The sequence below is a fragment of the Trichlorobacter lovleyi genome, from assembly GCF_015239775.1.
GTDB lineage: Bacteria > Desulfobacterota > Desulfuromonadia > Geobacterales > Pseudopelobacteraceae > Trichlorobacter > Trichlorobacter lovleyi_B.
In genome coordinates, this window is the sequence record NZ_CP058409.1 from 995,597 (window position 1) to 1,053,267 (window position 57,671).

Sequence of the window (57,671 nt, forward strand, 5' to 3'; positions counted from 1 at the left end):
GCTGGTTACCTGCCTGATGATGTCCCATTCCTGCTGGCTTTCCAGTTCACACAGATGCCCCTGATGTTCTTCAACAGCGCAGCAGGTTGTCGTTGCGGTATCCGCTGACATGGTATCATCCTCCTTTAACAGATTGTTGAAAAACTACTGCGGAGTTCGTCTACGGCGTAGTGCGCTGCTCGCTCCTTCGCCTAACGATGAGTTATGTCTTGGTCGCTGCGCTCCATGCGCCTTGTAGCCGTGCTTTCTCATGACCTTTTTCAATAATCTGTCAGAGGCAGCGGTAAAACGAACCGCTCTGCAACCGCTCAGCTGTATTCTGCGTTGATCGCATCCAGTGCCGCCCGGGAAGGGCGCAGTTTTTCGTCCGGCAGATGGACCAGCGGTAGAGCAACCAGCTTTTCATGTTCGGCCAGGGTCTGCCGCCCTTCGTTGATGTAGAGCAGGCCGGTGGTAAACATCTGGCCGGAATGTTCCTCTTCCAATAGCCTGATGGCTGCCATCCGGTCGGTGGGGTCGTATTCCTGGTCGATTTTCCTGAGGCGGATGAGTGATCCATCGTGCATTGCCACCTCGCGAACCGCACCGGCTTCGTAGTCAGCCTGAATCTCATCATGTTCCAGGGGGATGAAGTTGATCTCATGCAGCGGCAGTTCATGCTCGCGGCCCCAGACATAGCTTTTGGTGGAGCCCTCGCCGTTGTTGAAGGTGACGCAGGGACTGATGATGTTCAGTACCGCGGTGCCGCGGTGCGAGAAGGCGGCCTTGAGCAGCGTCTGCAGCTGTTTGGGGTCGCCGGCAAAGGAGCGGGCAACAAAACTGCACCCGGCAATGATCGCTTCAAGGCAGAGATCAATCGGCGGCAGTTCATTCAGGCCGCCATGCTTGGACTTCTGCCCCAGGTCAGCGGTGGCGGAGAGCTGTCCCTTGGTCAGGCCATAGACGCCGTTGTTTTCGATCAGGTAGACCATATCAACGTTGCGGCGCAGCAGATGCTTGAACTGGCCGAGACCGATTGAACCGGTGTCGCCGTCGCCGCTGACGCCGATGGCCACCAGGTCCTTGTTGACGGTTGTGGCGCCGGTGGCCAGTGACGGCATACGTCCATGCAGGCCGTTGATGCTGTGGGATTTACCGAGGAAGTAGGCCGGGCTTTTGCTTGAACAGCCGATGCCGCTGAATTTGGCGATGCGGGTCGGGTCAAGTCCCAGTTCATAGGCGGCGCCGATGATCACGTTGGCGATCGAGTAGTGGCCGCAGCCGTTGCAGAGTGTCGAGCTGGCACCGTTGTAATCGGCCTTGCTCAAGCCGATCCGGTTGACAGCAGCAGATTCGGTGGTTGCAGTCATGGCTTCTCCTCCTTTGCTTCAAGCGCCGCAATCGATGCGGCGATCCAGTCGGCGGTCAGGGGCAGGCCGTCACACTTGGCGATCGAGACGAGCCGGTCGGCATCGGCAGGCGCATGCAGTTGGATCAGTGCGCGCATCTGGCCATCCAGGTTGTTTTCAACGACATAGAGGCGCTTGTGGCTGCTGATGAACTCCGTCAGGCTGCTTTCCAGCGGCAGGGCACGCAGCCGCAGGTATGATGAAGCGATACCGCTTGCATGCAGGAGATCACGTGCCTCCTGGATGGCCGGGTCGTTGCTGCCATAAGAGATCAGCCCGACTTCTGCAGCATTGACCGGATCAATAACCGGTGCAGGCACGATGGTGCGTGCGTAGTCATGCTTCCTGGCCAGGCGGCTCAGGTTGGCGGCCCAGTCCTCGGGGCGTTCGCTGTAGCCCGCAGCCTCATTGTGGCCGGTGCCGCGCGTGAAATAGGCAGCTGCCGGATGGTTGGTGCCGGGCAGGGTCCGGTAGCAGATGCCATCGCCGTCAAGGTCGGCATAGCGTTTCCAGTCCCCCTGCAGACGGGTCAGCTCTTCGGCCGACAGGACCTTGCCGCGGTCAAGCGGTCGGTCAGGGTAGCTAAACGGTTTGGTCGGCCAGAGGTTCAGGCCGAGATCAAGGTCGCTCAACACGATCACCAGCGTTTGCAACCGCTCGGCCAGATCAAGTGCCATGCTGCCGAATTCAAAGCATTCGTTTACCGTACCGGGGATCAGGCAGATATGCCGGCCATCGCCATGACCGAGGGTGTAGGCCGCCAGGATGTCGTCCTGCGCCGTGCGGGTCGGCAGGCCGGTGGATGGTCCCATCCGCTGCACATCCCAGATAACGGCAGGAATCTCGGCAAAGTAGGCGTACCCGGCAAACTCGGCCATCAGGGAGAGGCCCGGCCCCGACGTTGCCGTCATTGAGCGGGCACCGGCCCAGCCGGCCCCGACCACCATGCCGATAACCGCCAGTTCATCTTCCGCCTGGACGATCGAGTAGGTGGCTTTGCCGTCAGGGTCACGGCGCAGCCTGTGGAGATAGTCACTCAGGTGGTCCACGATGGATGTCGAGGGGGTGATTGGATACCAGGCCGCAAACTGCACGCCGCCAAAGACCGCGCCGAGGGCAGCGGCGCTGTTGCCGTCCACCAGGAATGTCCCTGTGGTTCTGTCCATCCGTTCGATGCAGAAGGGGTCGTTTTTGACAAGGTTGGCTGCTGCCCAGTCATAGGCGGCTTGTACGGTGGCATAGTTGAGCGTGATCGCCTTCTGTTTGCCGTTGAACTGATGTGACAATGCCGCTTCAACCTCCGGCAGCTCGATCTCCAGCAGCCAGGCCAGGGCACCGACATAGACCATGTTGGCCACGTACGGTCTCAGCTTGAGATCGGCTCCGGACTGTTTGACCAGCTCATTCACCGGCATCGGATAAAAGGTGACGTCGTCGCGTCTGAGCGGGAGCTGCTCGTCCAGCGGATAGAGACAGATGCCGCCTGAGGCCAGATTCCGGATATCCTCCTGAAGTGAGGCCCTGTTCAGCGCCACCAGGACCTCGTTCTGTTCGCGGCGGGCAAGGTAGCCTGCCGTGCTCACGCGAATGGTGAACCAGGTGGGCAGCCCCTGGATGTTGGAGGGGAAGATGTTTTTGCCGCTGACCGGGACACCCATCTTGTGGATGGCGCGCAGTAGCGTGTTGTTGGCGGTTTGACTTCCGGCACCGTTGACGGTGGCGATGGTGATCGAGAAGTCGTTGACACACGGCGTTCGACGGTCAGCCGCGTTTGTGGCGGGTGGTTGCTTGGCGTCGGTTGCGATCATGCAGGTACCTCACATACGTCAGATGGTTTGCGTATCATTATCGGTCAGGATTGAACTGCCTCTTGCTGCTGCAAGATACCAGCATAAGCGGCTTGGTTGCAAACGGCAACATGGCTTGCGCATCACCGTACCCAGTGTACCAGCTTTACCGTGCAGGTCCAGAGGCTAGCCGGGGCATCCGCCCTGTTCGCTGCCGTTATCCACCGGGCTGGCTTCCCCCTCCTGTTCACCACGGGGAAGCAGCTGGTTCAGCACGACCGCCAGTACGCCGCAGAGGCTGATACCCTGCAGGCTGAAGCTGCCGATGGTGACCCCCAGGCCGCCGATACCGGTCACCAGGGTAACGGAGACCAGGCAGAGATTGCGCGGTTTCATCAGGTCAACCCTGCCGTCAATAATGGTCTTCAGGCCGATGCCTGCTATCGAACCGAAAAGCAGGACCATGATTCCTCCCATGACCGGCATGGGGATCGTCTGCAACAGGGCGCCGAACTTGCCGACAAACGCCATCAGAATGGCAAAGCCGGCTGCCCAGGTCATGACCACCGGGTTGTAGTTGCGGGTCAGCATGACCGCCCCGGTTACCTCGCCATAGGTGGTTACCGGCGGGCCGCCAAAGAGGCCGGCAATGGTGACCGCCAGGCCGTCACCCAGCAAGGTGCGGTGCAGACCGGGCTGCTCCGTGTAATCACGGCCGACCACCGAGCCGATGGCCAGGATGCCGCCCACATGTTCGACAATCGGGGCGATGGCCACCGGGATCATGAACAGGATTGCCGCCAGATTGAATTCAGGGTGGCCGAACTGCGGCACTGCCAGCCAGGGGGCGTTGATCACCTTGCTGAAATCAATCAGGCCAAGAAAAAGGGAGCTGCCGTAGCCGGCTGCCACCCCCACCAGAATCGGCACCAGTTTGAGCAGGCCGCGGGCATGGATGGCGGTCAGCATGGTGGCAGTCAGTGAAACAGCGGCAATGCCCAGGGCCGTGCCATAGGGGACGACCTGGCTGTCTCCGGCCTTGCCGGTGGCCATGTTGATCGCCACCTGGGCCAGTCCCAGACCGATCACCATCACCACCGGTCCGATCACCACCGGCGGCAGCAGGTGATGTATGAGGCCGACCCCGCGCCATTTTACCAGCGCCGCGGCGATATAGTAGAACAGACTGGCCGCTGCCAGTGCCCCCAGGGTGGCCGGCATGCCCCAGCTCTTGACCGAGTAGATCACCGGGGCGATAAAGGCGAAGGAGGAGCCGAGGTAGATCGGCACCTGACGTCCGGTGCAGATCTGGAAGACCAGGGTGCCGATCCCGGCCCCCAGCAGCGCCAGACTGGGGTTCAGACCGGTCAAGAGCGGAACGAGTACGGTTGCCCCGAAGGCGACAAACAGGATCTGTGCGCCGGAAAGGGCGGTACGCCAGACCGGTTCGGGAGTGGTTGACATTGCGGCGGCCTCCTATTTGGTACCGAAGATTTTATCCCCGGCATCGCCGAGGCCCGGAAGGATGTAGCCATGCTCGTTGAGCCGCTCATCAATGGAGGCGACATAGATCTCTACATCAGGGTGGGCGTTGCTGATCTTCTCAAGACCCTCGGGGACGGCCACCAGAAACAGGCCCTTGATCCGTCTGCAGCCGGTTGCCTTCAGCATCTCGATGGTGGCCAGCAGTGAACCGCCGGTTGCCAGCATCGGATCAATGATCAAGGCGGTGCGCTCTTCCATGTCCGTGGTGAATTTCTCGTAGTAGGCTACCGGCTCCAGGGTCTCCTCGTTACGGTACAGGCCGACCACGCTGACCTTGGCACTGGGAATCATATCGAGCACCCCGTTCATCATCCCCAGCCCGGCCCGCAGAATCGGCACAATCGTAATCTTCTTGCCCTTGATCTGCTGGACGGTGACCGGCCCGGCCCAACCGTTGATCGTGATGCTCTCGGTTTCCAGATCCTTGGTCGCTTCATAGGTCAACAGACGGGCAACTTCAGAGGCAAGTTCACGAAACTGTTTGGTGCTGAGATCAGCCTTGCGCAGCAGGCCGAGCTTGTGCTGGATCAGCGGGTGTTTGACTTCGTAAATGGCCACGTCAAGACTCCTTAAAACAGGTTTGGTTTGACCGAATCAGCTATACATATAGCTCAACGTCCTGCAGGTCAAGCGGTGTGAACAGGGCACTGGCTGACGCCGCCGGGTCAGCTCCAGGTAAACAGGGGGACGCTGGCGCCAAGCCCATGGACAACGCTGGTAAAGGCCTGTCTGTTATGGAGCTTTTCTCTGCCAAACCGCTCGGCAAACAGGGCCTGGATATGGGGGATGCGGGAGGTGCCTCCGGTCAGAAAGACCGAATCAATCCGGTCCGCTAGCAGACCGGATCGTGCCAGCACGTCATCGATGCAGTCGGCAATCTGCCGGAAATTTTCCCGGTTGATGTCCTCGAACTCCAGCTTGCTGAGCTGCTCACTGATGCACAGATCCCGCTCCGTAAAGCTGATCCGGGCCTGCTCCTGGTCTGAAAGCCGGCACTTGGCGCTTTCTATGGCCTGAAACAGGAAGTAGCCGAAGTTGTCGTCAATGATGTTTTCCAGGTGCTGAATCGCCTGGCGATTGTCGGTGCTGCCTTTGATCACGCGGATATGTTCTCTGGTCTTTCGGGCCCGTAAAAGCGGGATGCGATGCCACTGGCAGAGGGTGTAGATGATGCTGCGGGGCACCGTGACCCAGTCATCCTTGCCCAGGGTCTTATAGCGGGCGGTTCGGCCAAAATGGTGCGCCACCTTGTCCCACATGATCTGCGAGTCGAACTTGTCACCGGCCACATAGACGCCACCCAGTGAGAGCACGTCACTGCGGCGGTCGGAGCGGGCAAAGGCGCCCCCTTTGACGCGTATTACCGAGAAATCCGAGGTCCCCCCGCCAAAATCACCGATAAACACGATCCGTTCCTGTCCGGGCTGCAATGTCTCTTCAAAGGCCAGCGCCGCTGCCACCGGTTCATACTGAAACCGGATCTGTTTAAAACCTGCCTTGCGGGCAGCCTTTTCCAGACGCTGCTCAGCCACGGCGTCTTTGGCAGGATCGGTCGAAAACAGAACCGGCCGCCCCAGCACCACACGCTCCACAGGGCAGCCCAGATGCGCCTCTCCCCGTGCCTTGATCTGCCTCAGGATGATGGCTACCAGGTCATCGATAGCATACCGCCTCCCGAAAATCTCGGTACTGTCGAAGCTGGTATTGGGTAAAAATGTCTTGATCGACTGCATAAAACGTCCTGCAGCACCATCACCGACATACTGGCGGACCGCTTCGTTTCCGGCGAAGATCTCGTTGTCTTCGTTAAAATAGAGTACTGAGCGCATCAGCTCTCCGGAACGGTCAGTGCCGTCAACGGCCACCACCTCGACCGTGCCGTTGTGATAGATCGACAGTGCTGAATTGGTGGTACCAAAATCGATACCGAATACGGGTTGCATCTACTGAATACCTCCGGTGAAATGCGTGCAGCCTGGCGGGGCATCACACGATCTAAGGTTGCAATAAAAGAAGGCCCCTTTCCCGAATGAAAAGTGGCCCCGTGAAATCTGGCGCCCACTGGCGGGCGTTCTTCACGCTTTGTCGCTGGAAGAGATAAACGGGTTTGTAGAAGATATGAGTATGTTGGCTGCGTGTTACTGCAGCGGGGTTAGGGTTTCCAGTGCGGTGCCCTTAGCCCAGGTGCCGACAAGGCGACCGTCATTTTCAAGGTGGTAAATAACCGGTGATGAGTCCCCCCATTCAACGGTGAGGGTCTTGTCTGCCAACGTGCCGCTTCCTGAGTAGGTTGAACTGCTGATCTTCCAGACCAGGAAGTAGGTGTCACCGTTTTTTGAAATGACAACGCTACCACTGTAACTGGAGCCGTTCGGGTTTTTACCCTGGACATGGTAATTGCCGGTACGCACCGTCCTTTGATTGGCTAACAGCTCTTTCTTGCGGGCCTCTTCCCGTTCCTGGGCGATCTTTGCCGTCCGTTCCGCTTCGATTCTTTTTTTCTGGTCGGCCGTTACCACGCGGCCATCTTCGAGATACAGACCCTTCTGTGCCAGAAAGGCGGTGACGTCATACTGCGGCACCCTGTTTGCCTCGGGATATTTTTGGGATAGGGCCTTCCAGGCAACCTGTCTCAGCTCACTGCCTTTGGACGACGCGACTATTTTTTCATATTTGGCGAGATCGGCAGTAATCCGCTCCAGATCCTCGCGTTTTGCTCGTTCTTCAGCCTCGGCGCGGGCGATGAGCTCATCCAGGTCCTCCGCCTCTTTGGAAGGGGGGGAGGGCTGGTTGATAGCCTGCGCCGACTGCTGGCTGCTGTTGGCCGAAGAGACCGTGCCCGTGCGGATGAAGCGGAAGTCACCCACCAGTGATGAAGACTCCCACGGGACCTGAACGTTGTTGGTCTTGTCCAAAACCAGCCTGCGAACCCGCTTAAAGACCTCCTCAACCTTCAGGTCAGGGCTTTCCATTGCCTGGATGAGCGCCTCGGTATAGGTGCCGTTCTTTCCTTTGCCGTCGCTGGCCGTTTTGCCTGGTGAGGTTGCATAGGCGATGATCGTCCCGGTTGGTGCGTCAATCTGGGCCAGACCCTTGCTGGCAGAGCGGAAACTTCGGGCAAAAGGGTTGTCACGACATGCATCGAGAACCACGATATTGACGTCGCTCTTGGCGCTTTCCATCTTGGCCAGGATCAATCCGGCATCTATGGCCTTGTAGCGCACCTCGTTTTCGGTACGAATCGTCGCATCGACAGGAATGAGATAGTTGGCGCCCTGCACCTGCATGCCGTGTCCCGCATAGTAGAAGAGCCCGATACCGCCGGGTTTCAGTTTGTTGCCGAAGGCCTCGATCGCTTCATTGAAGGGCATATAGCCGAGATTGATCTGCTCATCCACCTCGAATCCGAGCCTGCGGAGCGTTGCAGCCATGGCGCGTGCGTCGCTAACCGGGTTTTTAAGGGGGCTCGAGGCGTACTGGCCGTTGCCGACCACCAGGGCGATGCGTTTGCGACTGTCACGTGGGGTTTCGACCCGCGAAAGTCCACGATCAGCTGGTTCAATTGATTTTTTAGAAGAACCGGCAAGTTCTGATGCCTGAGCAAGAACAGGAATCAGGCTGACGGCAATGATAGTAAGCAATCGGTGGAGCATGGCCTCCCCCTTCTATGAATGGTCACTAGTGTTTTTTATACCCCTGTACTGTACAAAAAGCAAAACTGCCTTTTCCCGTATGAGAAAAAGGCAGTTTTTGAATTTGGCGTCCGTTGGCGGACGCACTTCTAACTTTTTTGCTAGATGGAATAACTCGATTACTGCCCTGAACCAACCTCGAGTGTCAGGTGAACGCTATCCACACGCAACATTTGATAAATTGTTGACTACAAACGCCACCACTATGCATAGACTGAAAAAGTGTAATCGCCTTGTGGTGTCTTGCCGCCTAACTGATTCTGGTTGATGGCTGCCGTCTTTACATCAGGTGTCTGTGGAGGCTGGTTAACATTAGCCGCTTTTTGGGCTGAGCGTACCTGTTCCACTATGCTCTGCATATCAATGCCTGTTGACGGGTTAACCATCACGGGAATCACCCCTTACACGTTTTCTAGGCCTTGCCCCTTGAAGCTTCTGCTGCTTTCCCGGCTGATGATTCCTGAGCTTCTAATGCCGCCGGGTCACCGTCACTGGCTAACTGCTGAGCCTGAGGCGAAATTGATACCGTATCCTTAGCAGACTGCTGTTGCTGTGGTTGCTGCTGAACTGGCTTAGAGTATGTTTGCTGGCTGTAAGCTGCCGCCATTGAGCTTGATGATATGGATGAGATCATTGGAGTATCCTCCTGTGTAGTTTCTGGTCTTATTATCAGACATTACGATTGAGATGTAAAGGACTGTTTTTGTCTTTATTTAAAATAGTGCGAAAGCTTGAAGAAGTGACAGCGAGGATCTCTGAGCGAAAGTAATGAACACCCTTCCGAATAAACCAGCAGGAACAAGAAAGCCCCTGCTGAAGAGGTCTCAAAAGAGGTCCTGCTTTTCGGCAATGGCTTATATGTCTAGCGTTGTCAGTTGGTTATGTGCTTTGGTGTCCCCTGGTCGAAACACTTCGAGCGCTATCGGATGCTGAGATGAGCTTGGTGCTGCCTGGCTAGATGTATCATACTTCCTGCTGAAGCATATCAATTGTAAATGACACGTTGGCACACTTGTTTAAAGATAGTCCCCGGCAATTTATTACCACCAGAATGCCAAGTAACGACGAAAGTGCCGCCCAATACTCTAAACTTGGAAAAGGAACGGTTGACGGGATGTAGAGTGTTCTTTAATGGCCAATTCTCATGAATATGTTCATCAGCAGAGGAAAAACTAAGTTCCGGTGCAAGCCCCATTACTTCACGGAAAAAACGTTCAAAACTCTTTCCAACGCACATCACTGCAGGAATTTCGGCGTCCTTAACTAGGCAGACTGCGGGCTTCAAAACCCATTCCTCTAACCACCCCTTAGCTTGTTCTAAGTCTAAACTACCCCATTTGTCGCTATGGAATGGAAACAGTTCGAGGCAAAATGGAGCAGGGTCCTTTGCTCCATGCTCATATCCGGTTATCTCATTAATCCAGCGATTACGATTACTCCAGAAGTCTTCGCCTCCCTCGTGTCTTTTGTTGTCATAAACTGTTTCCACATCAATAGTGTTCGTGACAGGATTATAGGGCAGACACTTTGCCCACTCGCTGTAGCCGACCTCCCTTACACGATTTGTGTATCTACCGGCGAGCCCTTGAAAGTTATCGCATGTCGGTCCAGGGTTCAAGTTGAGGAATATGACACTATGCTTTTTTAACGGGTCCCCAAGATACGGTTCAGGCAAGCAATCGGGTTGCACTGCTCTTGCTTTTTTACCGGTATAGCAGCCACTGAGAGGATGTTTGGCATAATACCCAAACGGGTCAATATCCCATTTCTTGATTTCTTTGTCCCATGCCTGTAGCCAATTGGTAATGTCAAATTGGTTTTCTCGATCCAAGTTAACCTCCTGTAATTTCCTTGTAGTAGTGTTAAGTGGGGGTGATTCCCTACAAGAATGTTACCTTTTCTATGTTTCAAGGTGGGTGTTGATACCTTTTAATTATTGATTGGAGGAAGTCCAGTTGGCCCGGCATGAATAACAATCGAGTTCCTCTTCGGGTTTATCTCGATTTTGGATATTTCACAAGCATATGAATCAAATAACATCTCACAATAAGGCTCATGGGTCTCTGGGGCGATCAACTTGCTCATCTCGCTCCACTGGGCATTGAACTCTCGCATGGACCTGCCATTATCGGATTTATCAGCAAATTTGACTCTGACCGTAACGTTTCCCGTATCAGAGAAGAGTTCTAGATATTCAGGGATGTCATTGTCCATATAATCACTCCATAATCGAGGTATAGATCTCTAGCTGCTTGAGACTTTTATTTACTATATGCTCATTGATGTGCCTGAATACATCACCCGATAAACCTTTTCGGGTTATCTTGTGAACGTCATCATTGTTTAGCATAGTTACCTGTCTTAAATGACTCCTTAGCGTCTCAGTGGCATTTTCAGCCACCGACTTCCTTGTACTTCCTTCTCCCTCGAACGGCATTACCGCAATTGCCTGAAAATGAATATTATACCGCTGACATAATTCAACTAAAACAGACAGTAGAGATGAGCCAGTCCCACCACCGATACTTGATAAGATGATTATTTTATCACAACCCGATATGATACTCTCTATCTGGTGTAGAGACTCTGATGCTGCCTTCGCACCGCGCTCTGAACTGCATCCCGTTCCCAACCCGTTAGTTGTGGTTTGCCCGATTTGAAATTTATCTTTGGCTGAGCAGAATTTCAGCGTTTCCAAATCTGTATCGACTGCAATACAGAGATGTTCAGGGATGCCTGACCGTATAGCCTCATTCACCAATGCAGTGCCACAGCCACCGATACCAATAATTTTCATAATCTTAACTCTGGGCTAGTATTAGGATATGTGCCGGAAATGAGTATACCCTGTGGCACGTTCATATCCTTCAAAAGTGTATGTTGCTCCATTAAAGGTAGTCGACTTGTATATATTGTCCTTAACAAAGAAATTATGGTGGTCTCCGATATACTCGAGTTTCCGCCTGCACGGCCTCCTCTCGAACACATTGGCACACAAGTCAGGTCGGATGATTCTCGCGACAGCCATAAAGTCCTTCCATTTGTAAAGATAATCCATAACCTGAGTATGAAGCTCCATCAAGCTTGCTTCATTCTCGAAATCTTCCTCAGGACCGCTTGTAATGGTATCCTTCATGAGTATGCCTCCCTACGTGTCGATTTTAGCAGTTATTTATATCGTCAGTTCAATGTATCATAGCGTAACGACAAAATATGTCGCATAGGGGTCAACCAAGAAAGTGCATCGGCTAAGATAAGTCATCGAGGACGCTATTACAATAGGTTGAAAGTTCTAGTAAAACGGGTGCGATTCAAAGTGAACGTTTGATCTCAGTTACAGGAAAGTAGTTGGCTAGATAACTGGGGATATCTAAGTAATAGATACCATTGCGGAGATATACGTGTTCTCTAAGTTAAGAAAGCCCTTGCAGATGAGGTCTCAAAAAAGGTCTCACTTTCCACAAAGGCTTTCAGGGGCTAGCATAATCAGCTAGTTATGTGCTTTGGCGTCCCCGAGACGATTCGAACGTCCGGCCTACTCCTTAGGAGGGAGTCGCTCTATCCTGCTGAGCTACGGGGACAGGGGTTTTTCTTTTATCAGAATTGCATCAGAGAGTAAACCTTTCCTTCAGGCAGTTTTTTGCGGCCGTCCAGGAAGGTCAGTTCGGTCATAAAGCAGCATTCCACGATCTCGCCCTGCATCTTGGTGACCATATCCACCACAGCGGCCATGGTGCCGCCGGTTGCCAGCAGGTCGTCGGCTATCAGAATCTTTTCGCCTGGTTTGATGGCATCTTTATGGATCTCAAGGGTGTCGGTGCCATATTCCAGGTCGTAGGTCTTGCTGAAGGTTTCGGAAGGCAGCTTGCCCGGTTTGCGGACCAGTACAACCCCGGCACCCAGGCGGTACGCCAGAGCTGCGCCAATCAGGAACCCCCGTGCCTCAACACCCACCACCTTGTCGATCCGCTGGCCGATGTAGCGGTTGGCGATCATGTCGATCATCCGGGTAAAAGACTTCGCATCCTGCAGCAGGGTGGTGATGTCTTTGAAAATAATACCCTTTTTGGGGAAATCGGGAATGTCGCGAATGCTGAGTTTCAGGTCTTCCATGGGAGCAATCTCCTTGTTCTCTATTTCGATGATTTGGCCAGGGCCTTTAGTTTTTCAAGTGATTTCGCCTCGATTTGACGAATCCGTTCACGGGTGACGCCGAAACTCTGGCCGATGGTGTCCAGGGTCTGGGGGTCCTGGTCATCAAGACCGAAGCGAAGCCCCAGGATGGTGCGTTCGTTCTCGCTCAGCTGATCAAAATGTTCGGCTATCAGCTCATAGCGGTCAATGTTTTCGAGCAGCTCGGCAGGAGAAACCGCGTTGGCGTCTTCGATGGTGTCCACCAGGAAAAAGTCGTTCCCCTCACCAATCGGCACATCCATGGAACAGGTCCGCCGCAACAGGATCATCAGTTTACGGATATGCAGTGGTTTGATCTGCATGGCCTCCGCCAGTTCCTGCACCGATGGTTCCCGGTGCAGTTCCTGTGAAAGCTGGCGCGATATCTTGAGCATGCGGCTTATGTCGTCAGACACATGGACCGGAAGCCTGATGGTTCTGGATTGGTTGACCAGGGCACGCTCAATTGATTGGCGGATCCACCAGGTTGCGTAGGTTGAAAACCGGCATTCCTTTTCAAGTGAGAACCGTTCGACCGCCTTCATCAGGCCCAGGTTGCCTTCTTCAATCAGGTCAAGGAACGGCAGGCCGCGGTTCAGGTAGCGCTTGGCAATCTTGACCACCAGCCGCAGGTTGGCCTCAATCATCTTGTTGCGGGCTGCCTTGTCTCCCTGTTCAACCTGACGGGCCAGTTCCTTCTCGGCTTCTGCGCTCAACAAGGGGGTGCGCTGGATGTCCCGCAGGTAGATCTTGACCGGGTCATCAAGGGGGATCTGCTCCACCAGGGCCGGCAGCTCGTCAACTTCAAGTGTGGGGTCTTCTTCCGCTTCAATGGCGGCAACAAAGTCAACCGGTGGTTCCTGTTCGTCATCCAGACCTGGTGCATCCAAAAACGGTTCCTGGTGGGGCGTGTCAAGCGACATGAAACCTCCTCAACTGTTGAGCTGCCAGCCCTGTTGGCCAATCAACGGGACAAAGCGGCAGCCGATACCGGTTTCCTGGGTCAGGGTCCCATCTGGCGCCTTGCGAATCCGGAGCAGGGTCTGGTTCGCCTCGTCACCGACCGGTATGACCAGCCGTCCTCCCGGCGCCAGCTGGGCGGCCAGGGTCTCCGGGATTGCCGGGGCACCGGCAGTGACCAGAATGGCGTCAAAGGGGCCCTCCTCCGGCCAGCCCAGGGTGCCGTCACCAACCTTGATATTGACGTTCAGCAGGTGCAGCGCGTCAAGCACCTTGCGGGCCTGCATGGCCAGGGGGCGAATCCGCTCGATGGTCCAGACCCGTCTGACCAGGCTGGCAAGGATGGCGGTTTGATAGCCTGAACCGGTGCCGATCTCAAGCACGTGGTCATTGCCGGTCAGCTCCAGCAGATCGGTCATCAGTGCGACAATGTAGGGTTGTGAGATGGTTTGCTTTTCGCCGATCGGCAAAGGGCCGTCACTGTAGGCCTGGACAGCCATGGCTTCCTGCACGAACAGGTGACGGGGGACCTTCTGGAAGACTTCAAGCAGGCGAGGGGTGGTAATGCCGCGACCAACGATCTGCTCCTGCACCATTCGTTTGCGGGCGATTTCAAAATTTACCAAAACAGACTCCCCGGCGGAAGATAATCGGCGGCACGATACCAGAGTAGCCCGCGTATGTCCAGTATCAGGCGAGTTGCCATTGTTTCAGGGTCTCCAGCGCCCGGTGGTTGGTCAGGTCGAGGTGCAGCGGGGTAAGGGAGGGGTGGCCCTTGCCGACGGCGTTGTAGTCGGTCCCTTCGTCATCGGCAAAGCTGGGTTCTTCGCTGCCGATCCAGTAATACTTGCGGCCTCGGGGGTCGATCTTGTCCACAATCTTGCCCACAAAAGACCGTTTGCCCTGGCGGGTGATCAGCGGAACCTTGATCTCCGCAAAAGGCAGGTTGGGGATATTTAGGTTAAGAAAGGTATCGGCCGGCAGTCCCTGCCTGATCATGGCACGGCAGACCTGCAGCGCCACCTTGGCGGCATCGGGGAAATGCTCGGTGGCGCCGTAGGTGGCCAGTGAGACCGCCAGCGACGGGATGCCCATCAGATTGGCCTCCATGGCTGCCGCCACCGTGCCGGAGTAGGTCACGTCATCGCCCATATTGCTGCCATGGTTGATGCCGGAGACCACCAGATCGGGGGGGGAAGGAAGCAGGCTGTGCAGGCCCATGTTGACGCAGTCGGTGGGGGTGCCGTCCACGGCATACCAGCCTTTGCGTAGCTCAAAGACCCGCAGGGGAGCGTGCAGGGTCAGGGAATGCCCGGCAGCACTGCGTTCACGGTCCGGTGCCACCACCGTAACATCGCCCAGTTCTGCCAGTGCGTCAGCCAGGGCCTTGATGCCTGGTGCTCCGATACCGTCATCGTTGGTGACCATAATCTGCATTGCTGTACCGTCCATGGTGCTTATTCCAATTCCATTTCAAGGCGCTATCTTCGTTGGCTCGTCATTGGCTCCTCAACGTACTGCGTGTACGCCTGCGTCGCCAATCTCCTCGCCGTCTTGCTATCATCCTTGATCTGAAATTGGAATTACAGGATTGATGAGGCCCGTTTATGGCAGAAAAAACCCATGAAATCAAGGGTTCAGCTGGCGCTTTTTCGGTTTACAAACGCCTTTCAAGCAGGTAGATTAGCCCCTCGCATTTTTCAAACACTATCTCATTTGGGAGGGGTTCCTATGAAGGCAGTCTTGATGGAGGGTTTTGGCGGGGTTGAGGTGTTGAAGGTGGGGGAGGCTGAAAAGCCGGTTCCTGCTGAAGGTCAGGTGCTGGTCAAGGTGATTGCCACCACCATTAACCGTCCTGATCTGGTGCAGCGCGAAGGCAAGTACCCGCCACCTCCCGGTGACTCTGAAATTCTCGGCCTTGAAGTGGCGGGCACCATCGAAGAGCTCGGTCCCGGCGTGGAGGGCTGGCAGGTGGGCCAGCGGGTTATGTCGCTGGTGGGCGGCGGCGCCTGTGCCGAATATGCCGTGGCCTATGCCAGTCACCTGATGCCGATTCCGGAGTCGATGTCCTTTGAAGAGGCTGCCTGCGTCTGCGAATCCTATATCACCGCCTTCTCCAACCTGTTCATGATCGGTGGCCTGAAGGACAAGAACACTGTCATCATCCATGGCGGCGGCGGCGGGGTCAATATGGCCGGTGTACAGCTCTGCAAGGCGCTGGTGCCGGAAACCAGGATCATTGTCACCTCGCACCCCAGTAAGCTTGAGCGGGTCAAGGCGATGGGGGTTGACCTGGTGGTTGACTTCACCACCACCCCTGACTTTTCCGAGGCGGTCAAGGAGTTCACCAACAAGAAGGGGGCGGACGTGATCCTGGACCATGTCGGTGCCAAGTATCTGGCCCCCAACATGAACTCGCTGGCCTATGCCGGTCGTCTGGTGATCATCGGTATCATCAGCGGCATCAAGGCAGAACTGAACCTGGCCCTGATGATGGTCAAGCGCCAGCAGATCATCGGCTCTGTCCTGCGTTCCCGTCCGGTCAAGGATAAGGCGGCCATTGTGGCTGAATTTACCAAGACGGCCCTGCCGAAATTTGCCGACCGCACCATCGTGCCGATCATCGAAAAGGTCTTCAGTATTGATGAGGTGGTTGAGGCGCACCGGATGATGGAAGAGGATAAACACTTCGGCAAGATTGTGCTGAAGATCCAGTAAAGGCTGCTGCGGAAGGCTGGCTGCTGCGTTGCGCGGTGCTCACTCCCTCGCCGCCCTGCTCCAGCCTTCCGTGTTGCGCTTTTAAGGGTGTGTAATGGCCCAGCCGCTTGAAAACTATCACCGCCTGTTGGAGAAGGTGGATCAACTCTGTGAGGGGATCACCACGTTGTTGGGTGATGCCCTGACCTGCCACGCCGGTTGTTCTTCCTGCTGTATCAGTATCTCGGTCTTTCCCGTTGAGGCGGCGGCGCTGATTGAGGCTGCCGGACAGCTGCCGCCGGAACAGTATCAACAGCTGAAACAGCATCTGTGCAATCCTCAGGATGGGGAGCGTTGCCCGCTCCTGCTTGACGATCGCTGCCTGTTGTACCGGGCCCGCCCGATTATCTGCCGCACCCATGGACTGCCGATCCTGATCACTGAAGAGACGGTCCGCCGGGTGGATGTCTGCCCGCTTAACTGTACCGGTATGGAACGGATCCCTGGTGGTGCCTTGATTGACCTGGAGCGCCTTAACTCACTGCTGGTCTCCGTCAATGTACTCTACCTGCGTGAATTCGGCATCAAGCTGCCGGATCGCATCCCCCTTGCCTCCCTTGGAGAAATGTTGCCGTGACCAGAATCAGCCTTAAAAAGAATGAAGACCGGCGGATCAAGGCTGGACACCCCTGGGTGTTCAGTAACGAGATCGGCCGGATTGAAGGAGCCCCGGAACCGGGTGCCGCCTGTGAACTGTTTGATGTCAGCGGTAATTTTATCGGCAGCGGTTACCATAACCCCCACTCCCTGATTGCGGTCCGTTTGCTTTCCCGGCAGCCCGAGGATATTGACTCGGTCGGTTTTTTTGAAGAGCGGATTGCCGCGGCCCTGGCCCATCGTCGCAGTCTGTATCCGCAGCTGGAAACCTTCCGGCTGGTCTATGGCGAGTCCGATTTTCTGCCCGGCCTGGTGGTTGACAAGTACGGCGACTACCTCTCGCTGCAATTGCTGTCTGCCGGTATGGACAGACGGCGCGGCCTGATCCTGGAGGCGCTGCAGCGGCTGCTGTCCCCCAAGGGGATTATTGCCCGTAATGATGTGGCGGTACGTACCATGGAGGGGATGACGGAAGGGGTGGAACTGCTGCAGGGGACCATCCCGGACGCTGTGCTGATGGAGGAAAACAGCCTGCGTTTTGAGGTGGATCTGCGTAACGGTCAGAAGACCGGCGGTTTTCTGGATCAGAAGGAAAACCACCTGCTGCTGCAGGGGATCTCGAAAGATAAAGAAGTGCTGGACTGCTTCTGCTACAGCGGCAGCTGGGCCAGCCACGCCGGCTTTTTCGGGGCCCGCTCAGTGCTGGGGCTGGATATCTCCGAGCGTGCCGTTGCCCTGGCCGGCAGGAACGCCGCCTTAAACGGCCTGTCGGACCGGGTCGCTTTTGAGGAGTGCGATGCCTTTGACCGGCTGCGCTCCCTTAAGCTGGAAGGGCGCAGCTTTGGCGTGGTGGTGATGGACCCGCCCGCCTTTGTCAAAAACCGCAAGAACCTGGCCGAGGCCACCAAGGGGTACATCACCATCAACCGCCGTGCCCTGGAGCTGCTGGAACCGGGCGGATATCTGATCAGCTGTTCCTGTTCCTATCATATGGGGCGGGAACCGTTCCGCGAGATGCTGGCCACTTCCGCCCGGCAGGCCAAGCGTGAGGTGCGGCTGGTGACCGCCCGCTCACAGGCCCCGGATCATCCGGTCCTGCTGTCATTCCCGGAATCGGAATACCTCAAGTGTGTGGTGCTGCAAGCGCTTTAATGCCGCTTCCATTTCAAGGCGCTCTCTTCGTTGGCTTGTCAGCGGCTCCTCGATGTACTACGTGTACACCTGCGTCGCCGCATTCCTCGCCGCCTTGAGATCATCCTTGAACTGAAACCGGAAAACAGAAAGGGACGGCCATCTGACCGTCCCTTTCTGTATTGCTTTCCGGTGTGAAACATGCTGAGGCGTAGAGAAAAAGCATGCCGGCCCAGCCAGGCGAGGGAGCGAGTACCGCGCAACGAGGCAGACGGCCTCCGCAGTAGTTTTACAGCCCCGTAACTTCCCTGTCCTTGGGATATTCCACCACAATCTCGTAACTGAATACCTTCTTCTCGCCTGCTGCCAGCTTCATCTTCCAGATCAGCGTCCCGTCATCCTTTTTCTCGGTCGGTGGCAGGGTCGGTTCTTCCAGGCTGACCGTGATCTCGTTGTCGCCAGCCAGCGGCAGTTGATCCTTGATGCTGATGGTCTGGGGCTCTTTGCGGAAGTTGGTAACGGTGACGGTTGAGCGGTAGCCCATCCGGTTTTTGCCGAACAGGCCGGCCTCTTTGTGCTGCTTCAGCTCTTCCCGCTTGACCGTGATCTGATCGTCGCTGCCAAAGGGGAGGGTGAACTTTTCACCCGAGGCCACCTGCTTCATCTCGGCACTGCCCACAAAGGTGTTGCCGCTGAAGATCTTGACGGTTCCCGGCAGCAACGGCCAGCCGGCCTTGTTAACCAGTTCGGCAGTCAGATAGGCAACCGCTGCCAGCTTGGGCACGCTGCTGTACTCGGTGCTGACCGGCAGTTTTTCCAACGCGATCACCGTGCTGTGGCGGGTGTTGTCGGAGGGGATATCAACCGGTTTGGGGATTTTGAATGCGATTGAGGTCCCTTCTGCAGCTGCCTGGGCAGTCTGGAAGGCCGCCGGAGCAGGTTCTTCCTCCTCCATCGCCATATCGGCCTTCATACTCTCTGCCATCACGGGCCTGGCCGCCTTTTTGAAGTTGCGGATTGGTGCGGCAGCTGGCATGGCCATCGGCATGGGGCGATAGAAGGAGATCCGCCAGGGGTAGAGGGTGGGCGGGGCGCCACCACTGGCCGGGCGCGCCGTGGAAAGGGTCAGCGGCACATTGCTCCAGTCTTCACCGGTCTGCTGGCGAACCTGGGCACGGTAGGTCAGCTCGGCGCTGGTGCCATCCTGGGCAAGGCGCACATCGTAGCCCGGCTCCCAAGTGGCCTGATTGACCACCCCGGACAGGTCCAGGGTCAGCTTGCCTTCCCTGGAGGTTTCAACCGCCACTTCAACGGTCTTGCTCTCCTTGCGATATGATCCGGCTGCCTCCTGCTTCTTTCGCTTCAGGGCATCGATCTGCTCTTTGATGACCTGCTTTTCCTGCTCAATCTCACGCTGCTGATCTTCAACCTTGACGGTGTTGCTGCCCACAAAGCCCATGGCCTCATTCAGCTCGGCGCTGGTCGGCTTGCCGATGGCCAGTTGCTGCGAGATCCGTTCTCCCCAGGCCACCTTGATCGAATCAACAAAGCCCTTTTGGGCAACCAGGCCGGCCTTTCTGGCATCAAGGCCACCCAGCTTGCGCTCAAGCTGCCGCAGTTCCGCCTCAATCTCCTTGACCCGCTTGTCGGCCGTCTGGGTCAGAAAACTGCGCTTGACCTCAATACCGGTGATGGTGGCCCGTGCCGTTCCCTTGGCATCGACCCGCACCGAATCGTCCTGCAGCAGCACCGGCAACCCTTCAACCGCAATGATCTGACTGCCCGGTTTCAATGCGACTGATACGCTGCGGGTAACCTGGGCCCGGTCCTGATAGACTGTAACCGCACTGATGGTGGCCTGTGCCGGTATACGTGCCGCCGGTGCTGCAAACACGGATACGGGCAACAACAGCCCCAGACATAATGCCGGCAGGGAAAGGATCTGCATGAACAACCTCCTGAAGATGAGCTTGACTCGGATAAAGTATACCAGATTTTTTTGCTGTGTCCTGATCTGGTGCTACGCATTGAATGCGTTATCGTACTGACGGTTTTTGTCAGTTTGTCTGCTGCAGAACAGCGGCAGGGCGACCGGTGCGCGGGATAACTAGCTGTATTGCATATAGTGCAACGTTAATTTGCAGCATGATGCAACAATTGCCACGTATTTTGCAGGATAATTGCAATCTGCTGTGGTGTGTCCCAAGGAGGCCCCATGTCCAAGATTCGAGTCAGTTGTCCGCACTGTTCCTTCAGCCGCGAAGTCGTGGCTGACCAACTGCCGGACCAGCCGGTACAGGCAACCTGTCCCAAATGCAAGCAGGTCTTTGAGTTTGACAAGGCATCCGCACCGGTTGTGTCTCCCGTGCCTGCTCCGGTCATGACCCCGCCACCACCGGCGGGGGGAGCTGCGGCACCGCCATCACCCCCGCCACTGCCACCGCCATTGCCCGAAAACAATCATGCGGCAGGAGGGGGGAACACTAAGGGGCGTGTCTCCCGTGAACTGCTGACGGTTGCGGAACTGTTTGAGGCGACCTGGGAACTGTACAAACAACGCTGGCTGGTGCTGCTGGGCATTTTTATTGCCACGGCAGTCGCCTGTGTGGTCCCCCCCGTGTTGGTATCCCTTGGCATGGGCGGCATGGCCAAGAGCTCCTTCAGTGGTCTGGCGGCGCTGATCATGTCATTTGGTGTGGCAGTCTGCCTTAGTCTCCTGATTGCCTGCTGGGGGATGGCAGCGGCGCTCAGTGCGGCAGTTGATGAGAGGCTGGGGTTCAATGATTCCTTTCACCGTGCCAAAAGCTGCTGGATATCCCTGGCCTGGGTGTCGACGCTCTACAGCTTTATCGCGGGGGGAGCCTCACTCCTGTTTCTGATCCCCGGCATTCTGACCGCTATCTGGTTCTTTGCCTGCCCCTATCTGGTGGTGGCTGAGGAGACCCGTGGAATGGAAGCCCTGCTGAAGAGCAAGGCATTGGTGGATGGCCGTTTCTGGCCGGTGACCGGGCGTCTGGTGCTGGTCTGGCTGCTGGGGATGCTGCCGGGGACGATACCGTTCATCGGTGTCATTCTCTCACTGCTGCTGGCGCCGTTCAGCATGCTGTATACCGTTATTCTCTATCGCAATCTGAGTGAAACTGCCGGAACCGTCAGCTATTCATCAAGCGACGGCACCAAGGCGGCCTGGCTGCTGCTCGGTCTGGCCGGGTACATCCTGGTGCCGCTGCTGATCTTCTTCGCGCTGGGGGCAGCCATTGTGGATAACTTCATGCCGATGTTCAACATGATGCTGCAGCAGGGCCGGCCACCGCATATCCTGAGTATTGATCCTGCAACGATCAGGCTGCTGTTTTCCCCGTAGTACCTGCTAGCGTACCGCTGGACGGACCGGCTGCTCCATCAGGCTTGCCATCCGTTCCAGCGGTGTCTGCTGCACCTGTTTGCCGTTGTGGTAAAACAGCACCAGCCGGAAATCACCTGCCAGGGCGCGGTTCGCCACATCATCAGGGGTAAAGGTGGTGCGCCCCAGCGATTTTTTGGTGGGCCACTCCACCCCGCTGTAGGTCAGGTAGACCAGCTTTGAGCAGTAGACCCGCTCCTTTGATTCCACATCAAAATTGAAGTCATACGGTTTGCCCACCTGCCGTAGGGACTGCAGAATGACCCTGATCCGGTCATCCCTGCTGATGTTCTGTTTGCGTAAGACCCCGATGCTGTCAATGTTCATAAACTGCTCCAGCGGGTTTATCTCCACCCCGGAACGGAGCGCCTCAACCACGCCACGCCCCTGATGGATCTGGTCATGGTAGCGTTTGACCAGCGGGTTGTCCCAGATGCCAAGGTTGCGCAACTCCCTTTCTGTGCCGATCCAGACCGCCGCATGCCCCCAGTAGCCGGGAATCAGTTTGTCGGTCAGGCGAAAGGGGGTCTTTTCCAGCAGCACATCACCGGCCTGCAGGGTTTCCTGCAGTTGTTCCCTGACCGGCGGTTTACGGTACAGCTTGCCCTTGCGGGTTTCCACCAGCCCGACGGCATTGCCGAAGACCATGCTGAACAGGCTGACACCGTGCCGCTCCAACCCGGAAAGGGTGTCTTCGGTCACGCCGCCCAGAAAGCCGATCTTGCGGCCCACCACGTAAAACGGCGACCAGGTGCGCACCATGGAATAGGAAGGACTCTGCTTGATCAGCAGATTGATGTAGGCGGTTTCCGGGTTGGCATCCACGGTCCGGTTGAATCGCTTTGCCTCCTGCTCGTAGAATTTGATCGCCTTGCGGGCCCGGCTGCGGTTGTTGATGGAGTTGTAGGAGAGGGTTACCTTGGCCAGGGCGGCGCTCTGCACCGCATAGCCGGGATCAGCCTCATTCAGCAGGCGGCGCAGTTTGGCATCCCCTTCAAACAGCGAGACCGACAGCAGATAGTTGTCATACAGCAAAAAGGCGGATGCAAGCGACATCATCACCCCGTTCAGCCGTGTCTCCGGCGATACCCCCCGGCTCTGCCATTCCTGCTCGGTCCCATCCAGCCAGCATTCGTGGGATTCGGCAACCTCCATCAGCTCCTTGCGCAGCTTCAGGTGTTCGGTAATACCGATGTTCATGATCTCCAGATCGTCGCCGGAGAGCGGTTTTTTCTGCTCCAGCTGGGTCTTGATCCGTCTGCCCACCGAGATGGTTTCGGCCCGCAGCATCAAGGCCTGCTCTGCCAGGGTGCGAAAACGGGCCAGCTCCTGATTCAGTCCTGCATTCACCTGCTGTCTGGTAACGCCATGGGCCTTCAGCAGGTGATCCCGGCACTGGGCAGGCAGTGTTGCGGTGGATGCAGAGGACAGCTGCCCTTGGAGTTCGTCTGTGGAAACGGCCTGCGCCTGCTGTGCAGTGACGAACAGCAGGCCGGCCAGTGACAGGTGCAGGATTCTGGTGAACATTGACGGCATGATCTTCTCCCTTGTGCAGGCAATAGTCTGCGGATGACCCGGGCTTATTCTTTTTTGGGTGGTACCGGTGCGAACCAGCCGATCACCAGCAGCAACAGTCCCACGGCAACAAATGATACGATCCTGGCCACGGTGCCATGACCTGCAAGATCTACCATAAACAGCTTGGCAACCACAACCCCCAGCAGGGCGGCCCCGCAGATCCAGATCCGGCGGTGGGCATGCCGGACCGCATACAGGGTGGCAAGCAGCGCCAGCAGGCTCCAGCAGATGGAGAAGGATGCCTGGGCCAGGGGCGAGTGCAGCATGCCGTGGGCTGTGAACGGTACCTCGCCCCAGTAGTGCAGGCTGCGGGCCAGGATACTGTTCAGCCAGACAAAGGCAACAGCGCTGAACAGGGCCGTGATTGAAGGCTGCAGTTCATGCAATAACGCTTGGAATTCATGCTCTGCATACAGGCTGCGCAGCCAGATCAACGGCATGGCAATGGCAGCCAGGATGGTCAGGTCAAACTGGTTCAGCAGCGGCAGCCAGGGCAGCGGGCTGCTGTCGCCAACGCAGGTCAGGGAGCTGACCACCACCCAGCCCAGAGACCAGACCGCAAGGGGCAGGGCGATGATCCCCAGATAGGTAGTCCGCTCCTGCCGGAAGGGCCAGAGACCGGTTCGATTGCCGATCACCAACAGCCCGAGCAGACTGACCGGCATCACCACCTGACTGATTTCCAGCCAGCTGCCCTGCTGCAGCATGGCAAAGCGTACCTGCCAGCCAAGCTCAAGGCTGCCCACTAGTGCCAGCAGCCAGGCCAGCAGGGCATGGGGATACGGTTTAAACGTTGCCGGTAGCAACTGATCATGGGAGTACAGCAGCCACCAGCTTGTGCTAAAGGCGACCGGCCAGGCAAACCAGCCGCCATGGGCCAGGGGATGGGCAGGGAACCAGGCCACTGCGGCTGCAGGCATCAGCACGACCAGGATCAGGCTGGTCCAGCTGAAGTTCTGCCACTGCAGTTTGCGTGCAGAAAGACGGATCAGCAGGGCTGACAGGGCGGCACACAGCAGCTGGGCACCATCCAAAAACTCTTTCTGCAGATGCCGATCCAGTTCATACAGGGCGCCGCCGGACCACCAGCAGAGCCCCCAGGCGATCAGCAGGTACTCAAGCGGCTGCTCCCACTCCTGGCGCTGCTGGTTGTTGCGGTACAGCAGGAACGCACTGTACAGGCCGGACAGACTGAGCAGCAGGCAGCCCAGATAGAGGCTGTTCAGCAGTGCCAGGGGTCCTGCGCTGCGGTCCATGGCAATGACAAAGGCCAGTCCGGACAAAAGCTGCAGCAGATAACCGCTGGCCCGAACCAGGCGGCGTTCTGTCCTGAACCCCAGCCAGACCATGGTGGCTCCTTCCAGCGCCCAGGCCGCGGAGGTCCAGCGGCCATCAAAGGCCAGCGGTATGCTCAGGCTGAGCAGTATGCCGGCCAGTGCCAGAAATGATTCGGCCAGCGGGCGCAGCTGTTGGTCGCGCTTCCAGAGCAGACGGCAGCAGGCCAGGTAGCAGAGCCCGGCCACCAGGGCGCTCCAGGCCATGCCGTAGCGATAGTCGCTGACCAACGCCGATTGCAGGGCAAAGCCAGCCAGTGGTGTGCCGAACACCAGGGTCGCGTCGGAGATGCCGCGCAGATCAGGCGGTTGCCGCAGTGAGAACAACAGGGCAACCCCCAGGTAGATCAGGAAAAACAGGATCAGGAACGGCTCTACAGAACTGAAATACGCAGGTTTGTAGTAGTTTGCTCCCCAGATAGCGCTGAGCAGGAAAGTGGCAATAAAACCGGTCAGGTTGATGGAGCGCCACGAACGGAACCAGGCGATGCCGATCACCACAATGTTGAGTACGGTGTAATAGCCGAACAACACCGCCGGATCACCGATGCCCACCGAGGCCAGAAACGGGGCCGCAAAGCCGCCGATTATGCCGAACAGGGCCATGGTGCGTGATTCCTGCAGCAGTGCCAGCGTAGCACACAGACCGGAGATGGCCACCAGTAGCGCAAAGGAAGGCACCGCGGGGATTAACGCATACAGTCTGAAGGCTGCATAGCTGACCAGATAGAGAATGCCGATACCGCCACCCTGCAGCGCCAGGGCATACTCAGCCCGTTTTGTGCGCAACTGCCAGCCGGTTGCCAGCAGGACGACGCCTCCGGCAGCAGCGCTGAGCAGGCGCAGTTCCAGGGGGAACATGCCGTGCTGGGCTGCATATTTGACCAGAAAGGCGATGCCGCAGAAAAGGATCAGCACCCCCAGCTTCACCAGCAGGTTTTCACCGTTAAAGATGGTTTTCAGAACGTTTTCCAGTGCTGATGGTTCGGCTGAAGTTTCCGGCGCAGGGGTGTATTTAAAGGTATAGGCAGGCTCGGTTTTAGCGGTCAGATCTACGGTCGTTTTCGGTGCCGGTTGCTCTTGCTGCCACGCCGGTTGGGTCGGCATTGGCCGGACCAGCGGGGCCGGGGTGACAATGACTGCAGGCTCCGGCTTGGGTGCCTGATCCGGTTCAGGTCTTGTCAGGTCAGGATCATCCCGCAGATGTGCGGACAATCGTGATCTCAGCCATGCCAGCTCTTGTTGCTGCTCGTTCTGGCGTGTGTGCAGCAGGTGCAGGCTGTAGTAGAACCAGCCGATAATTCCGCCTGAAACCGCTCCGGCAAACTGAAACAGCATGCCGCCTGCAATGATGCCGATGCAGATACTCAAGAGTGCCATGGTCTACCTCGTGGAAATGGAGTCAATACTGCCGGTTGTGCTGCCGTACCCGCTGGAGACGGGTTTTGTCGGCTGTTTTAGGGAGGAGGCGGCGATCATGATGCCCGTGGCTGCACCGGCAGCATGGGCCTGCCAGACGGGTGCTATCGCTGATACTGCTATCCCGTGCAGCTCCAACAGTATTTTGAGTAGCAGGCAGACGGAAAGCGTGGCACCGGAAAACCATGCGCCCTTGTTGATTATCCCTAACGTACCCAGTGAGAGGAGCCCGGCCGTGATGCCGGAAACTCCTCCATAGATATCAACCGGGTGGCTGAGCAGCAAGGTTGCCGATACCGTGCCTGCCGATAGCAATGCCGTTTTCGCGATGGTGGCGCTGCGCAGGCCGATGGCTGTGCAGAGTGCCAGGGTCACGCCGAGTGCCGTCAGGTCATACAGGTAGTGCTGCCAGCTGAGATGGACAAAGTGTCCCGTGATGAGCCGCCACCATTCGCCCTGTTCGACCAGGGAGCGATCCAGTGACCACCGCCACGGGAAAAGCGTGGCCGCCGCTGCACTGGCTGCCGTAACAAGCCAAGCGGTCAGTGCTGTCTGCGAATGCGTGCTGCGCATAGCAATCCTGCTCCTGTCAGGGCTATCCAGATGAGATCAAACGATCCGCCGCCGGAAGAACGGTATCTGTTTGCCTTGTCCCAGTAATTTTTCTGTTCGTTGACGGTATTGGTGGCAGAGGTGGGCAGCGGCTGGATTTCCTGTGCTGTGGCGGCATCAAATTTTTCAAAACCGACCAGCGCTTCGCCTATGGACACCACCAGTTTCTTTGAGGCATCCAGAATGCTGTCGGCTGCATCATTTTGAGCTGTTTGCGAAGAACCGTAGCGTGTGGAACGGGATCTCTTTTTGTTGGCACCGTCGGTGCGGAAAATCAGTGCCCGTGAGGGTACATGGTACACCGCCGCCTCCAGGACAGTGGCGGTATCCACCGTGTTTCCGGGGATCAGGTACTGGCCTATGATGGTTACATCAAGCAGTGCCGCCAATGAGTTGCGTTCATGTTTCTGGAACTGGTTGGCTCCCAGGATAACGATAACATCGACACCAAACTGTTGTGCAACCTGCTCCAGGTTCTGCACCCCGCCTCTGGGCGTCAGGTAGATGGAGGGAATTGCCTGGGCCCCGGCTACATATTTGGTATGCTTGGCGAGCTGTGCCCTGACCGTCTCAATCACCTCTTTCTTCGTGGTTTCAGGGAGGTTTGATGATGCCGGGTCACCGGGGACAAAGGCGACACCAACTCTGGCAGGCAGCTGTAGCGGGGCTTTCTGCGCAGGCGTCTGAGGCTGGTTGCAGCTGAAGAGAAATGATGCCAGGTTGCTCTGCTTCTGGACGGTGCGAAGGCCGCTGTTGTAGCTTGCACAACCGGAACAAAAGACAAAACAGGCCACCAGGATGATTGCTGGGTATTTCATGGTCTACCTCGTGGAACTGGCGTTAAAGGTGTTGATCAGGTTGCTGTAACTGCCGTTAGGCATTTGATCTGCCGTCTGAGGCCGGTCTGCGGTTGCGGTGCGGCGGTGCTCAATGCTGCGGCTGATCCCGGTTGAGATAATGATGGTCAGTGCAAAGGCGATGATCGGGGTGATGGTGAAGATCCGTTTGTTGATGGTTTTCATGGCGTCCTCCTGGCTGCGTTCGTTTCTGCTCTGCTGAAATAATTACAGGGAATGTGCCAAAGGCGGGTGTTGCTTGGTTTTGTATTGATTTCAGTTTGTTATCTGGATAGCTGTTGTTGGTGATGTTAAAGGTGTTGACATGCATTGTACTTGCTCTGTACATTTTGTGCATGAACAAGCCCCTGATATTGACAGCCGGTGATCGTGATTTCTTCCGTGCGGTGGCCCTGGCCGCCTTTGCCAATCCGTTCAGCCCGGAACGGGAGGCGCTTGATCGCCGGATTGCCGGTGATGACCTGCGCTGCTCGCGGGATGATCTGATTGATCTGGTGGTGGAGCGGGTCACGGCCCGGCTTGACGGGTTGAGGAGGAGCGGCAAGGGTGATCCGGTACTGTACCGGGGTGAGGACCGCAGCCTGTTGCAGACCGCCTTCCAGTTTGATATCTACCACCGCTACCGTGGCCCCTTTGATGCCTTTATCCTGGATCAGCAACGGGCCGGCGACCGGCCGATCAAGGTGCCGTTTGCGGCTGAAGTGCTGGAACAACTGGAGCGGTTGGGCTACAGCCGGCCCGACTGCCTGCGCTACCTGGAGATCTTCTACCAGATCCGGCGGGCCTTCTATTTCATCGACACCGCCCTGGTGGGGCTGTCTCCCTGCATGCATACCCTGCGGCTGCAACTCTGGAACAATATCTTTACCTGCGACATCAACCTGTATGACCAGCGGCTCTGGGACCGGATGGAGGATTTTTCCACCCTGCTGCTGGGGGAGACCGGTACCGGCAAGGGGGCAGCTGCTGCCGCCATCGGGCGCTCCGGCTTTATCCCGTTTGATGACAAAACCGGCTGTTTTAAAGACAGCTTTACCCGTACCTTTATCAGCCGCAACCTGTCGCAATACCCGGAATCGCTGCTGGAGTCGGAACTGTTCGGCCATCGCAAAGGGGCCTTTACCGGCGCCATTGATAACCATGAAGGGGTCTTCAGCCGCTGTTCCAGCCACGGCTCAATCTTTCTGGATGAGATCGGCGACGTCTCGGTGCCGGTGCAGATCAAGCTGTTGCAGGTGCTGCAGGAGCGGACCTTTGCGCCGGTGGGAAGCCATGAACGGCTGCGTTTCAACGGCCGGGTGATTGCCGCCACCAACCGCCCACTGGATGAGCTGCGGCGGTCAGGACAGTTCCGGGATGACTTCTATTACCGGCTCTGTTCCGATCAGATCATCGTGCCGCCGCTCAGGCAGCGGGTGCAGGAAGAACCGTCCGAGCTGCCGGCCCTGGTCAAAAACATCCTGCAACGGATGCTGGGGCATGAGTGCAGCGCCATGGCAGCCGAGATCAGCGAGGGGTTACGCCGTTCACTGGGGCCGCACTATGCCTGGCCCGGCAACGTGCGTGAGCTTGAGCAGGCGGTGCGCAGGATGCTCCTGACCCGGCGTTATGAAGGTGATCGTCTGGTTGTGGGTGGTGGTGGTCTGCAGGATGCGCTGGTGGCTGGTGTCAGTCAGGGCAGTCTGGATGCACGGGAACTGCTGGCAGGCTATTGTGGCTTACTCTACCAGCGGCTGGGCAGTTATGAAGAGGTGGCGCGGCGGACCGGGTTGGATCGGAGAACGGTCAAAAAATACGTCATGGACAGTCAGGAAGAAGCGCCATCCACCTGAATTTGCATCCTTAAACCTTATGCGTTTTTTACCGCAGAGGGCACAGAGGTTCGCTGAGTAAAAAGTGAAAAATAATGAGGAATGTTTAAAAGTAATACAACAAAAAGAGTTAATACCTTGTGTCGTTAATTGTCTTAAACTACCTCTGCGTTCCTTAGCGTCCTCTGCGGTGAACTTTTTATTCCTGACTCAGCTGCTGCATGGTTGCTGCCAGCTCAGCCGTAAATAGCTTGGCGTCACCGCTGAAACAGCGTGGTTCAGCAACCGCTGCCTTACCGCAGAACGGCACCAGTACAAAGCTGCCTCGCGGCAGGCTTCTGCCCAGGTTGCGCATGAAGACCGGCACCACCGGCACTGCAGGAAAGCGCTTTGCCAGGTGGGCCACCCCCGGCTTGATCTGCCCCAACTCCTCCGGCGCTCCCCGCGTCCCTTCAGGAAAGATGATCACAATCTCACCTTGCTCCAACGCTGCAGCCGGACCTGCCAGCGGATCGGCATGGAAGCTGCTCCGTTTCCGTTCCAACGGTATGACCCCCAAAAACGTGCTGGAAAGCCAGGAGCTGAGCGGCGTGCTGCAAAAGTAGTCGGCTGCAGCCACCGGTCGCAGCAATGGCACTGCCTTCAGCGGCATCAGGGCGATCAGATAGAGGATATCCAGGTGGCTGTTGTGGTTGGCGGCAATAATGGCCGGGCCGCTGATTGGCAGATGCTGGCGCCCCGTGACAGAGCGTCCCAGCAGCAGCGATACCAGCGGGCGGACACAGCAGCACAGAAAGATGATCCGGATCAGGCGTCGCATTACCACGCTACCGGAACCGGTGCCAGCGGCTCACCGACAGGTGCTGGCGGCGGCTGGCGCTGCTTCTCCTTGGGCAGCCGGGTGTAGGGGATAAACTTCAACACCTTTTTTCTGGGTACCTTGCGTCCCTCCTGCTTTGCAGCCACCATCTCCTGTACCTGGGCTGCGATTGCCGCCTCCAGGTTGCTGTCAAGCGGTTGCGGTTCCTTGCCGCTCTTCAGCCGTTCCAGCTTTTCAAAGATCTTCTTGGCGTAGATCTCGCTCTTTTCCGGTGTCTGGCTGTTGTAGCAGCCCACCGCCCGCCAGTTATAGCCGTACTTGCTGATGCAGGCCGCCAGGATCCAGGCCCCGGTCTTGGTGTTGTAGCAGGCGTCTCCCAGGTGCTTCCAGCGTTCCGGCCCCAGGGTGCTCTTCCAGATGGTGTTGATCTGCATCAGGCCGACATCATAACTGCCGTTGCTGTTCTTACCCACGGCATCCGGTTTGTTGCCGGATTCCACCCCGGCAATGGAGCGTAGCACCAGCGGGTTGATGCCGTACAGTTGCCCGGCTTCTTCAAAACAGTAAGCATGGGCGTTGCTGCTGAATAGTAAGCTGACAATGATGAGAAGGTAACTTGTGAAACGTCTGGGTGTCATGTTTTACGTCTTCCCCTTTTGTGGGTCAGCTTTAAATCAAGGATGAGATCAAGGCGACGAGGAATTCGGCGACGCAGGCGTACACGCAGTACGTCGAGGAGCCGAAGACGAGTCAACGAAGATATCGCCTTGAGTTGAAGCTGGCTTCAATGAAACAGATACCAGGTCAGATGAAAAAATACCGGCGCAGTGTAGGTCAGACTATCCACCCGGTCAAGTATGCCGCCATGTCCCGGCAGGCTGCTGCCGGAATCCTTGACCCCGATATCCCGTTTGACCGCCGATTCCACCACGTCACCGATAAAGCCGCAGCAGGCCAGCAGCGCACCCACTCCGGCACCGGCCAGGTGGCTGTAGGGGGTCAGCTGCGGCAGCAGCAAGGCAGCCAGCAGCGCACTGGTGCCGACACCCCCCAGAAAGCCGGACCAGGTCTTGCCCGGGCTGACCGTGGGGATGATCTTGGGCCCGCCCAGCAGCTTGCCCCAGATAAACTGGAACACATCATTCAGGGCGGTCATGATCACCAGCGACAGCACATAGCCCAGGCCATGCCCCACGCCAACCACCGGCAGCTGCATCAGATAGGCCACATGGCTTAAGGAGAAGATGGTCATCATCGCCACCCAGTTGATCACCCCGGCAGAGCGGATAAAGCCTTCGGTCTCGCCGGCAATCACCAGCCGCAAGGGGATGAACAGGAACAGCCAGACCGGGACAAAGATGATGAACATGCCGTACCACTGCATTCCCACCCAGAGATACTGCAGCACAATGGCAGGAAACAGCCAGAACAGGGCACCGCGATCAGCCGGCCTGGTCTCCAGCAGGGTGATGAACTCCCGCAGGGCCAGAAAGCTGATAAAGCCGAACAGCCAAGGGGCAAAGCCGGGCCGCCAGGTGCCCAGGCTGAACAGGGCGATGATCAACAGCCAGGTGCGGGAGCGGATCAAGACCTCGTTGCTCTTCAGCATCAGACCTGCCAGCATGCCGGTTACTGCGCCGCCAACCATCAGCCCCAGCACCAGAAAGCCGTGGGGTAGGCTGGCGTAGCTGGAGCCGGCAATCCACTGCTGCAGGTTCATGGGCGTGCCTCCTGGATTCCCCGGCGTACCCGGTTGCTGATGGTGAGCAGCGCCAGCAGACTGGCGATCAGCAGGGCCCAGTTCATCACAATACCGTGCAGGGCCTGCCTGTTTTCAAAGACGGCCCAGGCGGTAAAGAGTCCCAAGGCACCAAAGAAGACCGCCCGGTCGCTCTTGCCAAAGGGGCCGTCATAGCGCCGGGAGGCACCGATGGTCTTGCCTTGCAGCCCCACAAACTCGGTTAACAGACAGAGCCCGATCATGATCACCCAGCCCATCCCATACTCCATCAGATCCAGAAACGGCAGGTACAGGGCCGCATCGGAAACCACGTCGCCCACTTCATTCAGGTAGGCGCCAAACAGACTCTGCTGGTGGTGTTCACGGGCCAGCATGCCGTCAATGGCATTCAGCGCCATGCGGATAAACAGGAACAGCCCCAGAAACAGGAACGGATACGGGTTGGGGCCGTGGCTGACAAAGGGCTGGTAGATCCAGATGCCATAGGCGATGGAGCCCAGCATGGCGGTCAGGGTGACCATGTTGGCGGTCACGCCGCTACGGGCCAGCAGCTTGACCAGCGGACGCAGCAGGTTCTGGAATTTGGGTTTCAGGTCGTAGACCGATGGCATGGTAGATATCCTTTTTGAAATTTTAACACCTAACCCCCCTCAATCCCCCCTTGTCAGGGGGGAGGTCTTTAGGCCTTCCTGAATTTGCCCCCTCCCTGATAAGGGAGGGCTGGGGTGGGTTAACGTTTGTAATTCTTTGCGTTCCTTGCGTTCTTTCGCGGCTACATTCTCAGCAATCTTGCTGGATTGGTAAACACCTCTTCCGGCACACCCAGGGCCCGTTTCAGCTCCAGGTCGCGATCCCACGGGTTTTTGATCGCCACCAGCCGTGCCACGGTCCAGGGGGCTAGCCGGGTCAGGTGCCCCAGCGGTGAGACCAGCGGGGTGTTGGTCAACGGCATGTCCGTGCCGTAATGCAACCTGCCATGCAGGTGATGCTGCTGCAGCAAGCGCCGCAGCTGGCCGGGGCGGTTCAGCTGGGTCAGGGCCGAGATGTCGGCGTGCAGGTTGGGATGCTGGTCGCACAACCGCAGGAAGCGCTTGAAATTATGCTCACCTTCATTTTTGCCATTGGCAGCGGCATGGGCGGCAATCACGGTCACCCCCTGTTCCAGCGCCAGACGCAGCCGGTGCGGGTCTCCCAGTTCATTGCGGGCATAGGTAAAGGACCCCTCCTCACCGGTGTGGGTCAAAAGCGGCAGGCCATGCTGCTGCATCCGCTGGTAGAACGGCACCAGCCGTTTATCTGCCAGGTCAATATGCTGGATCGAGGGCAGCCACTTCATCAGCACGGCCCCTGTGGCAACGGCCTTGTCCAGCTGTTCCAGGGCGTCCCTGCGGTAGGGATTGATGCTGGCCCCAAAGCGCAGGTTGGGGTGCTGCTTGACCGCCTCTGCCAGAAATTCATTGGGGATGTACATCTCGGTGCAGCCCTGGTCCAGCTCGCCTTTGCTGTCCAGCACGCCATCCATGGCCAGTACCACAGCCAGATCAACCCTGCCGGAGGCGGTCAGGGATGCGGACAGCCGTTGCAGCACCAGCTTGTCGCCATGCTGCAGCAGCTCATGTTCCCGCACCCCGAACGAGCTCAGGTAGACCCGGTATTTCCAGCTTCTGCGCAGGGCAGGGGAGATGAAGCAGCCGGAGTTGCCGGAGCCGATCCCGGCGGTGTGGCAATGGATATCTATGATGGGATGCATAATCATCTCCTGATTTCAACTCCACGCTGCACCGAGGAAAACAGTGCAACCATCCTGCTGATACGTTACAATACACCCCAGTCTGGATTGAAATCACTACAACAACAGGGACACTATGAATCGACTGGGTACTATCATGTTTCGGGGGCTGGTGGCGATGCTGCCGGCCATTCTGACGATCTATATTCTCTTCTGGCTTGTACGTTCCGCTGAAACCGTGCTGGGCGGCATGCTCAAGGTGCTGCTGCCGGTTGGCTGGTATATTCCCGGCATGGGGCTTTTGGCCGGGATTGCTGCCACCTTCCTGTTCGGCCTGGGACTGAACGCCTTTATGGTCCGCCGGCTGCTCGACCTGAGTGAAAAGGTTGCGGATCAGATACCGGTCATCAAAACCCTCTACGGCTCCCTCAAGGACTTTATCGGGTTCTTTGCCAATCAACGTGATTCCCAATTCAGCCAGGTGGTCAGCATTGAGCTTGAATTCGGCGGCAAGCCGATGCGTCTGATCGGTTTTGTTACCCGCAGCGATTTCAGCACTCTGCCTGCCGGCATTGCCGAGGAAGACGAAATCGCCGTCTACCTGCCGCTCAGTTACCAGATTGGCGGTTATACCGTGATCGTGCCCCGCTCCGCAGTAAAACCGATCAACATCTCCACCCACCGCGCCATGGGCTTTGTGGTTACCGGCGGCATGGCTGCTGACAAGGGACATGCCGACAAGACAACGCCCTAAGTTCAAAGGTATTGCATTCGGCAGTTGACAGTGTCCCAGCCTTGCTCAGATGCGGGCAATTCGCTCTGCCGGGACACTGCCAACTTTTCAGTTTGATGGCGTGCCATGCTCGCTCCCGCAAGCCCAGCAGTGGCGCGCCTGGCTGTGCATCGGCTTGGCGCAGGCCGGGCAGGGGCTGAACTGCACGTAGCCGCAGAACGGGCAGGCCCGTGCCCCATTGGGCAGATGTTTGCCGCACTGCTGACACTCACCTTTTGCTATCCTGCGTTCAATCAGCTTTTCCCGCGAAAACAGCTTTTTCTGGAAGATATAGATCAGGAACAAGGCTGCCACAATGGCCAGCGCAATGATCAGGTAATGCCAGATCGCCACCAGCTTGAGCGCGGTCAAGAGCGCTATCAGCTTGTGCAGCAACTGCTTGGGGATGATGTCGTAGATCGCCTCGATCAGCTTGCAGAAGATCGGGATGAACGATACCCCCAGCAGGTGGGATGACACCAGGGTCTGCAGCCCGCGGCTGCGCCGGATGCTGGCGTTGTTCCAGGCATAGAAGATGGCAAACAGCGGCAGCAGAAACAGCATCTGCATGCCAAATCGCTTGACCGGGTACCAGAAGTTCAGGGTGCGCAGCTCAGCCAGCAAGGCCTGACGGTCACTGGCCTGGGATGCCTGCAGTCTGGCCCAGAGCGCTGCCACGGTGGGGTGGCTGTTGATCTGCTCATCCAAGGTTGCCAGCATGGCTTTCAGGCTGTTCAAGCGGCTGGTCTTCTGCTTGAACTCGGCCTTGGTGGCATCAATCTCGGTGGCCGGTTCAGGCTGTTGGGCAATGGCCTCCAGCAGGGCTGTATCGTAGCTGCCTTTCAGTTGATCAATCCTGCGTTGCAGCTCCTGGGTCTCGCGCTCGGCTTTCTGGCGCTCATCAAAGCTGGTGGCCAAGGCCTTGTCGTTCTTGATCCGGTCCAGCAGGCTCAGGTAGGGGGTGCAGGCCGGGTGGCGCTCATGGGGACTCTCCTGCGGACGGTGGTAGTAGCTGTTGTTGGTGGTATTCACCAGTTGGGACAGGTTCTCAATCCGGTTGGTGGGGTTCCAGGTGCGGTCGATCACCATCTCGCGGCAGGCGCTGGGGATAAACTCCTCCGGCGTGCTCAACTGGCGGGTATGGGCAGCCAGGCCGTTAAAGATGGCAGTCAGGATGAAGATGTCCAGAAACAGCAGGATCACCAGGGTGGCCTTGCTTAAGGGCTGATTATCAAGATTGGTCAGGCTGGCCTTGACCCGCAACAGCTTGTCTTTGATGCGTTTGCCTGGATTCATGGTGTGCTCCTTGCTGAGTGATACATGTCAACGGTAGTGAGTTGACCGGTCTGGCCGGTCTAACTCCCTAGTTGGGATCTGCTCCTTCTGGTTCAACTTTGAAACTTGCTATGCCCCGTCACTAAAGACTTTGCTTTTGTGCAAATCTCGCGATGAGTTTCCGCCCCTCCTCAGTTACGAGTTGCAAGCACTCCACCAATTCGTCTTCTAAATAAAAGAAGTCTTCGGCTTTTTTATGAAGAGTATCCATGTTCGGGTTGCTGTCGATGGTCACTAATAGAGCCTCGTGAGCCACATAATTCCGCTCTGACCTCAACTTGTTGAGGCGTTTTTTAAGCTCTTCGTTTCCGTTTAGCTTCGTAAATATGTTAAGTAGACGCTCAAGTGGATAGTTTTCAACGTCCGATATGGAAAAGTCAAAATGAACCCTGCCACCAATAAGATGGTGAATTAAGTCGTACGACTTACCTATGTAAATCTTAAGCGCGAGTTCCAACAGCTGAAAGTTGGAAAGGATGCCAACCACTCGATCTTTATAGAAGGTCTTCGTTCTTTCCACTTGTTCCCCCTAGTAAATGCTCAACTCGTTAATCTAAGCTTTTCCTATGTAGGATGCTTGTTTATTATATAGGTATCCTGAGTCATCGCTCTTTGCTTCGCAGTCCGGAAATATCCTTTACACCATAGCCTCAGCCAACTTCTTCAGTCCCTTCAGATCCAGCTTACCGCTACCCAAGAGCGGAATCGCCTCTGCTGCCACCAGTAGGGATGGTTTCCAGAGGTTGGGCAGGTCGGCCTGTTCAATCGCCTGTTTAACCTTGGCCTCATCCAGTTGGGTCTGATCAAAGACCACCGCAATCCGCTCACCCTTTTTCTCATCCGGCACTGCCGTGACTGCCAGCAGCACGTCTGTGCTGGCCAGGGCTGCCAGCAGCCGCTCCTCCACGGCGCCGTGGGGGATCATCTCGCCGCCGATCTTGCTGAAACGAGCCAGACGGTCGGTGATCACCACAAAGCCCTGTTCATTGATGTAGCCGATGTCGCCGGTGTTGTACCAGCCATTGCGGATTACCTTGGCAGTCTCTGCCGGTTTGCCCAGGTAGCCGGTCATCAGGTTGGGGCCAGCCACCTCGATCAGCCCCGGCTGACCATCAGCCAGCAGTGCGTGGCTGTCCGGATCGCTGATCCGTACCGCCACCCCTGGAATCGGTCTGCCCACGCTGCCCGGCAGTTGCCCTTTCTGGCGGATGCCGCCGATCTCCACATCCGGGATATTGAGTGAGATAACCGGTGACAGCTCGGTTGCGCCATACCCTTCCAACGGCCGCAGTTTGAACTTCTCTTCAAAGGCATTGGCCAGCTCGGTCTTGAGCTTTTCAGCACCGGTGATCACCAGGCGCAGGGATTTGAAATCCTCCGGGTCTGCCTTGCGCAGATAGGCAGACAGGAAGGTGGGGGTGGCGATCAGGATGGTGGCCTTTTCATTGCGCACCAGCTTGACCACTTGCGTTGCCTCCAGCGGGTTGCTGTGGCAGGCCGAGGAAAAGCCGGACAAGAGCGGCAGCCAGAGCGTGCCGGTAAAGCCCAGGGAGTGGAACAGCGGCAGCACTGCTGCCACCCGGTCGTTCTGATCCGGCTGGAACACGGCCCGCAGGGATTCGATGTTGGAGAGGATGTTGTGGTGTGACAGCATGACCCCTTTGGGAGTGCCGGTGCTGCCGGAGGAGAAGATGATGGTGGCCGTGTCATCCGGGGCCGGGTTGTCGGCCACCAGGGTTGCCAGCGGTGCCAGTCTGGCAGCAGCCAGCGCCTTCAGTTTTTCCAGTGATCCCAGCCCTTGCATAACCTCTTCCAGCAGGATGATCTGTTCCGGCATCGGCAGGTCAGGCAGTTTCTCCAAGACCTTTTTAGAGGTGACCACGCAGCTGATCTCTGCCTGTTCCAGGGATGAGGCAAAGGCATCCCGTGAAGCGGTGTAGTTGAGGTTAACCGGCACCTTGCCCAGCAGGGTCAGGGCGATGTTGGCAGTAAAGCCGGCCACGGAAGGGGGCAGCAGGATGCCGACATTGGTGTTGGACAGCAGCGGCTGCAGCCGGTTTTTAACCAGCAGGCTGCCGGTCAGCAGCTGGCCGTAGGTTAAGCTTTTCCCGGTGGTGTCGTTGACCGCCGGGTGAGACCAGTTGCTGCGGGCAGTGCGGACAAAGGCATCAGCCAACGGCAGGCGCTGGTCTTTGCGGGCCTCAAAGTAGCGCACTGACAGCTCCATTACGGCAGTGCGGGCCTGGGCTGCCTGATCAGCAGACAGCGGCGTGCCGAACAGGATATGCATGGGATAGCGGTTCAGGTAGATATGGCGGTTGCGGGCATAGCTGAAGATGTTGCCCCAGGCGCCGCCGATGTAGGCCGGAATGATCGGCACGCCGGTTGCCTGGGCGATCCGGGCAAAGCCGGGCCGGAAGGCGTTCAGGCTACCGTGACGGGTGATCTCTCCCTCGGCAAAGATGCAGACCAGGTAGCCCTCATCCAGCACCTGTTTGGTGGCGCGCAGGAACTCCTTGAACCCGGCAATGCCATCCTTGGCAGAGACCGGAATCACCCCCATCAGTTTAAAGAGCGGGTTCAGGGCCGGGGTCTCGTAGATGCTGCGATCCATCACAAAACGGATGCGGCGGGTCTGGGTGGCAACCAGCAGCAGGGCATCAATCCAGGAGACATGGTTGGCCACCAGCAGGGCCGGGCCATCCAGCGGTACATTGTCCCTGCCATCCACCCTAATCTTGTACAGCAGGTGCATCACCACCAGGGCCACAAAACGCAGCAGGAAATCCGGCAGGTAGCGGATGGTAACCAGGGTCAGCAGCAGGGTCATGACACCCATCACACTGAACCCTTGGGCAGCGGTCATATGCAGCGGTCCACTGAACAGGAAGGTCAGGGCAGAGGCGATCAGGATGCCGACCCAGTTGATAAAGCTGGAGGCAGCCAGCACCTCGCCCCTGATCTCGGCCTCGGCCCGCATCTGGATAAAGGTCTGTAAAGGCAGGGAGAACAGGCCGGCGCTGATGCCGAACAGCAGGATGATGGCCAGTACGGTGGGCAGATGGGCAGGCGCGTTGTGCAGCAGTACCGGCGCAATGGTCAGGCCGATGGCCCCTAGCGGCACAATGCCGAACTCCACATCCTTGCCGGACAGCTTGGCTGCCAGCAGTGAGCCGCCGGCAATGCCGAAGGCAGAGGCCAGGAACAGGTAGCCGCTTTTGGCTTCATCAAGCCCCAGCTGCTGGATGCCGTAGCCGATCAGGTTGAGCTGGGTAAAGGCCCCCACCAGCATGAACCAGGCCAGGCCGGTAATGGCCAGCATCAGCCAGTGATCATGGCGGATATGCTGCAGGGTGCGCAGGATCTCGGCCGGAAAGAGGCGGATCGGGCGGTTGGGCGCAACAGCCGCTACCTTTGGCAGGCGCAGGGCAGAGATCAGGCCGACGATGGCAACCGCCAGGCAGAAACAGGCTGCCAGCCAGAAACGGCCGCCCACTGCCTGGGTCAGGGCCGAGGCCAGGGTGGTGCCAAAGATGATCGCCAGAAAGGTGAAGGACTCGATCAGGCCGTTGGCCCGGGACAGCTCATCGCGGGGGGCCAGTTCCGGGATGATGCCGTATTTGGCCGGGGCAAAAAAGGCGCTGTGGGTGGCCATCAGAAACAGCACCCCGTACAGCCCCCATTCAAGCCTCAGGGCAAAGGTTGCCACAGCCAGGGCGGTAACGATCACCTCCAGCAGCTTGACCGCTACGCTGACCCGTGCCTTGCTGAAGCGGTCGGACAGGCAGCCGGCCGGAGCTGAAAAGAGCAGAAACGGCAGCACAAAGGCCACGCCGGCACAGGCGGTGATGATACCGGCCCTGCTGGCCCCCTGATGGTGGATCAGGAAGAAGATGATCAGCAGCTTCAGGATGTTGTCATTCATCGCCCCCAGAAACTGGGTCAGGTTCAGGGCAGGCAGGCCGGCAGGCAGTTTGGACATGGTCGTTCCCCGTGGTGAAGTTGAAACAATCTTATATACCAGATTAGCGGCAAATAGCGAATGCTAGCCCCGCATCAGGGGACCCTGGGCCAGCCCCTTCAACGCCCCGGAGGCGATTCTCTTTACGGTGCGCCTGCCGTGGTGCCTTTTAATGGTCTCGGAGATGGTGACGATGGTCATCAACAGGATCAGCGGGACCGTTGCTACCAGTATTCGTAAGGTCAGTGTTTGCATGGCGTCCTCCTTGGCTGTTCTTGCTGTTGTGAGTAGCAGGGAGGGTGCCAAGTCGTGCATCTGTTGCAACTGGCTTTATTTGTTGTTCTATTTTTATGCGTTGCTGAAATGCTGTGATGGTTGTTCTGGTGAGTGCTGTACATAATATGTTGTTTGGTTGTTCAATTTATGTCGTGTCTGGTCTGCTTGCCAATATTCAGAAGTAGCGCTATTCTTAGCAGCATGGAAACCAAGGGACCGGCAGCATTCAAATACAAGCAGGAAGGCGGCAGCAACGTGCTGGTATGGGTGATGTTGATCAGCAGCCTGATTGTCTCGTTCATTGCCACTGCCAACCTTGGTCCCTGGTGGCTGCTGGGGTTGCTGCTGCCGCTGGGGATTGCCATCCATCTGGTCAGGGAGGGGCTGCGCAAGACCCTGATCATTGCCCCGCGCTACCTGATTGTGGGAGATGGGATTATCTACTACAGTACCGTTGCCAAGGCCCAGCTGGATCGCCGGAAACAGGTCCTGACCCTGATCTCGGAAAAGGGCCGGCGGCTGACCATTGAGGCGGAAAAGTTTCCCACCAATGCCCGCAAGGATTTCAAGATCAAGGCCAACAAAACGGCCAAGTTTGACAAGGTCTGCGAAAAGGTCCTGGGGCGGTTATCGGGAGTAACCCCTGACATCATTGGCTGACAATAGCCCTGCCATCCGGCAGTTTTCCCGGCATGTGCACCTGCTGTATGTGCCCACCCTCTGCTGCAACCTTTCCTGCCGTTATTGTTATCTGGGCAGCCAGACCGATCCAACCACCCTGAAGCTGGATGCTGGCAGGGCAGTGGCCACCTTGCAGCAGGCGCTGCAGAGCTTTCTGGCTGCCGGGGTGTTGCCGTTCAATGTCTCGCTGCATGGCGGCGAGGTGACCACCCTGCCTGCAAAGGTGCTGGATCAGCTGTTCAGCACCATCAATCGCCACTATCTGGATCACTTTGACCAGCTGAACGCCCTGGGGTATCGCAAATCAGCCCCCCATCTGAAGACCAACCTGTTTAACTTCCACAAACTGTATGATCTGTTTGACCGGCACCGGGTCTCGATCAGCGCCAGCATCGATCTGCCGTTGTCCCTGCATGCCAAATACCGCACTGATCGCCGGGGGCGATCCTGGTTGAACCGCACCATTGAAAACCTGCGTCTGCTGGCCCGTTATCCCCACAATAAAAAGATCTCGGCCACGCTCTACCATGAGCACCTGCAGGATATCCCGGCCTTGATCGACGGGATCTGGATGCTTCACCGCGAGCTGGGCCTTGATATGAATAACTTCAACATCATGTTCGGCTTCGGGTCAGAGTTGAACTGTCAGAAATTTGGGGGGGCGTCTGAATTGGGGCTGCAGCAGGCCAGTGAAGCAGAGCAAGTAGCCCTGTACCATGCCCTGCAGCAGGCCTTTGATGGTACTGAACTGGAAGAGGGGTTACGCCGTAACTGGTTTGATGAGTTCAAGCCCAGTTACTGCACCAATACCTTTAACTGTGGTGAGCGGTTCTATCTGCTGCAGTCCGACGGGGCGGTCTGGTCCTGTGTGCGGGGGCAGGGGGTGGAGCAGCTGCAGTACGGCAACATCTTTACTGACCGGGTGGAGGATATCCTGGCGGAAGGCAGCCGCAGGGTCCGTCTGCTGCACCAGCAGCAGGGGCTTAATCCTGACTGCCGCGCCTGCGAGTACCTGCAGATCTGCCACACCGGCTGCCCGGCAGTCAAGCTGCAGAACCGCTCCGGCAAATCCTACACCTGCGGACTGCAAAAGGCGATTTACCGGGATAATCCTGTCTCTTACCCGCCGCTCGGGCCGCTGGAACAAGCGGCAGCAGTGCGGGAGTATCTGCTGGGGATGCACCCGGCCCTGCTGCAGGATGCGTTGACGCAGGAACAGCCAAAGAACCCGGTGGTGCTGATCCCGGCAGAGCTTTATGACGAGCGAAACAGTCTGCAGGCCTTGATTGCGGCTGACCCGTTGCTGCAGCAGCTCTACAGCCCGGATGCTGTTGTGCTGGAGCTGAATGGCGAGTTGCTGCCGCTGCAGTCCCAGATTCTGGCACCACAGCGCAGCCTTTACAGCATCGGGCCGGATGACCGGCTGGTACTGCATGTCCGGCGCTCTCTGTTTGAGGCCAACTGCACGGAGCTGATCCGCAACACCCTGTATATCCAGCTCTTGCGCGATACCACGGTGGTCTATGGCGATGAACAACGCAGCAAACAGGAACATCTGATCACCCACCAGATCTTTCACAACCTGCTGCAGCCTGACCTGTTGCTGGGGGAGGAATGGCTGACCGCAGACCTTGCAGGGTTGCTGCAGTTAAACAGCCGGTATTTCATCAAAAACGTGCTCAATAATTTGTTCGTGACCACCGGTCAGCTTCGGGAGTATCATTATCAAAAGCAGAAAAACAACGCCTTCTACCATATCCAGGCCATCAATCTACCGTTCCAGAACTTTGAGTTTTACTGGGACAGCGAGACAGTATATGTCATCAAAGAATCTTGAAAAAATTGCGGCAAATGTGGAGCGTTTCATGAATCTGGTGGGGATACCGGATGATAGGAAACGGGTGCAGATAGAAGAGGAGCTGGTGGGGCGGATGGCTGGCAGCGCGGATAAGAAACCGTCGCTGGTCTATGCCCAGGATCATCTCTATCTCTATAACGGCAAAACCCTGGTCAAGGACTATCCGGGCCTTGGGGCAAACGGTGACCGGGTGCTGCAGTGCGATGCACAGAAGATCTCAATCCTTGACCGCCAGGCCTTCCTGAATAACAAGACCATCCTGATTACCGGTGCCGTGGCAGCCACAGCCCTGGCAGGCGCGGCCCTGGCCGATGCGGAACAGCGCAGACAACGCAGCGGCAGCAGCGGGTCTTCCTACAGCAACAACAATAATAATAATAATAACAATAACAACAATAATAATAACAACAATAACAACGGGTGATTAGGGCGTCGTTGGCTCGGCCAGGTTGAGCAGCAGCTCCAGCAACTCTTTTAGATTGATCCCGCAGTGTTCTATGATCAGTTCCCGCAGTGCGGTTGGCAGCGGTGCGCAGAGCGTCAGCGGTGTCTCAGGGGTGGGGTGCTGCAGTCTGGTGCGGAAGGAGTGCAGGGCGATGCCCGGCAAGGTGGCCAGTGGCTGCGCATCGTAGCGCTTGTCTCCCAGCACCGGGTGGCCGATTGCGGAGAGGTGACGCCGGATCTGGTGGGTCCGGCCGGTAACCGGTTCTACCTGCAGCAATGAGCAGTTCTCTCCCGCAGACAGGCAGCGGTAGCGGCTGATGGACTCCTTGCCATCCAGCGGCTGGTTGATCTCGCCTGCGCCTTCCAGAATTCCTTCTACCACCGTCAGGTAAACCTTATCCAGCCCCTCTTCCTTGACCTGCCTGCCCAAGATGCCTGCATTGGATGAGCTGGTGGCCAGCAGCACCACGCCGGAGGTGCCGCGATCAAGCCGGTTGACCGGATAGGCCCGTACCGGGTAGTTGGCTTTCTTTTCCAGCCAGGCGGAGGCGATGTCGGCCAGATTCTCATCCACCTCGGCAGCGGGGTGCATGGCCAGTCCGGCCGGTTTGTTGATGGCCAGCAGGCGATCGTCCTGCCAGAGTAAGTCAATCGGTGGTAGCGGTCTGTTCAGATGTTCCATCACTTGTCCGCTTTCCTTGAGGCTGATGCTGTCACCAGCCGAGAGCAGGGTGTCAGGTGTTGATTTTGTACTGTTGAGGGTGCAGGCACCGGATTTGATCTGTTTGCGGCAGTAGGCGGGTAAGGCGGTGGGCAGGAGGCGTTGCAGCCAGCTTTCCAGCCGGCGGCAGTGGTCATCAACAGTGATGGTGTAGGTGAGCATGAATAGGACCTTATAGGTGCAAAAATTTATAACTCTGTCAGTGACTAGCTGGGGTGGTAAATATATTTAACTATCATAACTTAAGTTTATTGCAGCTCCAATGGAAAGCTGTGAAATGTTGTTATTTTTGTAATAGACTTTACACATGAAGATTTAATGGTATAAAAATTCAACGCTGAAAAAGTGGATAATCACAATCACCGCAGAGGGATAGCCCCATGAAAAAGAGGACGTCGGTTTTATGCGTATCTTTTGTGTTGTGTTTGGGGGCTGTCAGTGCGGTTCAGGGGGCTGATGCCCCTCTGGCCCAGCCGGATACGGTTGTCGCCCTCAATAATCCGTCTGAGGGCAAGGAACTGCTCATGTTTTTTGAGGAGCAAGACCTGGTTACCGCCACCAAACGCCCCACCTCTTTACGCAAAGCCCCTGCTATCGCTACGATCATAACCGCCGACGAGATTAGAAACATGGGAGCCCGCAATCTGCTGGATGTACTGAAGATGGTGCCTGGCTTCGGTGTTTCCATCACTGAGTTTGGCGGGAATATGGTAGAGGTCCGTGGTATCAGATCTTCGCTCAGTGAAAAAATACTGGTCATGATCGACGGCCATTCTTTGAATAAAAATTTTACCGGAAGCGCCTTATACCGTGTGGCAGGTATGCTTCCGATGGAGAACATCAAGCAGGTGGAGGTGGTGCGCGGGCCGGGCTCTGCTCTCTACGGTACCAGCGCTTTTGTGGCAACGATCAATATCATTACCCGTACTGCCGAGGAAATAAACGGCTTTGAGGCCAAGGCCGGCGGAGGAAGTTTTAACAGCTTCAAGGGGAACCTGCTTGGCGGTAAGGCGATTGGTGATAATCTTACCGTTGTGGGCAGTCTGGATCATTATCAGTCACAAGGCGCAAAGCTGACCGTTGGCGCTGATACGCTGACCGGCACCCCGTTTTCAAAAGCCCCCGGTACACCTGATCTTTACTTTAAACAGACCGATGCCTTTCTGAAGGTCGGCTATGGTGATCTCTCCTTTCGAGGCTACTATGTTACCAAACAGGAGGGGATGTATGTAGGTATTGTATCCGCCCTCACGGACGATTCCAGCAAAGCCCAGGTTGATAACTATTGGGGGGAACTGGCCTACAACCTGAAGCTGACAGACGATCTTTCTGCGAACCTGAAGCTTTATTACGATTATTTTGAGCAGGACCCCACCATGAAGATTTATCCGAATGGGTTCGCCGGACTCTACCCCAACGGAATGATTGGCAAGCCGTTGGTCAAAAACCGCACCATTGGCGGGGAGCTGCAGGCGGATTGGGACCTGTTTGCCGACAACCACCTGATTGCAGGGGTCTCCTTTGAGGAAATGCATCAGTATGATGTTCAGCAACTGGCCAACTTCAATCCGCTGACCGGTGCGCCGCTTGCTTCGGTTCAGGAGGTGGCTAACTGGAACAAGGATGTGACCCGCCAGGTCTTTGCCGCCTATCTTCAGGATGAATGGCAGCTGCCGGCTCAAATCAACCTGACTGCCGGTCTGCGTTATGACCACTACAGTGATTTTGGTGATACCATAAATCCGAGGGTAGGGCTGGTTTGGAGCTTTCTGGAGGATGCCGATCTGAAACTGCTGTATGGGCAGGCCTTCCGTGCCCCCAACTTTCAGGAACTGTACAATATTAACAATGCAACGGTGATCGGCAACCCAAACCTCAAGCCTGAACGGATTCAGACCTACGAGGCTGGCGTGGCCTGGCGCCTGAACCGCTACTTTGCAGCGAACCTGAACTACTTTATCAGCACGATCGACGACCAGATCGGCTGGATTCCTTCAACCACGGCAGGCCAGCCCGCGCTCAATGCCAATATCGGCAAAACCGAGACACAAGGGGTTGAGTTGGGATGTAACGGGGCAGTGGGGACCGACCTGTATTGGAAGCTGAACTATACCTATCAGGACCCGCGTGATATCAGCAATAATAAACGACTGCCCTATGTGCCGTCGCAGCGTGTCTCCGGCAGTATCAACTACGCCTTGACCAAATACCTGAACCTGCATACTGACCTGCTCTGGACCGGAGTGCGTCCTCGGGATACAGGCGACACCAGACCGCAGATGCCCTCCTATACGACGGTTGATCTGGCCGCGACACTTAAAAATTTCTATAAAACCTTGGAAATACAAGCAACGATCCGGAATCTCTTTGACCAGCACTACAAAGATCCTGATACCTCCGGGGGAGCGGTAAACTTTACCAAGACGGCACCGAAGGTTCCCGGAGATTTTCCCCGTGAAGGGATATCCGGATTTGTGACGGTGTCATACCGGTTTTAGCAAGGGAACGACTGTTTGAAGGCACTTTTCATATATCTCTGCGTTGCTGTGAAACATTACCGCCACCATGTTATTGCGCTGTTGTTTCTTTGCGTTCTGCACTTCTCATCCACTGCTGCTGAAGCTGCAAAAGTGCTTATTGTCGGCGATATCAAGTATGCCTTTGTGGCCGGTGTTGCTGCAGATATTCAGCTGACTGTGAGATCACAGGTTAAGGAGTTTGCGGTCTCGGAGGTCAGGGGACAGCTTGCTGCGACCGTCGAGCGGGAAGGTGCCGAGGTTGTCGTTGCACTGGGCGCCGATGCCGTACACGAGGCCTTGCGGTTGCCGCCGTCAATTGCCGTGGTCTATGGTCTTGTGGTCGTTCCGCCCAGGTCAGCCCGGGCAAATGTCACCGGGGTATACATGTCTCCCCCGGTAAGTGAATATGTCGCGACCGTCCGGCGCTATCTTCCGTCACTCTCAAAGATCTCGGTCGTGGGGAGCCAGGCCATGTTGCGGAGCCTGACTGGCGGCGATTATGCCCAGGTGTCTGCATACAGCGTGAACAGCTCATCAGATCTTGCCAATACCGTCAACCGGCTTGCTGATGCCAAGTCACTGCTGTTGCTGCCTGACTCCAATCTGTTGACCGCCCCGGTCATGTCAAGCGTGTACCTGTTTTCCTTCAGAAATAATATCCCCGTGTTGGGTATCTCGGAAGCAAATGTGAAACAGGGCTCCCTGTTTGCCCTGGTCTTTGATCCAAAGGCAGTCAGCCGTCAGATCGGCGAGAAGGTGCAAACAATTTTAAACGGCGTTGATGCCGGAGAACTGCCTGATTCTTCACCCAGGCGGTATAACCTCTATATAAATAGCAATACTGCACAGAAAATGGGGGTCGTCATACCTGATGAAATGCTGAAAAAGGCGAGGAGAATCTACCAATGAGATCGCCCGGACTATGACACGTACAGCTATGCACACTAACCAATCAGTGCCGGCGCTGCAGAAACAGGGATTGGCCGGCTGGCTGACATCGTTGGTACCCCTGACATTCAGGGGACGTGCCATGCTGTTTTTGTTCCCCATGATTGTTATTATTTCCATGGTCTACACCTTTGAATCCATTTCAACCGAGAGGAAGATCCTCAAGAGCGAAATCATCAAAAAAGGGGAGACCATTGCAGCGATTGCTGCCCGGAATGCCGAGCTGTCATTGCTCTCTGAAAACTTTGAACAGTTGAAGATTACTGCCCAGCCGTTGATGGAGATCAAGGATGTTGCCTTTGTCTCATTCCTCAATAAACGCTCTGACACACTGCTCTACGAGGGGAAACGATACCCGTTGACGGCGCCCCTGACGGCGGGGACTGATCGTGTGATCAGCTTTTCAGAGCATGATGACGTTTTTGAATTTGTTGTGCCGGTGATAACGGTGAAGGCGGCAGAGGGGTTCTTTCTGCTGGAGGGGAATGGCGTTGATGCAACGGTCAGGGAGCAGATCGGCTGGGTCAGGATCGGTCTTTCCAAGGAGGTCATGAGCCGGTCCGAGCAGCGTATTATCATCCGGGGCAGTCTGCTGGCAGTTGTTTTTTCTGTTGTCGGCGCCCTGTTGCTGTATCTCTTTATCTCCCTGGCGACCAGGCCGCTGTACGCGCTTATCGATGCGGTCAAAGAGGTCCGGGAAGGTGAGCATCCCGAGGTTGACGTTTTGTCACCCAAGAGCGAAATAGGCCGCCTTACCGCAGAATTCAACCGGATGAGCCGGGCGATAAAAGAGCGGGAAGACGAACTGAAGCGGCATCGCGATCATCTTGAAGAGCTGGTTGCCGAACGCACGGCAGAGTTGACCATAGCAAAGGAACAGGCTGAGTCGGCCAATCGGGCTAAAAGTGATTTTCTCTCAAGTATGAGCCATGAGCTGCGCACGCCTCTGAACGCCATCCTGGGCTATGCCCAGATACTCCGGCTGCATAACAATCTGTCTGATATACAGCGGCAACAGCTGGATATCATGCGGAACAGTGGTGAACACCTGCTGACATTGATCAATGATATCCTTGATGTGGGCAAAATTGAGGCCAACAAGATGGATGTTGAGGATGCCGTGTTTGATCTGCCGGCCCTGATCGCCCAGGTCTTTAATCTTACCAAGCTGCAGGCAGAAGAGAAGGAGCTGAAGTTTTACTACGAGCCGGAAACTCCGTTGCCGGCCTATGTGCGCGGGGATGAGCGGAAACTTCGCCAGATCTTGCTGAACCTGCTTTCAAACGCGGTCAAATATACCCGGCGGGGCAGTGTCACCATGCGGGTGAGCTATGGACGTGCCGGGGACGGCCTGTTTCGCTGCGAGGTGGCTGATACCGGTATCGGTATCCCTGCGGATAAACTGGATGCCATCTTTGAGCCGTTTACGCAGCTCACAAACGACCGGCAGGCCCGTGAAGGGACCGGGCTCGGGCTTAACATCACCAGGCGTCTGCTGACGCTCATACAGGGCACTATGGGGGTGGAGAGCACACATGGTAAAGGCAGCACGTTCTGGCTGGAGGTGCCGCTGGCGTCATTGCTGGACGACGAAATCTCCCAGGAAAAGAGTGAACACCATGTTGTCGGCTATCGGGGACCGCGCAAGAGGGTCCTGGTTGTTGACGACACGGTTGGGAATACGGCCCTGCTTGTCTCATTGCTGGAACCTTTGGGCTTTGATCTTGATACGGCCCAGAACGGTCAGGAGGCCCTGCTGCTGGCATCGGAGCAACGGCCTGATCTGGTCGTGCTTGATCTGGTGATGCCCGAGCTGGATGGCTTGGAGTTTGCCACCCGTTTGAGGCAGAATAGTGCTTTTGCAGCAACAAAAATAATTGGCGCGTCGGCTACGGTAACGGACGGAGCATGCAAGGATGCCTTTGTCGCAGCCTGTGACGACTTTGTCACCAAGCCGATCCATATTGGTGTTCTGCTTGAAAAAATCGCCGGGCTGCTGGGGATTGAGTGGGAAACTGCGGTGTCTGCAGCCGCTCGCGATGACCGTGAGCCCAAAACCTGGAAAGAGGATGAGCCGTTTGTGGTCCCGCCGCCGGCAGAGCTGGAAGCACTGTATGAATTGGCCATGATGGGCGATATGCTGGAGATTGAGGCGTGGGCAACGGCACTGGCGGCACGGGACACTACCTACCGTTGTTTTGCCGACAGATTGCGTGAACTGGCAAAGGCGTTTAAGGCAAAAGCAATACTGGCGCTGGTAGAACAATACCGAGGAGCAGCTACATGATTTCTGAGGGGCAGCAGGTGACTTCATCCGCTGAACGGCGGCCGGTTATCCTTGTCGTCGATGACGATGCCAATAATCTCGCTGTGGTGCGCGATTGTCTGGTGGCGTTTCATTATACCATTCTGGTCGCAGAGGATGGCGAAAGCGCTGTCAAACGTGCCGACTATGCCCGGCCGGACCTGATCCTGCTCGACGTCATGATGCCGGGAATTGATGGCTATGAAACCTGCCGCAGGCTGAAGGCCTTAAAAAGTACCCACGATATTCCTGTCTTGTTCATGACCGCCCTGGCAGAAACGGGAAACAAGGTAAAGGGGCTTGAGGCCGGGGCTGTTGACTATATTACCAAGCCTTTTCAGCGGGAGGAACTGCTGGCCCGCATTGCCGTCCACCTGCACAACCGGGAGCTCACGAAAAGGCTTCAGGAGGCAAAGGAACTGCTGGAAACCAGGGTGGAGGAGCGGACAGCTGAACTGGCCCGGGCGAACAATGAGCTGCATGAAAAGGCGCTGCTGCTGGAGGAGGAGATCGCTGAACGGGTGCTGGCTGAGCAGGAGCTGCATGTCAAGCAGACCCAGCTTGAGGCCTTGAACCGGACCCTTGAAACGCGGGTGCAGGACGAGCTGCAGAGAAACCGTGAAAAGGATGCCATGATGATCCAGCAGGGCCGTCTGGCGGCCATGGGTGAGATGATCTCCAATATCTCCCACCAGTGGCGCCAGCCCCTGAATGAGCTGGGTATCATGATTCAAATGTTGCGGGTCGATTATGATGAGGCGTTGCTGGATGGTAAAAAGATTGATGAATTTTCCTGCAGCTGCATGGAGATTATTCAGTACATGTCTCAGACCATCAATACCTTCCGCAATTTCTTTCAAAAAGGACAGCCTTCCGATCGCTTCGAGGTGGCAGCTGCCATTACGAAAACCGTAGAGCTGGTGCAGGCCTCGTTTCAAACGGCCGGAATTGCGTTAAACCTGAAGCTGGAGCCCGGCGGCCTGATACAGGGGAGCGGCAATGAGTTCTCGCAGGTCATACTCAATCTGTTTAACAATGCCCGTGACGTGTTGGTGGAACGTGGCATTGCTGCTCCGGAAATATCGGTGGCCATGCGGTTGGGAGACGGTCAGATCATGGTTACTGTGGAGGATAATGCCGGCGGCATTTCAGAAGAGATCAGCGGAAAGATATTTGACCCCTACTTTACGACCAAACATAAGTCTCAGGGGGTTGGTCTGGGGCTGTATATGTCAAAAATGATCATTGAAGGGAAAATGGGCGGGAGTATTGAGGTCGGCAACACCTCTGGCGGGGCCTGCTTTTATCTTACGCTGCCTGCTGCAGCTGCCATCTGAAACTCACCTTTATCCGGCCATAACGGCTAAAAAAAGCCCACATCATGGCTCCGGGGAGGGCATGATGTGGGCTTGCTTGTTTCACAGGCTGTCAGATGATCTTGCTCAGCGGGTATTCAATGATCCCCTCGGCCCCCAGGCGGAGCAGTTCCGGCACGATCCGGCGCACCTCTTTTTCAGGCAGGATGCTCTCAATCGAAACCCAGTCGGATTTGTAGAGGTGGGCAACGGTTGGCGCCTTCTGGCTGGGCAGGATGCCGGTGATCGCCTCCACCTTTTCAGCCGGGGCGTTCAGTTTCAGGCCGACCATCCCCTCGGCCCGCAGGGCCGAATTGAGCAGGGTTGCGATCTGTTCGATCTTGGCCCGTTTCCAGGGGTCTTCCCAGGCGCTCTTGTTGGCCACCATGACCGGTACCGATTCCATCAGGTCACAGACGATCCGCAGGTTGTTGGCCCGGATGGTTGAGCCGGTCTCGGTGACCTCAACAATGGCATCACAGAGCCCATCAACCACCTTGGCTTCGGTGGCGCCCCAGGAAAATTCGACATTGACCTGGATATTGCGCTCCTTGAAGTAGCGCTTGGTGAACTCCACCAGTTCAGTGGAGATGGTGGCACCCTGCAGATCCTCCGGCCCCTGGACCGGCGAATCCTGGGCCACCACCAGCACCCAGCGTACCGGGCGGCGGGAAACCTTGGAGTAGACCATCTCGCAGACTTCCACCACATCGGAGTCGTTTTCGCGAATCCAGTCGCGGCCTGCGATCCCCACATCAATGGTGCCGCGTTCCACATATTTGCCCATCTCCTGCGGCCGGATCAGGTGGCATTTCATCTCGCCGTCATCAACCGTGGGGAAGTAGCTGCGGGAAGAGATGCCGATCTGCCAGCCGGCCTGCTTGAACAGGTCTACCGTGGCCTCTTCCAGGCTCCCTTTCGGGATACCGAAACGTAGTACGGTGCTCATTTCTTGTAAACCTCCTCGGGGTTGAAGAGCGGGTTGGAATGCTCGACCCACTGACCATCCTCCCACTTGACGTAGAAACAGCTGCGGTTGCCGGTATGGCAGGCTGCCGGACCGTTCTGCCTGACCTTGATCACCACGGTGTCGGCATCGCAGTCGGTCAATACCTCCATCACATCCTGGGTATTGCCGGATTCCTCTCCCTTCATCCAGTACTTGTTGCGGGTACGGCTGAAGAACCAGGTCTTGCCGTCCCGCAGGGTCAGATCAAGGGTCTTTTTGTCCATGAAGGCCACCATCAGCACTTCACCATTCTCGTAATCCTGGATCACGGCTGGAATCAGCCCGCCCATTTTGTCGAAATTAATCTCAATCATGCTGCGCCTCCTGAAAAATGTCCGGGCAGTATAGGAGCCGGAATGGGAAAATGCAAGACCGCTTACGGTCTAACATGCAAGAACCGTTTGTTTTACGGTGATTTTGCGGTATAAGGAAAACCACTCTGACACGTCACCAGGCATCGCGTAAGGATACCCCCATGGCAAAGAACCTCGGATTTGGATCTCAGCTCATCAGAATTCTGCTTGTTAGCGGCATCCTGCTCTCGCTCGCCGGTGGTCTTGCAAGGCAGATCCCCCCGGATGGACTGCGCTTTTTCTTTGCCATCAATGCGCTGATCTATCTGGCGGTCTTTCTGGTACTGGCTGCCCGCAAGCTGGCAACACGGGTCAAACGTCTGGCTGCTGTCATGGATCAGGCTGCCGAAGGGAATCTCACGGTACGGGGTGAAGACCTTTCGGCTGATGAAGTGGGGATGCTGAACAGTAACTTCAATGAGATGCTGGAACGTCTGGGAGGCGTTGTGACCAGCATCCGCAGTGCGGTTGATGAACTGCGGATGATCGGTGGTAATGTCGGTACTGTCGCGGCCCAGGGGCTGTCGCTGGCCGAAGGGCAAAAGGATACGGCTGACCGGACCAAGGCGGCTGCCCGCCAGATCAGGCAGTCAGTGGAGGAGGTGACCTCGTCGGTGGAGGGGCTTTCCGGTGCAGCCGGCACCAATGCCGCCTCTATCCAGCAGATGGTCTCCAGTACCGTGGAAATAAATCAACTGGTGGAAGAACTGCTCCGTTCGGTTGAGCTGGTCAGTGATTCCATTGTCAGGATGGCTGACGGCCAGAACGAGATCAACGGCAATGTGCATCATCTGATGGAAAACGCCACCCGTACCACCGTGCTGGTGGCAGACATGGAACGTTCGGTGCGCCAGATCGAGGAGAGCGCCCAGGCCACGGCCCGTATCTCGTTTGATGTGTTGCGGGACGCGGAATTGGGCAATACCTCCGTTGAGAGCACCATCAGCGGTATCCATCAGATTCGCAGCGCCTCCCACACGGTACAGCAGGCGATCGGCAACCTTTCGGTGTATGCCGCCAGCATCGGTACCATTTTGCAGGTGATTGACGAGGTGACGGAGCAGACCAAACTGCTGGCCCTGAACGCCTCGATCATTGCAGCCCAAGCCGGGGAGCATGGCAAAGGTTTTGGCGTGGTGGCCCATGAGATCAAGGAACTGGCCCGCCGGACCACGGCTTCAACCCGTGAGATTGCCGAGATCGTCAATGGCGTGAAGGAAGAGACCGACAAGGCGGTTATGGCGATTACCCTTTCGGAGCAGGCCGTGGTGGAGGGGGAACAGCTTTCGCACCGTTCCGGTGAGGCCTTGCATAAGATCGTCAAAGGGGTCAAGATCGCCACCGAGCAGGTCAACGAGATCGCATCGGCCACGGAGCAGCATGCCCAGCAGGGTGAAAAGATGCGGCTTGCCATGGAAGAGATGGGGGCCATGGTTGAACAGATTGTACGCTCTTCAAGTCACCAGACCCGGGATGCCGAGGTGATCAACCAGGCCTCTGCCAGCATGCGCCAGCTGGCCACCAATGTCCATATCAATGCCCGTTCCCACAACGATGCCGGGTCTGCCATTGCCGACTCAACCGAGACCATTGTCAGGATGATCGAAGAGATCAGGCGGGCCTGCATGGTGCAGCTGGAGGGCAGTGAACAGATCGTCCATACGGCAGAAGAGATGGAAAAAGCGGCAACCGGCAACCTCAAGACCACCCGGGTAATGGAGGAGGCGGTCAGCGGTCTTTCGCGTCAAATCAGGGGCCTTGAACAGGAAATGGCAGGGTTTAAGACCGTATCCTGACAACGCGGTGCAACTGAAGAGAAGAAGGCTAAAGTCTCTGCCCCGGATGCACGAAAAGATAAGTAACGGGATATGTTGATAGTGTCTGAGTAGAATGAGTGGTCTTGAAAGAAGGTGAGCTGGATGGCATTCGGTACAGTCGTTACACTGTTCAGATCAGGGAGGGTCTCCCTTGAAGCGGCTGTTGACATGCTGGTGCATACCCTTGGTTACCGTGACCGTGCCATGGCCTATGCCCTTCTTAATGCGGCCAGACAGACCTCCTGAATAACTTCGCACCCCTCCGCGTACTTTCTCAGGCTCCTGAATCACTCAGGGGCCTTTTTTGCTTTGCTGCCACTGCTGCAGGGTGGTGCGAATGATGGCTAAATAGCCCGGCTCCCGCACGACCTCCTGATATCCCGGAACGGCTCCCACCCACTTGCCCAGCCGGACGTTGTGTTCCTGGGTAAGATACAGGGTGGGCAATCCCATCAGCGCCGGTCCGTCCATGCCGGCAGTGGTCACGCCAATCTGGCCCACCAGACCGTGGCGGCATCGCAACTCTTCAAACAGGTGCAGCTGAGCCCGGCGCATGTCCGGTCCCTGGAAGAGCGGCTCTTTCCAGCAGAAAGCCAGATTGACTGCGCCTGGCGGCACAAGGTCTGCGGGAACAGCATCGCCGAAAAAGATGGGTATGAGCCCGGCATTCACAACCAGTTCAGAAAGCTGACGCAGCTCAATAAAACAGGTATTGCGCTGGGCATCGTGGTCACCGGTTCGAACCCAAAGCAGCACCTTCTGTTCCGGCCTCCCTCCCGCCTTGCCATCGATCCATGATCGTAAGGAAGCCGCTGGTGATTCATCTCCCAGGAAGGTAGAGCGCAGGATGTGCTGTGATCCTGGAGGGTCGGCGCGAAAAGCCGCGGCAATGATATGGGTCAGGTGCTTGGGACTCGCCGGACGGGACCGATAGGGGCGCAAGGCTCCTTTCAACCCGGCATCGCAAAGGAATCGTCTGGCCTGCAGTTCCTGGACAGCACCGGGTCTGATCTGGATCGAAAGGCCGGCAAACAGTGCCGCAGCAGTCAGGTACCAGCCTTCGCCAAACGAAAAGCCGGGATCGGCATGGAAGGTGTAAGAGCGATTCCGCTCCAGGACAATGTTCCGGGCGGCTATTGCGGCAAGCTCAGCTCTGCGGGCAATCTCTCTTGCTCTGGCCGTATCAAGTAGCTGGGCAAATCCTGCGGCCGCCAATGCCGCCTCTTCTGCAGTGCACACGATCTGCTCGACACGCTGCCAACCGTCTTCGCAATCTTCCAGTGTTGGGGCCCGCTGAGAACCACGAGAGAGCTGCCCGGCGCCATAGCGCGCATCCTCTGCCTGAGCCCCGAAAGCCTGAACCAGCACCCAGTGCAGCAAGGTAACCTCGCGGCTTTCCACCGCGTTGCCCAGCGCCCTTGTGGCCACATGAACAACCTGCTCCAGCCGTGAGCGATAATCATCGCGCACTCCGGCTAGATGCAGCGTTCCCTGCAATGCGGTGGCCTCGGCCAAAAGAGTGACAGCCTTTTGTGTTAGCCCACCGTCATCGGTTTCGTTATCAAGTAGCCTTTTCACCGTACCTTCTTCAACCATGGTTTCGGCGCGAGCGGCCCGTCTATTTTCAGCTCCACCAGGGCACGGCATAGTTAGGAGGAGTATTTGCCTGACAGGTATAAAGTGGCATGAACCATGGTAATAGGCACCTCCCAGTCCCGTCTGGAGTTGAGACACAGCCTTTCCGTGGGTTCTCCGTAGCCTGCCCGATGCATTGTTCCAATATGTTGGGCTTTATTTTTCATTTTCACCTTGATCCGCCACTTCTACCCTTGTGATGCTCGACACGGGAAGAATAACCATCCCCTTATCTTTAGAGTAAAGTGCGGCGTGAGTTGCAGAAACATTAATCATGTATCCAGAATAGATGTCAAACGTCTTGGATTCGTTTTTAACATACAGACGAGCACTTGGAGGCCTACCTGGGGCATCGGTCAAAATAGCTTTACGCTCCTTAATAACCTTATCTTTTGCTTGCCCATCTGTCCAAAGCAACAGGAGAGTCACTCCTATGACACACACAAATGACACACCGACGCCGCTGGCAACAAACGACAGCGTATCCATAATTCCGTCGTGGGTTTCGTTAGTTTCAATTTGCCCCTTCAGCGGCTTAAAAAAGTTAACAAGACGGTCATTCAGCCATCCCATGAAAGGCCTATAGCAAGTGATCAGAGTGGCTACCATGACGACCGGCAACAAAAGCGATAACTTTGCGACAAGCGGCAACTTTTGGACTATTACCAAAAGAAGTTGACAGAACCCGCCAAAAATCGCCCCTTCTCTAGTCAGTGGGAACAGGCGTTCCGGCAGGTTCCAGGCGGCAAGGTACGATGTGCCGTACGTCCAGCCGATTAGCGACAATAGGGCAGTAATGAGTGCAAGAAGGAGGGCTGAATATTGTAGAAATGTCTTGAGATTACTCTCCGATGATTTGGTATTCGGAGGGGCCGCCTTTTCGTCGTCATTTTGTTTATCAAGCTGCATAAAACTTCTCCATGAGCATAGTTGCTGTTGGGTGGCAAAATAGGGAATATATGTTGTTATTGCTGCCCCGATTTCTCCTGACACGATACACCGTTGCCTGTTTGATGGCTTCCCGCTCTTTTCCGTGGGAAATGTCGATCGGATGGTGGAGCAGGTTTTGCTGGAGTGGGAGATGAGATGGTGGGGGAGAAGCATTGTAAGGTGTACCTATAACAATGTTGAGGTGTTAAGGGGATTAATCTCTCAGCAGCAAAAACTGAAACCAATAAAATGGAGCTACCGGGGTTCGGAAGTGTCTGTTTGCAATGAGATCAAAAGCAGGCATGCCTGCCAAGCCAGCGGTCGATGTTGCTATTACATTATGCCTCTCAGATTTAAGTAGTGCTTCCATTTGTACACGGTATTCTTGAGCAGTGTCCGGCAGAATTATGGGTGCTTCTGACTCTCCACAACGATAATGTGCTCGCTCGAAATACAGATGACTTGGCAATTCCTGCGCGGTGGGATGCCAGAGTTGAAGACAAACTTCCGGATATTCTGTCTTTGAATTTCTTGCAATCATTTCGTAAAGATCATCACGCTTAAGAACTACGGACCATCCGGCAAGAGTGGGCAATAGCCACGATATCTTCATCAAATCAACCCGAATCTCTTCATCTTTTTGAATGCTTAATTCAACGAGGTCATCAACTGAATCCGTGCAAACTGGAAAATTACGTTTCAATTTCATGGTAAAATCGACACGCTTTATAAGTTCTGCAAGCCAGTCGCTGACCGCCTTAACTCTCCCTGTAAAAACTAAAAGAATAAAACCGAGCACAATGTCGACAACATTGCCGTCGAGCATTGGAGAGCCCGTAATAGGATTGTTTTCCAATAAAGCAACCAAAGCGTCAGCTACCACCGCAGCGTTTTCAAAATTAATCCTCTTAGTTTCTTCATCACTAGGAACTACCAAAATGCAGGATAGCCCAATTGACCCGAGAACACCTATTTGCTCAAAGATAACGAGTGAAAACACAGCACTTTCTCGGCAATACCCCGAAAGCCCGTCTTTAACATAATAATGTGGCTGCAACTTTTCAAAATATCGTAGCGCAATCTCCCTATAACATCTCCAGAACGATTCACCGAATTCTTGATAGAATTGTTTTCTTTTCTTTTCCTCTTCCAAATTAATCCTATGCCACGACCAAAGCATTGCGCGCTCCACTGCAAATAGCGCCTGCTTCAGGTTACCTTCGTCCTCTGCCCAATGTGAGAATATTTGAGCTGCTAGGCTGACCACTCGTAATGCTTTTACAAGGTCCTTTTTACTCACATTCTTTGTCGTGAGTTGCCCTTGGTCTGATACACCCAAAACCCGCTTGAACAGACGGTGCAAGTCCTTCTGGTCATATTCCAATTCACCCGCCAGAGCAAGTGACTTCCGGAGATCG

At 56.4% G+C, this 57,671-nt stretch carries 53 protein-coding genes and 1 tRNA gene (2 of these 54 running past the window's edge); 15 read left to right on the plus strand and 39 right to left on the minus strand.

Annotated features, from left to right (window positions below; genetic code table 11):
* The 18 genes from FY034_RS04480 to surE form a co-directional block, all read right to left on the minus strand.
* A protein-coding gene (locus tag FY034_RS04480; protein ID WP_265554055.1) for a hypothetical protein crosses the window boundary here: on the minus strand, positions 1-111 show its 5' portion. It extends 78 nt beyond the left edge of the window; only the first 111 of its 189 coding nucleotides appear in the window; its start codon is at positions 109-111; its stop codon lies beyond the left edge, outside the window.
* 197 nt (positions 112-308) lie between these two features.
* A complete protein-coding gene (locus FY034_RS04485) occupies positions 309-1,349 on the minus strand; it encodes a 2-oxoacid:ferredoxin oxidoreductase subunit beta (protein ID WP_265554057.1) in 1,041 nt (346 codons plus the stop codon).
* Positions 1,346-3,196: a 2-oxoacid:acceptor oxidoreductase subunit alpha gene (locus tag FY034_RS04490; RefSeq protein WP_265554059.1), complete on the minus strand. Its 1,851-nt coding sequence runs from the start codon at positions 3,194-3,196 to the stop codon at positions 1,346-1,348. Before FY034_RS04490 ends, FY034_RS04485 begins: the two co-directional genes overlap by 4 nt.
* Positions 3,197-3,361: 165 nt before the next feature.
* A complete protein-coding gene (locus tag FY034_RS04495) occupies positions 3,362-4,639 on the minus strand; it encodes a uracil-xanthine permease family protein (protein WP_265554060.1) in 1,278 nt (425 codons plus the stop codon).
* A 12-nt stretch (positions 4,640-4,651) separates the two neighbouring features.
* On the minus strand, positions 4,652-5,278 hold the full coding sequence (gene upp, locus FY034_RS04500) for a uracil phosphoribosyltransferase (protein ID WP_265554062.1): 627 nt from the start codon (positions 5,276-5,278) through the stop codon (positions 4,652-4,654).
* A gap of 107 nt (positions 5,279-5,385) precedes the next feature.
* Entirely contained in the window at positions 5,386-6,663 is a 1,278-nt protein-coding gene (locus tag FY034_RS04505; protein WP_265554063.1) for an Hsp70 family protein, read from the minus strand.
* 195 nt (positions 6,664-6,858) lie between these two features.
* Positions 6,859-8,373: a caspase family protein gene (locus FY034_RS04510; protein WP_265554066.1), complete on the minus strand. Its 1,515-nt coding sequence runs from the start codon at positions 8,371-8,373 to the stop codon at positions 6,859-6,861.
* Between the two features lie 242 nt (positions 8,374-8,615).
* The gene (locus FY034_RS04515; RefSeq protein WP_265554068.1) at positions 8,616-8,801 is read right to left on the minus strand and encodes a hypothetical protein; all 186 of its coding nucleotides are present in this window, start codon (positions 8,799-8,801) and stop codon (positions 8,616-8,618) included.
* A 23-nt stretch (positions 8,802-8,824) separates the two neighbouring features.
* Complete coding sequence (locus FY034_RS04520) at positions 8,825-9,046, minus strand: hypothetical protein (RefSeq protein WP_265554070.1); 222 nt, start codon at positions 9,044-9,046, stop codon at positions 8,825-8,827.
* Between the two features lie 351 nt (positions 9,047-9,397).
* Positions 9,398-10,243 carry an anti-phage DNA glycosylase Brig1 gene (gene brig1, locus FY034_RS04525; RefSeq protein ID WP_265554072.1) on the minus strand — a complete coding sequence of 282 codons (846 nt, stop codon included), beginning with the start codon at positions 10,241-10,243 and terminating at the stop codon, positions 9,398-9,400.
* A 98-nt stretch (positions 10,244-10,341) separates the two neighbouring features.
* Complete coding sequence (locus FY034_RS04530; protein WP_265554073.1) at positions 10,342-10,626, minus strand: hypothetical protein; 285 nt, start codon at positions 10,624-10,626, stop codon at positions 10,342-10,344.
* 4 nt (positions 10,627-10,630) lie between these two features.
* On the minus strand, positions 10,631-11,209 hold the full coding sequence (locus FY034_RS04535; protein WP_265554075.1) for a hypothetical protein: 579 nt from the start codon (positions 11,207-11,209) through the stop codon (positions 10,631-10,633).
* A 21-nt stretch (positions 11,210-11,230) separates the two neighbouring features.
* Positions 11,231-11,548 carry a hypothetical protein gene (locus tag FY034_RS04540; protein WP_265554077.1) on the minus strand — a complete coding sequence of 106 codons (318 nt, stop codon included), beginning with the start codon at positions 11,546-11,548 and terminating at the stop codon, positions 11,231-11,233.
* A 368-nt stretch (positions 11,549-11,916) separates the two neighbouring features.
* Positions 11,917-11,993 (minus strand) — tRNA-Arg (locus FY034_RS04545).
* A 16-nt stretch (positions 11,994-12,009) separates the two neighbouring features.
* Positions 12,010-12,525, minus strand: a complete 516-nt coding sequence (locus tag FY034_RS04550) for an adenine phosphoribosyltransferase (protein WP_265554079.1) — start codon at positions 12,523-12,525, stop codon at positions 12,010-12,012.
* Positions 12,526-12,545: 20 nt separating this feature from the next.
* Entirely contained in the window at positions 12,546-13,508 is a 963-nt protein-coding gene (locus tag FY034_RS04555) for a sigma-70 family RNA polymerase sigma factor (protein ID WP_265554082.1), read from the minus strand.
* 9 nt (positions 13,509-13,517) lie between these two features.
* The gene (locus FY034_RS04560) at positions 13,518-14,141 is read right to left on the minus strand and encodes a protein-L-isoaspartate(D-aspartate) O-methyltransferase (RefSeq protein WP_265555218.1); all 624 of its coding nucleotides are present in this window, start codon (positions 14,139-14,141) and stop codon (positions 13,518-13,520) included.
* 94 nt (positions 14,142-14,235) lie between these two features.
* Positions 14,236-14,982, minus strand: a complete 747-nt coding sequence (gene surE, locus FY034_RS04565) for a 5'/3'-nucleotidase SurE (protein ID WP_265555220.1) — start codon at positions 14,980-14,982, stop codon at positions 14,236-14,238.
* A 294-nt stretch (positions 14,983-15,276) separates the two neighbouring features.
* On the opposite strand from surE, the gene FY034_RS04570 reads away from it, so the two are divergent.
* The 3 genes from FY034_RS04570 to FY034_RS04580 all read left to right on the plus strand — a co-directional run bounded on the left by FY034_RS04570 (position 15,277) and on the right by FY034_RS04580 (position 18,051).
* Positions 15,277-16,263 (plus strand): NAD(P)H-quinone oxidoreductase, encoded by a 987-nt coding sequence (locus FY034_RS04570; protein WP_265554084.1) that lies wholly within the window; start codon positions 15,277-15,279, stop codon positions 16,261-16,263.
* A gap of 94 nt (positions 16,264-16,357) precedes the next feature.
* Entirely contained in the window at positions 16,358-16,879 is a 522-nt protein-coding gene (locus FY034_RS04575) for a YkgJ family cysteine cluster protein (protein WP_265554086.1), read from the plus strand.
* Positions 16,876-18,051, plus strand: a complete 1,176-nt coding sequence (locus tag FY034_RS04580; RefSeq protein ID WP_265554088.1) for a class I SAM-dependent rRNA methyltransferase — start codon at positions 16,876-16,878, stop codon at positions 18,049-18,051. Before FY034_RS04575 ends, FY034_RS04580 begins: the two co-directional genes overlap by 4 nt.
* Positions 18,052-18,319: 268 nt before the next feature.
* On the opposite strand, the gene FY034_RS04585 is transcribed toward FY034_RS04580, so the two are convergent.
* The gene (locus tag FY034_RS04585; protein ID WP_265554089.1) at positions 18,320-19,978 is read right to left on the minus strand and encodes a mucoidy inhibitor MuiA family protein; all 1,659 of its coding nucleotides are present in this window, start codon (positions 19,976-19,978) and stop codon (positions 18,320-18,322) included.
* A gap of 267 nt (positions 19,979-20,245) precedes the next feature.
* On the opposite strand from FY034_RS04585, the gene FY034_RS04590 reads away from it, so the two are divergent.
* Positions 20,246-21,394 (plus strand): zinc-ribbon domain-containing protein, encoded by a 1,149-nt coding sequence (locus tag FY034_RS04590; protein WP_265554091.1) that lies wholly within the window; start codon positions 20,246-20,248, stop codon positions 21,392-21,394.
* A gap of 6 nt (positions 21,395-21,400) precedes the next feature.
* On the opposite strand, the gene FY034_RS04595 is transcribed toward FY034_RS04590, so the two are convergent.
* The 5 genes from FY034_RS04595 to FY034_RS04615 are packed head-to-tail and all read right to left on the minus strand — an operon-like array spanning position 21,401 to position 27,398.
* The gene (locus FY034_RS04595) at positions 21,401-22,969 is read right to left on the minus strand and encodes a YiiX/YebB-like N1pC/P60 family cysteine hydrolase (protein WP_265554093.1); all 1,569 of its coding nucleotides are present in this window, start codon (positions 22,967-22,969) and stop codon (positions 21,401-21,403) included.
* A gap of 44 nt (positions 22,970-23,013) precedes the next feature.
* Positions 23,014-25,725, minus strand: a complete 2,712-nt coding sequence (locus tag FY034_RS04600; protein WP_265554095.1) for a DUF2339 domain-containing protein — start codon at positions 25,723-25,725, stop codon at positions 23,014-23,016.
* A 3-nt stretch (positions 25,726-25,728) separates the two neighbouring features.
* Positions 25,729-26,337 (minus strand): rhombosortase, encoded by a 609-nt coding sequence (rrtA, locus tag FY034_RS04605; RefSeq protein WP_265554097.1) that lies wholly within the window; start codon positions 26,335-26,337, stop codon positions 25,729-25,731.
* The gene (gene rhlP, locus FY034_RS04610) at positions 26,307-27,194 is read right to left on the minus strand and encodes a rhombotarget lipoprotein (protein ID WP_265554099.1); all 888 of its coding nucleotides are present in this window, start codon (positions 27,192-27,194) and stop codon (positions 26,307-26,309) included. Before rhlP ends, rrtA begins: the two co-directional genes overlap by 31 nt.
* Positions 27,195-27,197: 3 nt before the next feature.
* Positions 27,198-27,398: a hypothetical protein gene (locus FY034_RS04615; RefSeq protein WP_265554101.1), complete on the minus strand. Its 201-nt coding sequence runs from the start codon at positions 27,396-27,398 to the stop codon at positions 27,198-27,200.
* 170 nt (positions 27,399-27,568) lie between these two features.
* Between FY034_RS04615 and FY034_RS04620 the strand changes: the two genes are divergently transcribed.
* Entirely contained in the window at positions 27,569-29,065 is a 1,497-nt protein-coding gene (locus tag FY034_RS04620) for a sigma 54-interacting transcriptional regulator (protein WP_265554104.1), read from the plus strand.
* A gap of 178 nt (positions 29,066-29,243) precedes the next feature.
* Here the strand turns inward: FY034_RS04620 and FY034_RS04625 are convergent, their stop codons facing one another.
* The 5 genes from FY034_RS04625 to FY034_RS04645 all read right to left on the minus strand — a co-directional run bounded on the left by FY034_RS04625 (position 29,244) and on the right by FY034_RS04645 (position 33,355).
* The gene (locus tag FY034_RS04625; RefSeq protein ID WP_265554106.1) at positions 29,244-29,864 is read right to left on the minus strand and encodes a lysophospholipid acyltransferase family protein; all 621 of its coding nucleotides are present in this window, start codon (positions 29,862-29,864) and stop codon (positions 29,244-29,246) included.
* The gene (locus tag FY034_RS04630; RefSeq protein WP_265554107.1) at positions 29,864-30,502 is read right to left on the minus strand and encodes a lytic transglycosylase domain-containing protein; all 639 of its coding nucleotides are present in this window, start codon (positions 30,500-30,502) and stop codon (positions 29,864-29,866) included. The genes FY034_RS04625 and FY034_RS04630 overlap by 1 nt, the downstream gene beginning before the upstream one ends.
* 146 nt (positions 30,503-30,648) lie before the next feature.
* Entirely contained in the window at positions 30,649-31,584 is a 936-nt protein-coding gene (locus FY034_RS04635; protein ID WP_265554109.1) for a phosphatidate cytidylyltransferase, read from the minus strand.
* Complete coding sequence (locus FY034_RS04640; protein WP_265554111.1) at positions 31,581-32,216, minus strand: CDP-alcohol phosphatidyltransferase family protein; 636 nt, start codon at positions 32,214-32,216, stop codon at positions 31,581-31,583. Before FY034_RS04640 ends, FY034_RS04635 begins: the two co-directional genes overlap by 4 nt.
* Positions 32,217-32,377: 161 nt before the next feature.
* A complete protein-coding gene (locus FY034_RS04645; RefSeq protein WP_265554113.1) occupies positions 32,378-33,355 on the minus strand; it encodes an amidohydrolase family protein in 978 nt (325 codons plus the stop codon).
* 115 nt (positions 33,356-33,470) lie between these two features.
* Here FY034_RS04645 and FY034_RS04650 point away from each other — a divergent pair, with 115 nt between their 5' ends.
* The gene (locus tag FY034_RS04650) at positions 33,471-34,088 is read left to right on the plus strand and encodes a DUF502 domain-containing protein (RefSeq protein ID WP_265554115.1); all 618 of its coding nucleotides are present in this window, start codon (positions 33,471-33,473) and stop codon (positions 34,086-34,088) included.
* 87 nt (positions 34,089-34,175) lie between these two features.
* Here FY034_RS04650 and FY034_RS04655 read toward each other — a convergent pair whose 3' ends face one another.
* The 4 genes from FY034_RS04655 to FY034_RS04670 all read right to left on the minus strand — a co-directional run bounded on the left by FY034_RS04655 (position 34,176) and on the right by FY034_RS04670 (position 39,657).
* Entirely contained in the window at positions 34,176-35,402 is a 1,227-nt protein-coding gene (locus FY034_RS04655) for a zinc ribbon domain-containing protein (RefSeq protein WP_265554117.1), read from the minus strand.
* 121 nt (positions 35,403-35,523) lie between these two features.
* Positions 35,524-35,961 carry a hypothetical protein gene (locus tag FY034_RS04660; RefSeq protein WP_265554119.1) on the minus strand — a complete coding sequence of 146 codons (438 nt, stop codon included), beginning with the start codon at positions 35,959-35,961 and terminating at the stop codon, positions 35,524-35,526.
* A 117-nt stretch (positions 35,962-36,078) separates the two neighbouring features.
* Positions 36,079-39,423, minus strand: coding sequence for an acyl-[ACP]--phospholipid O-acyltransferase (locus FY034_RS04665; protein ID WP_265554121.1), 3,345 nt, complete (start codon positions 39,421-39,423; stop codon positions 36,079-36,081).
* Between the two features lie 63 nt (positions 39,424-39,486).
* Positions 39,487-39,657 (minus strand): hypothetical protein, encoded by a 171-nt coding sequence (locus FY034_RS04670; protein ID WP_265554122.1) that lies wholly within the window; start codon positions 39,655-39,657, stop codon positions 39,487-39,489.
* A 222-nt stretch (positions 39,658-39,879) separates the two neighbouring features.
* Here FY034_RS04670 and FY034_RS04675 point away from each other — a divergent pair, with 222 nt between their 5' ends.
* The 3 genes from FY034_RS04675 to FY034_RS04685 are packed head-to-tail and all read left to right on the plus strand — an operon-like array spanning position 39,880 to position 42,641.
* The gene (locus FY034_RS04675) at positions 39,880-40,338 is read left to right on the plus strand and encodes a hypothetical protein (protein ID WP_265554124.1); all 459 of its coding nucleotides are present in this window, start codon (positions 39,880-39,882) and stop codon (positions 40,336-40,338) included.
* Entirely contained in the window at positions 40,331-42,196 is a 1,866-nt protein-coding gene (locus FY034_RS04680; RefSeq protein ID WP_265554126.1) for a radical SAM protein, read from the plus strand. Before FY034_RS04675 ends, FY034_RS04680 begins: the two co-directional genes overlap by 8 nt.
* Positions 42,177-42,641: a hypothetical protein gene (locus FY034_RS04685; RefSeq protein WP_265554128.1), complete on the plus strand. Its 465-nt coding sequence runs from the start codon at positions 42,177-42,179 to the stop codon at positions 42,639-42,641. Before FY034_RS04680 ends, FY034_RS04685 begins: the two co-directional genes overlap by 20 nt.
* Here FY034_RS04685 and FY034_RS04690 read toward each other — a convergent pair whose 3' ends face one another.
* Positions 42,642-43,544 (minus strand): RluA family pseudouridine synthase, encoded by a 903-nt coding sequence (locus FY034_RS04690; RefSeq protein ID WP_265554130.1) that lies wholly within the window; start codon positions 43,542-43,544, stop codon positions 42,642-42,644. It abuts the gene before it with no gap.
* Between the two features lie 218 nt (positions 43,545-43,762).
* Between FY034_RS04690 and FY034_RS04695 the strand changes: the two genes are divergently transcribed.
* The 4 genes from FY034_RS04695 to FY034_RS04710 are packed head-to-tail and all read left to right on the plus strand — an operon-like array spanning position 43,763 to position 50,491.
* Positions 43,763-45,880, plus strand: coding sequence for a TonB-dependent receptor plug domain-containing protein (locus FY034_RS04695; protein ID WP_265554132.1), 2,118 nt, complete (start codon positions 43,763-43,765; stop codon positions 45,878-45,880).
* Positions 45,881-45,895: 15 nt separating this feature from the next.
* Positions 45,896-46,810 carry an ABC transporter substrate-binding protein gene (locus FY034_RS04700; RefSeq protein WP_265554133.1) on the plus strand — a complete coding sequence of 305 codons (915 nt, stop codon included), beginning with the start codon at positions 45,896-45,898 and terminating at the stop codon, positions 46,808-46,810.
* A gap of 13 nt (positions 46,811-46,823) precedes the next feature.
* Positions 46,824-49,136 carry an ATP-binding protein gene (locus FY034_RS04705; RefSeq protein ID WP_265554135.1) on the plus strand — a complete coding sequence of 771 codons (2,313 nt, stop codon included), beginning with the start codon at positions 46,824-46,826 and terminating at the stop codon, positions 49,134-49,136.
* Entirely contained in the window at positions 49,133-50,491 is a 1,359-nt protein-coding gene (locus tag FY034_RS04710; protein ID WP_265554137.1) for a response regulator, read from the plus strand. The genes FY034_RS04705 and FY034_RS04710 overlap by 4 nt, the downstream gene beginning before the upstream one ends.
* Before the next feature lie 91 nt (positions 50,492-50,582).
* Here the strand turns inward: FY034_RS04710 and hisG are convergent, their stop codons facing one another.
* Together hisG and hisI are read right to left on the minus strand one after the other, a co-directional pair.
* Positions 50,583-51,458 carry an ATP phosphoribosyltransferase gene (gene hisG / locus FY034_RS04715; RefSeq protein WP_265554139.1) on the minus strand — a complete coding sequence of 292 codons (876 nt, stop codon included), beginning with the start codon at positions 51,456-51,458 and terminating at the stop codon, positions 50,583-50,585.
* Positions 51,455-51,832: a phosphoribosyl-AMP cyclohydrolase gene (gene hisI, locus FY034_RS04720; protein ID WP_012469191.1), complete on the minus strand. Its 378-nt coding sequence runs from the start codon at positions 51,830-51,832 to the stop codon at positions 51,455-51,457. The genes hisG and hisI overlap by 4 nt, the downstream gene beginning before the upstream one ends.
* 161 nt (positions 51,833-51,993) lie before the next feature.
* Between hisI and FY034_RS04725 the strand changes: the two genes are divergently transcribed.
* Positions 51,994-53,667 carry a methyl-accepting chemotaxis protein gene (locus FY034_RS04725; RefSeq protein WP_265554142.1) on the plus strand — a complete coding sequence of 558 codons (1,674 nt, stop codon included), beginning with the start codon at positions 51,994-51,996 and terminating at the stop codon, positions 53,665-53,667.
* Between the two features lie 123 nt (positions 53,668-53,790).
* Positions 53,791-53,934 (plus strand): hypothetical protein, encoded by a 144-nt coding sequence (locus FY034_RS04730; protein WP_265554143.1) that lies wholly within the window; start codon positions 53,791-53,793, stop codon positions 53,932-53,934.
* 45 nt (positions 53,935-53,979) lie between these two features.
* Here the strand turns inward: FY034_RS04730 and FY034_RS04735 are convergent, their stop codons facing one another.
* The 3 genes from FY034_RS04735 to FY034_RS04745 all read right to left on the minus strand — a co-directional run.
* Complete coding sequence (locus FY034_RS04735) at positions 53,980-55,266, minus strand: hypothetical protein (RefSeq protein ID WP_265554144.1); 1,287 nt, start codon at positions 55,264-55,266, stop codon at positions 53,980-53,982.
* Between the two features lie 213 nt (positions 55,267-55,479).
* Positions 55,480-56,232: a hypothetical protein gene (locus FY034_RS04740; protein WP_265554146.1), complete on the minus strand. Its 753-nt coding sequence runs from the start codon at positions 56,230-56,232 to the stop codon at positions 55,480-55,482.
* 235 nt (positions 56,233-56,467) lie between these two features.
* Positions 56,468-57,671 carry the 3' portion of a hypothetical protein gene (locus FY034_RS04745; RefSeq protein WP_265554148.1) on the minus strand. 503 nt of this gene lie beyond the right edge of the window, so the window shows 1,204 of its 1,707 coding nt (coding positions 504-1,707); the start codon falls outside the window, past its right edge; the stop codon is at positions 56,468-56,470.

Coding starts and splice junctions, on each gene's coding strand:
- rhlP (WP_265554099.1), bottom strand. CDS start 27,194: ATGAAATACCCAGCAATCATCCTGGTGGCCTGTTTTGTCTTTTGTTCC.
- FY034_RS04675 (WP_265554124.1), top strand. CDS start 39,880: ATGGAAACCAAGGGACCGGCAGCATTCAAATACAAGCAGGAAGGCGGC.
- FY034_RS04585 (WP_265554089.1), bottom strand. CDS start 19,978: ATGCAGATCCTTTCCCTGCCGGCATTATGTCTGGGGCTGTTGTTGCCC.
- surE (WP_265555220.1), bottom strand. CDS start 14,982: ATGCAGATTATGGTCACCAACGATGACGGTATCGGAGCACCAGGCATC.
- FY034_RS04550 (WP_265554079.1), bottom strand. CDS start 12,525: ATGGAAGACCTGAAACTCAGCATTCGCGACATTCCCGATTTCCCCAAA.
- FY034_RS04685 (WP_265554128.1), top strand. CDS start 42,177: ATGTCATCAAAGAATCTTGAAAAAATTGCGGCAAATGTGGAGCGTTTC.
- FY034_RS04530 (WP_265554073.1), bottom strand. CDS start 10,626: ATGGACAATGACATCCCTGAATATCTAGAACTCTTCTCTGATACGGGA.
- FY034_RS04695 (WP_265554132.1), top strand. CDS start 43,763: ATGAAAAAGAGGACGTCGGTTTTATGCGTATCTTTTGTGTTGTGTTTG.
- FY034_RS04595 (WP_265554093.1), bottom strand. CDS start 22,969: ATGCCGTCAATGTTCACCAGAATCCTGCACCTGTCACTGGCCGGCCTG.
- FY034_RS04590 (WP_265554091.1), top strand. CDS start 20,246: ATGTCCAAGATTCGAGTCAGTTGTCCGCACTGTTCCTTCAGCCGCGAA.
- FY034_RS04485 (WP_265554057.1), bottom strand. CDS start 1,349: ATGACTGCAACCACCGAATCTGCTGCTGTCAACCGGATCGGCTTGAGC.
- FY034_RS04655 (WP_265554117.1), bottom strand. CDS start 35,402: ATGAATCCAGGCAAACGCATCAAAGACAAGCTGTTGCGGGTCAAGGCC.
- FY034_RS04650 (WP_265554115.1), top strand. CDS start 33,471: ATGAATCGACTGGGTACTATCATGTTTCGGGGGCTGGTGGCGATGCTG.
- FY034_RS04575 (WP_265554086.1), top strand. CDS start 16,358: ATGGCCCAGCCGCTTGAAAACTATCACCGCCTGTTGGAGAAGGTGGAT.
- FY034_RS04510 (WP_265554066.1), bottom strand. CDS start 8,373: ATGCTCCACCGATTGCTTACTATCATTGCCGTCAGCCTGATTCCTGTT.
- FY034_RS04520 (WP_265554070.1), bottom strand. CDS start 9,046: ATGATCTCATCCATATCATCAAGCTCAATGGCGGCAGCTTACAGCCAG.
- FY034_RS04730 (WP_265554143.1), top strand. CDS start 53,791: ATGGCATTCGGTACAGTCGTTACACTGTTCAGATCAGGGAGGGTCTCC.
- FY034_RS04705 (WP_265554135.1), top strand. CDS start 46,824: ATGACACGTACAGCTATGCACACTAACCAATCAGTGCCGGCGCTGCAG.
- FY034_RS04645 (WP_265554113.1), bottom strand. CDS start 33,355: ATGCATCCCATCATAGATATCCATTGCCACACCGCCGGGATCGGCTCC.
- FY034_RS04640 (WP_265554111.1), bottom strand. CDS start 32,216: ATGCCATCGGTCTACGACCTGAAACCCAAATTCCAGAACCTGCTGCGT.
- FY034_RS04570 (WP_265554084.1), top strand. CDS start 15,277: ATGAAGGCAGTCTTGATGGAGGGTTTTGGCGGGGTTGAGGTGTTGAAG.
- FY034_RS04490 (WP_265554059.1), bottom strand. CDS start 3,196: ATGATCGCAACCGACGCCAAGCAACCACCCGCCACAAACGCGGCTGAC.
- rrtA (WP_265554097.1), bottom strand. CDS start 26,337: ATGCGCAGCACGCATTCGCAGACAGCACTGACCGCTTGGCTTGTTACG.
- FY034_RS04710 (WP_265554137.1), top strand. CDS start 49,133: ATGATTTCTGAGGGGCAGCAGGTGACTTCATCCGCTGAACGGCGGCCG.
- FY034_RS04495 (WP_265554060.1), bottom strand. CDS start 4,639: ATGTCAACCACTCCCGAACCGGTCTGGCGTACCGCCCTTTCCGGCGCA.
- FY034_RS04615 (WP_265554101.1), bottom strand. CDS start 27,398: ATGAAAACCATCAACAAACGGATCTTCACCATCACCCCGATCATCGCC.
- FY034_RS04690 (WP_265554130.1), bottom strand. CDS start 43,544: ATGCTCACCTACACCATCACTGTTGATGACCACTGCCGCCGGCTGGAA.
- FY034_RS04600 (WP_265554095.1), bottom strand. CDS start 25,725: ATGGCACTCTTGAGTATCTGCATCGGCATCATTGCAGGCGGCATGCTG.
- FY034_RS04670 (WP_265554122.1), bottom strand. CDS start 39,657: ATGCAAACACTGACCTTACGAATACTGGTAGCAACGGTCCCGCTGATC.
- FY034_RS04665 (WP_265554121.1), bottom strand. CDS start 39,423: ATGTCCAAACTGCCTGCCGGCCTGCCTGCCCTGAACCTGACCCAGTTT.
- FY034_RS04535 (WP_265554075.1), bottom strand. CDS start 11,209: ATGAAAATTATTGGTATCGGTGGCTGTGGCACTGCATTGGTGAATGAG.
- FY034_RS04555 (WP_265554082.1), bottom strand. CDS start 13,508: ATGTCGCTTGACACGCCCCACCAGGAACCGTTTTTGGATGCACCAGGT.
- FY034_RS04505 (WP_265554063.1), bottom strand. CDS start 6,663: ATGCAACCCGTATTCGGTATCGATTTTGGTACCACCAATTCAGCACTG.
- hisI (WP_012469191.1), bottom strand. CDS start 51,832: ATGATTGAGATTAATTTCGACAAAATGGGCGGGCTGATTCCAGCCGTG.
- FY034_RS04635 (WP_265554109.1), bottom strand. CDS start 31,584: ATGAACCTGCAGCAGTGGATTGCCGGCTCCAGCTACGCCAGCCTACCC.
- FY034_RS04540 (WP_265554077.1), bottom strand. CDS start 11,548: ATGAAGGATACCATTACAAGCGGTCCTGAGGAAGATTTCGAGAATGAA.
- FY034_RS04560 (WP_265555218.1), bottom strand. CDS start 14,141: ATGGTGCAGGAGCAGATCGTTGGTCGCGGCATTACCACCCCTCGCCTG.
- FY034_RS04620 (WP_265554104.1), top strand. CDS start 27,569: ATGAACAAGCCCCTGATATTGACAGCCGGTGATCGTGATTTCTTCCGT.
- FY034_RS04630 (WP_265554107.1), bottom strand. CDS start 30,502: ATGACACCCAGACGTTTCACAAGTTACCTTCTCATCATTGTCAGCTTA.
- FY034_RS04740 (WP_265554146.1), bottom strand. CDS start 56,232: ATGCAGCTTGATAAACAAAATGACGACGAAAAGGCGGCCCCTCCGAAT.
- hisG (WP_265554139.1), bottom strand. CDS start 51,458: ATGAGCACCGTACTACGTTTCGGTATCCCGAAAGGGAGCCTGGAAGAG.
- FY034_RS04725 (WP_265554142.1), top strand. CDS start 51,994: ATGGCAAAGAACCTCGGATTTGGATCTCAGCTCATCAGAATTCTGCTT.
- FY034_RS04625 (WP_265554106.1), bottom strand. CDS start 29,864: ATGCGACGCCTGATCCGGATCATCTTTCTGTGCTGCTGTGTCCGCCCG.